This is a genomic window from Gordonia otitidis (genome assembly GCF_020735545.1).
Classification (GTDB): domain Bacteria; phylum Actinomycetota; class Actinomycetes; order Mycobacteriales; family Mycobacteriaceae; genus Gordonia; species Gordonia otitidis.
In genome coordinates this window covers 4,895,866-4,953,536 of record NZ_CP085974.1, presented here as the reverse complement: position 1 = coordinate 4,953,536, position 57,671 = coordinate 4,895,866, and the positions used below count along the sequence as shown (strand labels likewise).

Below are 57,671 nucleotides of genomic sequence, written 5' to 3'. Positions count from 1 at the left end.
ACGCGGTCGGTGCTGCAGACGACGCGCCGCACGTACGCCGAGCAGGCCAATCTCGCGATCAATCAGACCCTGATGCGTTCGATCAACACCACTGTCATCTCGGTACTGCCGATCATCGCCCTCATGGTCATCGCCGTGTGGCTCCTCGGCGTCGGCACGCTGAAGGACCTCGGTCTCATCCAGCTGGTCGGCGTGGTCGTCGGTACCTACTCGTCGATCTTCCTCGCTGCTCCGCTTCTGGTGACGCTCAAGGAGCGCCGCTCGGAGATCAAGCGGCACACTGCGCGCGTGCTGCAGCGTCGCGAGGCGGTCGACTCCGGTGAGGACGTCGCGTCGACCGAGCGTGCTGTCCGCGGACGGCCGAGCGCGCGTCACGGCCGAAGCGAGTTGGAGGCGGGGGAGCAGCCGCAGACTCCCACCGGCAAGCGCCGACGTTCCCGATAGGCGCGGGAGTGATTTCCCGACGCGGCACGCGAGTGCTCGCGATAGTGCTGGCGGGACTCGCCATGGTCGGCGTGGTGAGCGCCTGTGGCGACGACCCGCCACCGACCCTCGACTACCTCACCGATGCGCGTCTGAGCACTGCCAACGCGAACACCGCAGACGGCAACGCCGATGGTGCGCTGATGCTGACCAGCAGGGTGTTACCGGGCTTCAGCTTTCTCGGCGCGTCGGGCCAGGTGACGCCCGATCGCGACATCGGCACCGTCACCGCCCAGCCGGGAGCCGTGCAGACGCTGACGTATCAATTCACACCCGACGCCGCGTTCTCCGACGGGACCCCGCTCGATTGTGACGACCTCGTACTGGCATGGACCGCGATGAACGGGCGCTATCCCGAATTCGGAGCGGCCACCACTGCCGGCTACCGCGACATCGACAAGATCGATTGCGACGCCGGGAGCAAGCGGGCGACCGTCTCCTTCGAACGTGGCCGTGACTATCGTGACTGGCGATCGCTGTTCGGGGCGGGCACCCTGATGCCTGCTCAGGTCGTTGCCCGCAGCGCGGGCGTCGGCGATGTGCTGGCACCGATCCGGTCGGGAAATCGCCCGACGATCAGAAGGATCGCGAAGGCGTGGAGGTCGGCATTCGAGCTTCGTGTCGGAGCCGTCGACGTCGACGCGATGCCGTCGTCGGGACCGTACGAGATCTCCGACGTCACCGACTCCGGCGTGCTCCTCGTGCCCAACTCCAAGTGGTGGGGCGACGCGCCGAAGGTATCGCGCATCCTGGTGCACGGCAGATCGGACTCGGCTCGGCTCATCACCGGCAACTCCTACGACGTCGCCGACGTTACAGCCGGCCTCACCGACGGCGACGCCGCGCGTAGCGACCAGAACTCCGCAGGCCAGGTGCAGGCACGCGATGCCCCCGGGCGTGCGCTCGGCGTTGAAGAGCTGGTGCTGTCGCGGCGTGGTGTCTTCGCCGACGCCGCTGTCCGACAGGCGTTCGCCAGCTGCGTGCCACGCGATGTGCTGACGCGGAAGTTCGGTCAGGGCGCCCAGTTGTGGAATCTGCGTACGCTCGCGCCCGCTGATCGACTGGCCTCGAGCATCAACAGTGAATTCGGGCAGGGTTATCTGCGCGCCAACGCCGCCAAGTCGCGGGAGCTTCTCGCCGGTGCCGGTAAGAACTCGGGGATTCGTGTGCGGATCGGGTACCTCGCGCCGGGCGACCGGCAGCGGCAGATGGTCTCGGCCGTCGCCGACTCGTGCGGTGCTGCCGGGATCTCGGTCACCGATGTGTCGTCCCCGCAGTTCGGGATCGGCGACCTCGGCAAGACGGCCGATGCGGCGATCGTCGTCGGCGGAACGTCGTTCGCAGCGGCAGGAGCGGCAGATCCCAGCAGGGACGCCTATCAGTTGTTCGGTGGAGATCCGTTGGACATCAACGGATTCGACGATCAGCAGGTGTCGGATGCAATCGCCGCACGCAGCGTCGGCAGCCTCGGCAGCGACCAGTTGGGGCTCGTCAGGACGATCGAGGCCGCGGCCTGGGCGGACGTACCGTCGATCCCGCTGTTCGCTGCCCCACGCGTGCGGCGATGGAATGATCGAGTCCACAATGTCGTGGCCGGACTGGGCCGCAACGGGACGGGATGGAACATGGATCGGTGGGTCAGCGGTGAGTGAGCTGTGAGTAGCGGGCACGCGAACGCGGCATCAGACGACATCACGCGCGATGCGATTCGACGGGCACGCGCTGCCATCGCGGAGCACGAACGTACGGTCCCGGATTTCCCGAAGCCGGGCATTCTGTTCCGTGATCTGACGCCCGTGCTCGCCGACACCGAGGGGTTCTCGTCGATCGTGACCGCGCTGACCCACGGGTGCTCCGGCATCGACCTCGTCGCGGGGATCGACGCCCGCGGGTTTCTCGTCGGCGGCGCTGTCGCCCAGGAACTGGGTGTGGGAATCCTTGCGGTCCGCAAGGGCGGCAAGCTGCCCCCGCCGGTCTACGGCGTCGACTACGACCTCGAGTACGGGCAGGGGCGGCTGGAGATTCCTGCCAGCGGGATCGACATCAGTGGCAGCCGAATCCTCGTCGTCGACGACGTGCTGGCGACCGGCGGCACCGCGGTCGCGGCGTCGAAGCTCATGGATCTGGCGGGAGCGTCCGTCGTCGGGGTTGCCGTCATCATGGAACTCGCCGATCTCGGCGGACGTGCGAAGATCGCCGGCGAACTCGGGCCGGACGTGAGCCTGCACGCGATCACCGACGATCGCTGACGGTTCCACCATGCGTACAGCTCGTGCGGCCGTCCCCGGTGCCGGGCGTCGAGCGCGGATTAGACTCGGTGACTACGGTGTTGTTTCCCAGCGATGGACAACGGTATCGACATTCCAGATGTCCGTGAGAATCACGCGCCGCGACAAGGAGGCAGCATGGCGAACGAGACCGAGGCAGCCATCGCTCGTGAGCGGGTAGCGCCGACCGGCCCCGTCGAACAGACGCCCGCCGACTCCGGCCCCGCGGCGTCGAACCGGGTGCCGGCCGACACCCCTGCTCGCCCCTCCAACGCGGGATCGCCCGCCGACGCCGCCACCACCGCCGACACCACCCACGCCTCGGCGTCGCGACGGGTGCGCGCTCGGCTCGCACGACGAATGACCGCGACCCGTAGCTCGGTACGTCCGGTCCTGGAGCCGCTGGTCACGCTCCATCGTGAGATCTATCCCAAAGCCGACATCGCGCTGTTGCAGCACGCCTACGACGTGGCCGACGAACGTCATCGTGGCCAGAAGCGGAAGTCGGGGGACCCGTACATCACCCATCCGCTCGCGGTCGCGACGATTCTCGCCGATCTCGGGATGGACACCACGACACTCGTCGCCGCGCTGCTGCACGACACCGTCGAGGACACCGGCTACACGCTCGAGGCGCTCGAGAGCGAGTTCGGCGCCGAGGTAGCCCACCTCGTCGACGGGGTGACGAAACTCGACAAGGTCGCCCTCGGGAGCGCTGCCGAGGCCGAGACGATTCGCAAGATGATCATCGCGATGGCGCGCGACCCGCGGGTGCTGGTCATCAAGGTCGCCGACCGCTTGCACAACATGCGCACCATGCGCTTCCTGCCTCCGGAGAAGCAGGCGCGCAAGGCGCGCGAGACGCTCGAAGTGATTGCGCCACTTGCCCATCGACTCGGCATGGCGACGGTGAAGTGGGAGCTCGAGGACCTCTCGTTCGCGATTCTGCACCCCAAACGCTACGAGGAGATCGTCCGGCTCGTCGCCGACCGCGCACCGTCACGCGACACCTATCTCGCACGCGTGCGCGCCGATATCAACAATGCGCTGTCGTCGGCGAAGATCACCGCGACGGTCGAGGGCCGACCCAAGCACTACTGGTCCATCTACCAGAAGATGATCGTCAAGGGCCGCGACTTCGACGACATCCACGACCTCGTCGGCATGCGCATCCTGTGCGACGACGTGCGCGACTGCTACGCGGCCGTCGGCGTCGTGCACTCGCTGTGGCAGCCCATGGCCGGACGGTTCAAGGACTACATCGCGCAGCCGCGGTTCGGTGTGTACCAGTCGTTGCACACCACCGTCATCGGGCCGGAGGGCAAGCCTCTCGAGGTGCAGATCCGCACCAACGACATGCACCGCACCGCCGAGTTCGGAATCGCGGCGCACTGGCGCTACAAGGAGAGCGGTTATCGAGATCGCAAGGGACGCAAGTCCGATGCGGCCGAGATCGACGACATGGCGTGGATGCGTCAGCTTCTCGACTGGCAGCGGGAGGCTGCAGACCCGGGAGAATTCCTCGAGTCGCTGCGCTATGACCTCGCGGTCAAGGAGATCTTCGTCTTCACCCCGAAGGGCGACGTCATCACGCTTCCGGCGGGATCGACGCCGGTCGACTTCGCCTACGCCGTGCACACCGAGGTCGGACATCGATGTATCGGCGCACGCGTCAACGGACGCCTCGTCGCGCTCGAACGTCAGCTCGAGAACGGCGAGGTCGTCGAGGTGTTCACCTCCAAGGCGCCCAACGCAGGCCCGAGCAAGGACTGGCAGAACTTCGTGGTCTCGCCGCGCGCGAAGGCCAAGATCCGCCAGTGGTTCGCGAAGGAACGTCGAGAAGAGGCTCTCGAGACAGGTAAGGACGCGATCGCGAAGGAGGTCCGTCGAGGCGGATTGCCGCTGCAACGGCTCATGAGTGCCGAGTCGATGGCTGCGATCGCCAAGGAACTCCGGTACGCAGACGTCACCGCGCTGTACACCGCGGTCGGCGAGAATCACGTGTCCGCGCGGCACGTCGTCAATCGGCTCGTCTCGTCACTGGGCGGAATCGACGACGCCGCCGAGGAGATCGCCGAGCGGTCGACGCTGTCGACGATGCCGTCGCGGACGCGTGCGGGCGGGGATGCCGGTGTCGTCGTCGAGGGGATCGACAACATCCTCATCAAGCTCGCCAAGTGCTGCACGCCCGTGCCCGGCGACGACATCCTCGGCTTCATCACCCGAGGCGGGGGAGTCAGCGTACACCGCACCGACTGCACCAACGCCGGTGAGCTGCGTCGACAGGACGAGCGCATCATCCCGGTGACCTGGGCGCCCTCACCGGAGTCGGTGTTCCTCGTCGCGATCCAGGTGGAGGCCCTCGACCGTCATCGACTGCTCTCCGACGTCACAAAGGTGCTCGCCGACGAGAAGGTGAACATCCTCTCGGCGTCGGTGACGACCAGCCGAGACCGCGTCGCAGTCAGCAAGTTCACCTTCGAGATGGGTGATCCGAAACACCTTGGCCACGTGCTCAACGTGGTGCGCAACGTCGAGGGCGTCTACGACGTCTACCGGGTGACGTCTGCCGCTTAGCCGTTCGGGGGCCGTTCCGGGCGCACAGTCGACCGCAGGAGGCGCCCACTCGGCTGCAGGAGGTGCCCGCTTGGCTGCAGGAGATGCCCGCTCGGCTGCAGGAGGTGCCCGCTCGGCTGCAGGAGGTGCCCGCTCGGCTGCAGGAGGTGCCCGCTCGGCCGCAGGAGGCGCACAGTCGCGGGGGTGTCCCGCCGACTGTGCGCCTCCTGTCGTCGACTGTGCGCTGAGTCTGGCCTAGCTGTACTGACCCGGGACGTTAGGTACGGCGTTCGGCGAGTCGACGTGACATAGGGAAGACCTCCGAGTGAGGTGTGGAGCTGTCTAGGAACCGCTCCTCAACCCGGAGGTCTTCGTGTCTCACCGTAATTCACCGTTGTCCCCGACTGGCCGGTTGCGTCTGGCTCGGTGTGTTGTCGAAGATGGGTGGCCCTTGCGCCGCGCGGCTAACCGGTTCAACGTGTCGGTCACCACGGCCAAGCGATGGGCGGATCGCTACCGCGAATCGGGGCCGGCCGGGATGGGTGATCGGTCCAGCCGGCCCCGATCGTGTCCGCATCGCACCCGCCGGCGCCGGGAACGCCGAGTCGTCGGGTTACGCGTCTCCCGTCGCTGGGGGCCGGCCCGGATCGCGTTTCACCTGGGCTTGAACGTCTCCACGGTGCACCGCATCCTGACCCGGTACCGATGCCTGCGGTTGTCGTGGATCGACCCGGCGACCGGGGCGCCGGTACGTGCCCGCCGGCGCGAGGTCCGCCGGTATGAACGTGAAGCGCCCGGAGACTTGATCCACGTCGACATCAAAAAGCTCGGGAGAATCCCCGACGGAGGTGGACATCGCGTACACGGCCGCGCCCAGGGCGCCCGCAACTCCAGTGCCCACCGCGAGCCTGGGCGAACCCGCAAAGTTGCTGGCCGCCCGAACCTGGGGTACGCGTATCTGCATCACGCCGTCGACGACCATTCCCGCTACGCCTACTCCGAGATCCTCGCTGATGAGAAGAAGGAAACCGCGACCGCGTTCATGACTCGGGCGTTGGCGCACTTCGCCTCGATCGGTGTCACCACCGCGCGAGTGATGACCGACAACGGCTCTTGTTACCGGTCCCGGGTATTCCGGGACTTGTTGGACGAAAACGGGATCAAGCACAAGTGGACCAGACCGTACCGGCCGCAAACCAATGGCAAGGTCGAACGATTCAACCGGACCCTCCAGGAGGAATGGGCCTACGCCCGTCCCTACCTCAGTGAAACCGAACGCGTCGCAGCCTTCCCCGAGTTCCTTCGCATCTACAATCACGAACGCGGCCACACCGCACTCCGAGGCAACTCACCCGCCGACCGCGTACCCAACCTGGCGGGTCAGTACACCTAGCCCAGGTCTCCGCCGGTGATCTTCGCGGTGTTGATCTGCACCGGGAGCTTGGGTTTGCCGTCGCTGGCCTCGCCGGACGGCCCCGGGGTGACCCCACCCGCGGCGACCTTGTCGAGGACTTTCAGGCCCTCGGGGTCGACCTTGCCGACGACCGAGTAGTCGGCTGGGAGCTGACTGTCGGAGATGACCAGGAAGAACTGGCTCGAACCGGTATTGCTGCTCTGACCACCCTGATTGCTGTTGGCGATCGCGATCGTGCCACGCGGATAGGTCACCGACTGCTGGCCGCTCATCGGATTCGGCTGACCGGCTGGCTTGAGGTTGGTCGGCGGCTCGTCGGGACTGCTCCAACCGGGCCCGCCGGCGCCGGTGCCCGTCGGATCGCCGCACTGCAGCACCTTCAGTGCGTCGCTCGTTGTCATCCGGTGGCACGGGGTGTCGTTGTAGTAGTCGTGCCGGATGAGCGAGATCACGGCACCGGTGTTGCACGGAGCCGAGTCACGGGTCAGCGTGATCGGGATGGCTCCCTGCGAGGTGTCGAATGTTGCAGAGACGTCGCCGGACTTGAGCTGACGATCGCCGGGCTTGGGGGCGGTCCGCTTCTTGGGGATGCCCTCGTTGATCATCTTGTTCATCTCCGCCGCGTACTTGCGGTACTCGTCGTGCTGCTCCGCGGGCACGCCCTGCGGCGGATCCGTGGGGATCGGCTTCAGGCGGTCGGGCTGATCCTGATACTCGCAGGACGTCCACCGTGCGGCTTCGCGATCGTCGAGCACCTTCTTGACGATCAACGTGGTCGCCGTCGCGACGACAGCCACCACCAGCACCGTCGAGACCGATGCGATGATGATCCGCCGACGCTTGCGATCCTGACGCTCGCGTTCGAGCCTCTCCTCGAGCTTCCGCTTGGCGGCTTCGCGGCGTTCCTCGTTGGTGGTCACGCTGGTGAACCCTCCTGAGACGTCTGTCGGTGCGTATGAGGCGACACGGCTGTATCGACACGCAAGTGTGCCAGGACACCCTGAGAGTTCCCCAGGCAGGTGTGCCGGACGGGCGTCGGGCACCACGGCCGGATAGTCCAGAATGGAGGGTCAGGAGTGGTGCGTCGCCGCGCCACACCCGCCGTCCAGCCCAGGAGCGCACATGCTGATCACCGGATTCCCCGCGGGAATGTTCCAGACCAACTGCTACATCGTCGCGCCCGAGCCCGGCGGCGAGGCGATCGTCATCGACCCGGGGCAGGAGGCGGCCGACAAGGTCACCGAACTCCTCCGCGAGAACGATCTCACGCCGGTCGCCGTGCTGCTCACCCATGGACACCTCGACCACACCTGGAACGCCGCCGACGTCTGCGATGCCTACGGCATCCCGGCCTACATCCACCCCGCCGACCGACCGATGCTCGCCGACCCCGCGGTGGGCCTCGGCAGCGCACTCGGCGCCATGATCGGCCCGCTGACCTTCCGTGAGCCTGAGAAGGTTGTCGACTTCGTCGACGGCGAGCCGACCGAGGTCGCAGGCATCAGATTCAGTGTCGATCTGGCGCCGGGGCACACCCAGGGGTCGGTGCTACTCGGCACCGACGTCGAGATCGCCGACGATGAGGGACAGACGGCCAGCGTGCCGGTCTGCTTCTCCGGTGACGTACTGTTTGCGGGGTCGATCGGACGCACCGACCTGCCCGGCGGCAATCATCAGCAGTTGCTCGACTCGATCGCGTCGAAGCTCCTCCCGCTGTCGGACGACACCCAGGTGCTACCCGGTCACGGACCGCAGACATCGATCGGGCAGGAGCGTGCGACCAACCCGTTCCTCACGGATCTGGGCACGTCGAGCCGACAGAACGGAAGCAGGAGACTGTGAGCGCCGACTTCGTCGCACCGAAGGGCATCCCCGACTACTACCCGCCGGCGTCGGCTGACTTCCGTCGCGTGCGCGACACCTTCACCGACGCCGCTCGTCGCGCCGGCTACGGTCACATCGAGTTGCCGATCTTCGAGGACACCGGGCTCTTCGCACGCGGCGTCGGCGAGTCCACCGACGTGGTCAGCAAAGAGATGTACACCTTCGAAGACCGCGGCGGACGCTCGGTCACACTTCGCCCCGAAGGAACCGCGGGTGTGGTTCGTGCCGTCATCGAGCACGGGCTCGACAGAGGGCAGCTTCCGGTCAAGCTCTGTTACGCCGGACCGTTCTTCCGCTACGAACGCCCGCAGGCCGGGCGCTATCGCCAACTCCAGCAGGTCGGCGTCGAGGCGATCGGGGTCGACGACCCCGCGCTCGACGCCGAGGTCATCGCAATCGCCGACGAGGGATACCGCAGACTCGGCCTCTCCGGTTTCCGGCTCGAGATCACCTCGCTCGGCGACGATTCGTGCCGTCCCGCGTACCGGGCTGCGTTGCAGGAGTTCCTCGGCGGGCTCGACCTCGACGAGGCGACTCGCCAACGCGCACAGCTCAATCCGCTCCGCGTGCTCGACGACAAGCGGCCCGACATCCGGGAGGCGACCGCCGACGCGCCGTTGATGCTCGACTACCTGTCCGACGACGCGCGCGGTCACTTCGAAAGCGTGCTCTCGCACCTGCGTCAACTCGGCGTTCCCTACGTGATCAACCCCCGCCTGGTGCGCGGACTCGACTACTACACGAAGACCACGTTCGAATTCGTCCACGACGGTCTCGGTGCGCAGTCGGGCATCGGCGGTGGCGGTCGCTACGACGGTCTGATGCGGCAGCTCGGTAGCAAGCAGGATCTGTCCGGGATCGGATACGGACTCGGCGTCGACCGCACCATGCTCGCGCTCGAGGCCGAGGGCATCGCGCACGTCGACGCCGCGCGCTGCCAGGTCTTCGGTGTTCCGCTGGGAACCGACGCCAAGGCCGAATTGGTCAGCGTCGCAGGACAATTGCGTGCCGCAGGCGTCAGTGTCGACCTCGCCTACGGCGACCGTGGTCTGAAGGGCGCGATGAAGGCTGCGGATCGGTCCGGCGCCGCGCTCGCGCTGGTACTCGGCGACCGTGAGCTGGCCGAGGGGACGATCGAGATCAAGAACCTGGGCAACGGCGAACAACACAAGACGTCGCTGGAGGGTGTCGTCGACGAGGTTCGTGGGCTGCTGACCTGACCGGACCGAGGTGGGGTGCAACCGGAACAACCGGGCAATGCTCGGGTATCGGACACGAAATCTCTTGTGCGCGTTGACTATCCGTTCGGACAGTGTGGCCCGTCCAGACGACGGGTTTTGATCTGAGCAGGTGTTCAGATGGCCGCGCCACGGCCTATCGTCGCCCCATGAGTTCGTCTGTCACACAGGGTTCGCCCGCGCGATTGTTGTCGAGGCCCGAATGGGCCAGCGTCGGCGGTATGGTCGCCGTCGTCGCGGCGCTGCATGTCATCGGCTGGGGGACGCTCGTCTTCCTCGTCGCGCCCGAGCACTTCACCGTCGGGCAGAAGACGCTCGGTGTGGGCATCGGACTGACCGCGTACACCCTCGGCATGCGACACGCGTTCGACGCCGACCACATCTCGGCCATCGACAACACCACACGCAAGCTCATGGGCGAGGGCAAACGGCCGATGACGGTGGGATTCTGGTTCTCACTCGGCCACTCGACCGTCGTCTTCGGCCTCGCGGTGCTGCTGTCGTTCGGGATCAAGGCACTCGCCGGATCGGTGGAGGACGACTCCTCGACACTGCACCAGGTCACCGGGCTGATCGGCACCAGCGTCTCCGGCGGCTTCCTCTATCTGATCGCGGCGATCAACATCGTGATCCTCCTCGGCATCGTCCGCGTGTTCCGGGACATGCGTCGCGGGATCTACGACGAGGCACAACTTGAGGAACACCTCGCCAACCGCGGCTTCATGAACCGCATCCTCGGGCGCGTCATGCGGCTGGTCACCAAGCCGTGGCAGATGTACCCGATCGGCGTGCTGTTCGGACTCGGCTTCGACACCGCGACCGAGGTCGCGCTACTCGTGCTCGCAGGCTCGACCGCTGCCGCGGGGCTGCCCTGGTACGCGATCCTGTGTCTTCCCGTGATCTTCGCCGCGGGTATGAGTCTGTTCGACAGCATCGACGGGTCGTTCATGAACTTCGCCTACGGGTGGGCGTTGGCCAATCCGGTGCGCAAGGTCTACTACAACCTGATCATCACCGGACTGTCGATCGCGGTCGCACTCGTCATCGGCACCATCGAACTACTCGGCCTGCTCGCCGATCAGTTCGGCTGGACGGGTCGCTTCTGGGACGACGTCTCGGGAATCGACCTGAACATGCTCGGATTCGTGATCGTCGGACTGTTCGTGGCGACGTGGGTCATCTCGCTGGCGGTGTGGCGCTTCGCCGACATCGAGAAGCGTTGGGGTGCAACGCTTGCGCCGCAGGAAGTGGCAGACCTGCCGAAGTGACCCCGGCGCGTCCGACACGACTGGTCAACGGGTCATCTCGTCTCGCAGGACGTCAAGGCTGACCCCGCCGAGCGCGAGCGCGTTCGTGTGGAAGTCCTTGAGCGTCCACTCCCGATGATGTGCCAGCGCCTGACCCCGGCACTGCTCCCACACCCGTTGTCCGAGCGCGTAACTCGGTGCCTGGCCTGCCCAGCCGAGATAGCGGTCGAGTTCGAAGCGGAGCACCGCCCGATCCATTGCCACCGAGTCGGTCAGGAACTGCCACGCCTTCTCGGCATTCCAGATGCCGCCGCCCACGGACGGAGGAGCGGACTTGCGGCAGTGGACCCCGATGTCGACGACGACGCGCGCGGCGCGCAGTCGCTGTGAATCGAGCATGCCCATCCGGTCGCCCGGGTCGTCGAGCCACCCCAGCTCGCCCATCAACCGCTCGGCATACAGCGCCCAGCCCTCACCGTGACCTGACGTGAAAGACGCGAGCTTGCGCCAGGAGTTGAGGTCCGGGTCGACGATGGCGGCGCCGAGTTGCAGATGATGGCCGGGCACGCCCTCGTGATAGACGGTGGTCTTCTCCTGCCACGTGTGGAAGACCGTCTGCGACGGCGGTACCGCCCACCACATGCGGCCAGGGCGCGAGAGGTCGGCGCTGGGTTGTGTGTAGTAGATTATCCCGGTCGAAGACGGCGCCAGTCGGCATTCGAGTCGGGTGAGACGCCCGGGAATGTCGAAGTGGGTGCCGGCGAGTCCGTCGACCGCCTCGTCGGAGGTCTGCTGCATCCACGCGAGGAACGACGCGCGATCGTGGAGCTGATACTGCGGCGCGGCGTCGAGCAATTCGAGTGTCTCCGTCACGCTCGCGCCCGGCGCGATCTCGGCGGCGATCGCTTGCTGTTCGGCCGTGATCGCGGCGAGGCGCTCGAGCGCCCAGTCGTAGGCCTCGTCGGGATCGACATCGGTGCCGAGATAGTAGGGAAGCCGGAGCAGGTACCGATCGCGGCCGATCGCGTCATCCGCGTCGGCGCCCTCGAGTACCTCGGTCCGCAGGTGGGCGGCGAGCCGGTCGAACGCGGCGCCCGCACCGTCGAGCGCCGTGGCCAGATCGGTGGCGAGCGCGTCGTCGGACGCGATGGCCGTGGTGTTCTGTGCGATTGCCGCGCGCGCCCCATCGGCCTGCGCCGCAACGAGGTCGACCTGCCGACGCGCGAGAGCGGGCCCGACATCCCGGCGGTGCCCGAGGCCGACGATCACGCTGTCTATCGCCGTCGGGATCGCAGCGATCCGCGCCACCATGTCGGCCCGCTGTTCGGCCGTATCGGTGGGCATGAGGTCGAAGACATCGCGGATCGCCTGTAACGGTGAGGCGATCACATTGCACTCGCCGGTCAGTTCGCCGGCGTCGGCAAGTGCACGTTCCCGGTTGAGAGCTGCGCGCATCGTGGCGATCGTGACCCGGTCGACGTGATCGACCGGCGTCGCGGCGTCGAGTCGCAACAGCGTCGAACGTGCCTGCGCCGCACGCTCGTCGACAGCGTCGGGGGAGAAGTCGGTGAGCAGGCGGTCGTGACCGCCGATGCCGTATTCGGTGGCGAGGATCGGATCGAGTTCGACGCTGCGGGCGAGATGATCGTCGGCGATCGCGTCGACCGCACTGGCGACGCGACCGCGATCCTCAGAGGTCATTCGTGGAGAAGGTGTCGCACTGGCGCGGATCGCCGTTCTTGTAGCCCGTCGAGAACCAACGCACCCGCTGATCCGCCGAACCGTGCGTCCAGCCCTCGGGATTGGAGTTCGATCCCTGGATGGTGTCGTCGCCGATCGCCTTCGCGGTCTGGATGACCGAGTTGATCTGATCGGTCGTGAGCGGTTCGAGCATGGCGTCGCTGCCCTTGTCGGCGTGATACGCCCAGACGCCCGCGTAACAATCGGCCTGCAACTCGACGCGAACCGAACCCGACTTGGGGCCGTGGGAGCCGAGCTGCTGGCCCTTCTGCAGCGCGCCGGTCAGGTTCTGTACGTGGTGGCCGTACTCGTGAGCGACGACGTACTCCTGGGCTAGCGGACCGTCGCTGCCGCCCATGTTCTTCAGCTCGGCGAAGAACGACGGGTCGAAGTAGGCGGTCTTGTCGACCGGGCAGTAGAACGGGCCGGTCGCCGATGTCGCGGCGCCGCAACCGGTGTCGACGGAATTGCTGAAGATGACGGTCTTCGGCGGCGTGTAGCCCTTCATCAGGTCCGACCACACCCGGTTGACGCTGATGGTCGTCGCCTTGATGCGGCAGATGTCGTCGGTGTTGGCCATCTCCACCGTGCACTGGGCAAGGTGTTCGTCGATCTGGTTCGCCGAACTGCTCGCCGAACCCTGGCCCGCCGACGACGATCCGAGGATCTGCCCCGGATTGATGCCGAGGAAGAGCGCGACCAGCGTGACGATCAGGCCGGCACCACCGCCCAGCGCGATCCGTCCACCGCCGCCACCGAAGCCGCCGCCACCCCCGCCGCCGGACACGTTGCTGTTGTCCAGCGACCCGCTGCCTTGGAACGTCATGCAGGTCAGGCTACCGGCGAGGAGGTCGCGATACGGGTGAACCACGCCCAACCGACACGAGCTGCGACGTCGCCGGGACACCCGCGGCGGTCGGCGGCCGCCCCCTCCGTAGGATTGAGCCCGAGATTCGCAAGACCCGTACGTCCACCAGGGAAGGACTCCAGTGCTCCGCACGCATTTCGCCGGTTCGCTGCGGCGCGCCGATGCATCGCAGACCGTCACCGTCGCCGGCTGGGTTGCGCGTCGCCGCGATCATGGCGGCGTCGTGTTCATCGACCTGCGTGACAGCTCCGGGCTGGTACAGGTCGTGTTCCGCGACGAGTCGGTCGCCGAGAAGGCTCACCGTCTGCGCGCCGAGTACGTCGTCAAGGTCACCGGCGTCGTCGAGGAGCGGCCCGAGGGCAGCGAGAACCCCAACCTGCTGTCGGGCGATATCGAGATCAATGCGACCGACCTGGAGGTCCTCAACGAGTCGGCGCCGCTGCCGTTCCAGCTCGACGAGAGCCCCGGTGAGGAAGCGCGCTTGCGTTACCGCTACATCGACCTGCGACGCGAGGGTCCCGCCGCGGCGATCCGACTGCGCTCCAAGGCGAACGCGGCTGCACGTGGTGTGCTGGCCGCTCACGACTTCGTCGAGATCGAGACGCCGACGCTGACCAGGTCGACGCCCGAGGGCGCCCGCGACTTCCTCGTCCCGGCGCGTCTGCAACCGGGAACGTTCTACGCCCTCCCGCAGAGCCCGCAGCTGTTCAAGCAGCTCCTCATGGTGGCCGGCATGGAGCGCTACTACCAGATCGCACGGGCCTACCGCGACGAGGACTTCCGCGCCGACCGCCAGCCCGAGTTCACCCAGCTCGACATCGAGATGAGCTTCGTCGACGAGGACGACGTCATCGCGCTCTCCGAGGAGATCCTCGTGGCGCTGTGGCGTCTGATCGGCGTCGAGATCTCCACGCCGATCCCGCGGATGACCTACGCCGACGCGATGCGGCGCTTCGGTTCCGACAAGCCGGACCTGCGGTTCGGGATCGAACTCGTCGAATGCACCGAGTTCTTCGCCGACACTCCCTTCCGCGTCTTCCAGGCGCCGTACGTGGGCGCAGTGGTCATGGAGGGCGGTGCGTCGCAGCCGCGCCGCACACTCGACGCCTGGCAGGAATGGGCCAAACAGCGCGGAGCCAAGGGCCTTGCCTACGTGCTCGTCGGCGAGGACGGCACCCTCGGCGGTCCGGTCGCCAAGAACCTCTCCGACGCCGAGCGTGAGGGCCTCGCCGCGCATGTCGGCGCGAAGCCCGGCGACTGTGTGTTCTTCGCCGCGGGTCCCGCCAAGGCACAGCGCGCGCTTCTGGGAGCCGCGCGCAGCGAAATCGCGGTGCGACTCGGGCTCATCCCCGCACCGGGCGAGCCGGTCGATCCGGCGACCGCCGACTGGGCGTTCACGTGGATCGTCGACGCCCCATTGTTCGAGCCTGCGGACGACGCCACCGCGTCAGGGGACGTCGCCGTGGGCTCGGGAGCCTGGACCGCGGTGCACCATGCGTTCACCTCGCCCAAGCCCGAGTCGGTCGAGACCCTCGAGTCCGATCCGGGAGCAGCACTGGCCTACGCCTACGACATCGTGTGCAACGGCAACGAGATCGGCGGCGGATCGATCCGCATCCACCGTCGCGACATCCAGGAACGCGTCTTCGCGATCATGGGCATCGATCACGACGAGGCGCAGGAGAAGTTCGGCTTCCTGCTCGATGCCTTCGCGTACGGCGCACCGCCACACGGCGGCATCGCGTTCGGCTGGGACCGGATCACGGCACTGCTGGCGGGGGAGAGTTCCATCCGTGAGGTCATCGCGTTCCCCAAGTCGGGCGGTGGCGTCGACCCGCTCACCGACGCGCCCGCCCCGATCACCGCGGCGCAGCGCAAGGAGTCGGGCATCGACGCCAAGCCCAAGCCGAAGGGGGAACCCGTCCAGGGATCGGCGAAGCCCGCAAGCTGACCGCATAAGTGTCGGCCGGTGCGTGAGACGCGTCGCAGGCAGTGGCGTCGGTGACCTCACACCGGGCACACGGGCGTCATCTGTGCTGAGATTTCTACCCATGGGGACGTATCTGCTCGACGACCTCCGGGAGGACGACCGGTGACAATCAAAGTGGCGCTCGAACATCGCACGGCATACGCGTTCGATCGACCGGTCAAGATCTACCCGCACGTGGTGCGCTTGCGTCCGGCCCCGCATTCGCGCACTCCGATCGAGGCGTATTCGCTCAAGGTAGAGCCCGAGGGACACTTCCTGAACTGGCAGCAGGACGCGTTCAGCAATTATCAGGCGCGCCTTGTGTTTCCGGAGCCGTCGTCGTCGCTGTCGATCACCGTGAGTCTCGTCGCCGACCTCACGGCGATCAACCCGTTCGACTTCTTCATCGAGGACTGGGCCGAGGACTACGGATTCACCTATCCCGACGAACTCCGCGAGGATCTCGAGGTCTACCTGCGGCCTGTCGGGGTCACCGAGGGTGAATTCTCGGGCGCTCCGGTGCATCCCGCTGTCGCGGAGTTCGCCGCAGCCAACAAGCCCACGTCGACCACGCGCATCATCGACTTTCTCGTGTCGCTGAACCAGGCCGTGCGCGACGCCGTCGGCTACACGGTCCGGCTCGAACAGGGCGTGCAGACGCCGGAGTTCACGCTCTCGAGCGCCATCGGCTCGTGCCGCGACTCGGCATGGCTGCTGGTGGCCCTGCTGCGTGAACTCGGTCTCGCCGCGCGTTTCGTGTCCGGCTACCTGGTGCAGCTGACCTCCGACGTGAAGTCACTCGACGGCCCGTCGGGCCCCGCCGCCGACTTCACCGATCTGCACGCGTGGACGGAGGTCTATCTCCCCGGCGCGGGTTGGGTCGGCATGGACCCGACGTCAGGTCTGTTCGCGGGCGAGGGGCACATCCCGCTCGCCGCGACGCCGACGCCCGGCGGCGCCGCTCCGATCACCGGTGCCACAGGACCGTGCCACGCGACGCTCGACTTCTCCAACACCGTCACCCGTTTCCACGAGGACCCTCGGGTTACGTTGCCCTACACCGAGTCCCAGTGGGATCGGGTCGTCGAACTCGGTGCGGCGGTCGACGCGAAGATGGCCGAGAACGACGTCCGGCTCACGATGGGTGGTGAGCCGACGTTCGTCTCACTCGACAACCAGAGCGACCCGGAGTGGACCACCGCCGCCGACGGGCCGCACAAGCGGGAGCTGGCGTCGAAGCTTGCCGGCCGCCTCGCCGACGACTACGCGCCCACGGGCCTGGTGCAGCGCAGTCAGGGCAAGTGGTATCCGGGAGAACCGTTGCCGCGCTGGCAGATCGCTGTCATGTGGCGGACCGACGGTCAGCCGATCTGGCGTCGACGTGACCTACTCGCCGACCCGTGGCAGACCAGGGCCAAGGCAGCCGAGGCGATGTCGCTCGAAGCGTCTGGACCGAAACCGGGTTCCGGTGCCGACCCGTCGGCCGAGAAACTGCTGTCGGCGTTCGCCTCCGCGTTGGGGCTGCCCGGCTCGCAGGTGATGCCCGCATTCGAGGATCCGTTGGTGCGGATGCGCGAGTTGTCGGCACTCCCGCCGGGCGACCCGGGTTCGGACCCCACACTCCCCGCGGCGCGTGCGGCGGCGTGGGCGAGTGCCGCGGCAGAGGCGGTCGACGCCGATTCCGACATCGAGCCGGCCGACGATTCCACCGAGGCGCGTCGTGAACTGCTCGCCTCGCTGGATGCGTCGGTCACCGACCCCACGGCGTTCGTCCTGCCGCTGAGCCGTTCCGAGGACGGCACGGCGTGGCAGAGCGCACGCTGGACGACGCGGCGCGGACGCCTGGTGCTCACGCCCGGCACCTCGCCCGCTGGGCTGCGACTCCCACTCAACTCGTTGTCGTGGGGTCCGGCGCCCGTCCTCTACGAGGCCGACCCCTCCGTACGCGCGGATCCGCTGCCCGACGATGTGATCGAAGCACTGGGCCGCACCGTCACCGACGTCAGTCCCGCCGCCTTCGTGCCGCGCACCGCGCTTGTCGCCGAGAAGCGTGGAGACGTGTTGTACGTGTTCCTGCCGCCGACCGCCGAACTCGAGGAGTATCTGGCGATCGTCGAGATGATCGAGAACGCGGCTGCAGCGATCGACACCCCGGTCGTCGTCGAGGGCTACGGCCCGCCGGCCGACGCCCGGCTCACGACGCTGACGGTGACCCCTGACCCGGGCGTCATCGAGGTCAACGTCCAGCCGACGAGCAGTTTCGCCGAGCAGGCGGAGCTGCTCGATTCGCTGTACGACCACGCGCGGCACGCCCGTCTGGGCACCGAGACGTTCGATCTCGACGGTAGCCACGGGGGCACCGGCGGCGGAAACCACATCACGCTCGGCGGTTCGACCCCCGCGGATTCGCCGCTGCTGCGCCGCCCGGACCTGTTGGTCTCGATGCTGACGTACTGGCAGCGCCACCCGTCGTTGTCCTACCTGTTCAGTGGCAAGTTCATCGGGACGACGTCGCAGGCGCCGCGCGCGGACGAGGGGCGCGAGTCGTCGCTCTACGAGATGGAGATCGCGTTCGCCGAGATCGACCGGCTCGCAGTGAAGGGAGAGCCTGCGCGCGGAGCTGACGCCCCGCCCAACCCGTGGGTCACCGACCGCGCGTTGCGGCACCTGCTCACCGACATCACCGGCAACACCCACCGGGCGGAGTTCTGCATCGACAAGCTCTACAGTCCCGACTCGGCACGCGGCAGGCTCGGGCTGCTCGAACTGCGCGGATTCGAGATGCCCCCGCATCACCGCATGGCGATGGTGCAGTCACTCCTCGTCCGTTCGCTGGTCTCGTGGTTCTGGGAGAAGCCCTACCGCAGCAGGCTCATCCGCCACGGCGCAGACCTGCACGGCAAGCATCTGCTGCCGCACTACGTCATCGCCGACATCGCACAGGTGGCAGAGGAACTCCGCGAGGCCGGCTATCCGTTCGACACCGCTTGGCTCGACCCCTTCACGGAATTCCGCTTCCCACGGCTCGGCACGGTCGCGATCCGCGAGTACGAGGTCGAGCTGCGCGGCGCCATCGAACCGTGGAACACGCTCGGTGAGGAGTCGACCGGCACCGGTACGGCGCGGTACGTCGACTCGTCGATCGAGCGCGTGCAGGTGCGTGTGCAGGGCGCCGAGGACGAGCGTTTCGTGTTGACGTGCAACGGCTATCCCATCCCGCTGACCAGCACGGGCAGACCGGGTGAACGGGTCGCGGGAATCCGCTTCCGTGCCTGGCAGCCGCCGAGTGCCCTGCACCCGACCATCAGCATCGACACACCACTGACCTTCGATCTGGTCGACACCCTGGCGGGTCGGTCCGTCGGTGGTGCGACCTACCACGTCGTGCATCCGGGTGGGCGCGCCTACGACCGCCCGCCGGTCAACGCCGTGGAGGCCGAGTCCCGGCGAAACGGCCGATTCGAGGCCGCCGGGCACACCAGCGGCTCCGTCGACGTCGGTCTCCTGCGCGAGCGGGTCGCCCGCATGGCCACCGACAGTGGGGTCCCGACGATCCTGGATCTGCGCCGGGCACGTACAGTTCTTCGGTGACTGTTTCAGCGGGCGGCGGTGTGCCCGCGGTGTTCGACAGATACCGGTCCGACGGTTACACGCTGTTCGATCTCGGGCAGCTGCGGGGCGGTGTCGCACCGGCTGCCGCGCGCAATCATTACGACGAGGTACTCGACGCCACGGGCGTGACCCGGCCGGCATGGGAAGACCTCGTCGCGGGCTATGAGCTGCGGGGCGACGCCCGACTGCGCGCCTCGGCCGCCCGCCTGGCGTCGGCGGTCTCCGACGAGGGCGTGGTCTACAACCAGGTCGAGGGCACCACGACCGTCCCGCGTCCGTGGCTGCTCGACGCCGTGCCGCTGATCGTCGACGGCGTCGAATGGGCAGAACTGGAAAAGGCGATCACCCAGCGTTCGACGCTGCTCGATCTGATCCTGCGCGACATCTACCGCGACCAGAAGACCATCAACGCCGGCCTAATCCCGCCCGAGATGGTCTTCGGCCACCCGGGCTACATTCGCAAGGCTGCTCGGCTGGAGGTCGCGGGCCCGCATGCACTGTTCCTGCACGCGCTCGACCTCGGACGGCTCTCGGATGGCACCTTCGCCGTCTACGGCGACCGCACGCAGGCGCCGTCGGGAGTCGGGTTCGCCATCGCCGACAGGCGACTGATCTCACGCACGTTCCCGCAACTGTTCCAACGCTGCGCACCCCGCCCGATGTCCACCTTCGCGGGCACGCTGCGGCTCGCGCTGACCGACTACGCCCCGCCTGGCGTCGACGACCCGACAGTCGCGGTGTTCAGTCCCGGCAGCATGTCCGAGACCTTCTTCGACCAGGCGTATCTGGCGTCGGTCCTCGGTTTCCCGCTGGTCGAGGGCGCCGACCTCACCGTCCGCGACGGTGCGCTCTACATGCGGTCTCTCGGCAAGTACAAGCGGGTCGACGTCCTGCTGCGCCGCGTCGACGCCGCCTACTGCGATCCACTCGATCTACGAACCAACTCACGGCTCGGCGTCGCCGGCCTCGTCGAGGCCATCTCGCGCGGAAACGTCACCGTCGTCAACACACTTGGCAGCGGGGTGCTCGAGAATCCGGCTTTGAACACCGTGCTGGCCAAGGTCGCACCGATGCTCATCGACGAGGAACTCGCACTCGGGGCCGTACCCACGTACTGGGCGGGGGATGGGTCCGACCGTTCGAAGATGCTCGCGTCTCTCGACTCGCTCGTCCTGACGAACTTCCGCACGGGAGAGGAATTCGTGGGTCCTGCGACCGATTCGGCTACCAGGGACACGCTGCGCGCGCGGATCGGCGCGGATACGTGGCAGTGGGTGGGCCGGGAGGTCGAGGCCTACTCGGTCGCGCCGAGTCTGACCGAGGCTGCGCTGCCGACACAGGGCCGTGGGACGCTTCGCGCCGCGCCGGTGTCGGTGCGTGCGTTCTCGGTCACGCAGGGCCCCACCTACGCGGTGATGCCCGGCGGGTTGGGATCGGTTCTCGCCGACGGCGTGATAGGCGCATCGCTGGCCTCCATCGCAGCCAAGGACATCTGGGTCACCAATCCGGATGTGGGAGGCCATGTCTCGCGGCGCACGGAACTACGCGGTGGCGAACCCGACGACGTGGTCACCATCGCCGCACGGCCCACCTCGACCAGCTACTCCGACATCGCCGCAGCGGCGAGTCCCCGTGTGCTCGCCGACATGTTCTGGTTCGGCCGATACGGGGAGCGCACCGAGTCGGTCACCCGGTTGGCCAAGGTCGCGCGCGAGCGCTACCAGGACTTCCAGTACCGCCCGTGGATGTCGGGGACCGCCGCCGTGCCGCTGTTCCTGCACGCGGTCGCCGAAGTTACCGGTACCGCAAGTCTCCTCGGTACCCGCGAGTCGCTGCTCGACGACGACTCGGCCCTGTCGTCGCTCGAACAGGTCAACGAGGCGATAGTCAAGATCGCCGAACTGACCGTCAACCGCTACACACCCGGCACCATCGCACATTCGACGGAACGACTCGTCGCCACCGCTCGAGCCGTCCGCGATCAGATGTCGACGAGCACCTGGATGGTGCTCACACCCATGGAGCGTGCACTCGAGTCGATGACCCGCCAGATCGAACGTGCGCGCGACGACGTCGGAGCGGGCACAGGGGTCTTCGGCGACGCAGCACTCGATCTCGGACCCGACCTCGCCCGCACCCACGAGAACATCCTGCACGGCGCTCTCGCACTGTCGGGCCTGCAGGCCGAGTCGATGGTCCACGACGCCGCATGGCTGCTCATGGACCTCGGCAGGCGCATCGAGCGGGTCATCACCCTCGCGGACCTCACCAGATCGCTGTTCGCCCAGGAACATCCCCTCGACATGGAGCAGACCCTGCTGGAATCGTTCCTCAGTGCCACCGAATCGTCGGTGATCTACCGACGACGCAACCGTGGTCTCTACCGCGCGGAAGCCGTCGCAGAACTGCTCATGTTCGACGAGACGAACCCGCGCGCGATGATCTACCAGCTCAGCAGGATGCGCGATGATCTCACCGCGCTACCCGAAGCGATACGCTCGGCGGCGGCCGAACGTGCCGTCGAGGAGATGGCAGCAGAGCTACGACGGTGTGATCCCGCCGATCTCAGCCACGTCGGCGCGGACGGAACGCGCGCCGACCTCGTCGAACTGACGCGTGCGCTCCGCGACCACGCCCGCGAGCTCTCCGATCTGCTCAACCGCACACGATTCGCGCCACCCCGTACCGCGCAACCGATCTGGGGAGGGGGCGGTCCGCTGTGACCACACCATCGAACGCGCCGCAGACTGACGCTTCTGCCGCGCCTGTGGCGAATGGGGCGAATGGGGCGCCCGGTACCAGGAGGTACCGCGTCTTCCACCGCACGTGTTACACCTACGACGACGAGGTGTCGTCGTCGTACGGGCGTTGCTACCTGACGCCCCGCGACCTTCCGTACCAGCGTGTCCACGAGACGGAGACGGTGATCGACCCGGAGCCCGCGGACCGATCGGTCGGCGTCGACGTGTACGGCAACATCGACGCATATTTCCATGTGCGCGCCGCTCACCGCGTTCTCGAGGTCACCGCGACGTCGATCGTCGAGGTCGACCCGATCGACCAGGGACTGGTGCACAGCGTCGCGGCCCGCGCGCCGTGGGAGGACGCACGACCAGCCGCGGTCGGTGCGGTGCTCGTCGACGAGTTCGTACTCGACCTCGACCCTCCGGAGATCACCCAGGCCGTGCGCGACTACGCCGCGGCGGTGTTCACACCGGGACGACCGCTCATCGACGCGATCACCGATCTGACCTCGCGGATCTTCTCGGACTTCACCTACCGGTCGGGGTCGACGGCCATCAGCACCCGCGTCGACACGGTTCTCGAACGCCGCATGGGCGTGTGTCAGGACTTCGCGCGCGTCGCGATCGCCTGCCTGCGCTCGGTCGGACTGGCGGCGAGGTACGAATCCGGTTACCTCGCGACAGATCCACCACCGGGTACCGAGCGCATCTTCGGGGCCGACGCCAGCCATGCGTGGGCGGCGGTCTGGCTCCCGGGGGACCGATGGCTCGCGTTTGATCCGACCAACAACAAGCTCGTCGACGAACGTCACGTCACGGTCGCGTGGGGCCGCGACTACGACGACGTCCCACCCCTTCGCGGCGTGATCTACACCGATGCGAGCAAGAGCGAGATCGAGGTCTCCGTCGATGTCAGCCCGCTGTCCGAGACCGGATGGTGACACCACGCCACCACCGTCGATCACGCACGGTCCGCGACCGATGTCGGTCGAACACACGTCGTCGAACCGAATCGTCGTCGTTTGCGCCTAAAAAGAAAGTGTTATGACAAAGCTGCAGGTCAAGCGTGTGTTAGTCGTGAGAGGGCGCGTATGTGTGGAGAAAGTCGATGACGCGTGTCGGCGCCTGCGAGTAAGTTGGTGGCTGCCATGACGGTCATCACAGAGAGCCGCGTCACCAGCGTGGTGCGTGCCGCAGAAGCAATGCTGTCCCGCCGCGCGGGAGCCCCCGTGGTTCTCGCGGATCCCGAAGACCTCGGAGGGAGCGGCCGAACCACGGTCGTGCGGGTACGGGTGGCGCAGAATCCGCTGTCGATGGATCGCACCCTGGTCATCAAGGCACTCCCGAGCCATGAGGATCCCCAGGCGTTTCACCGCGAGATCGCCTCGTACAAATACGCGACAGCACTGCCGACCGAGTCACGTCCCGGCCCCCAACTGATCGCATCCGACCCCGACAACAGGCTGATGGTGCTCTCCGACCTCGGCCGGGGACATCCGCTGACCGCCCTGCTCGCCGATGCCGACGTCGTCGAGATGACCCGCGCGGTCAGCGCCTGGGGCCAGGCGCTTGGCCGGATGCATGCGGCCACAGTCGGCGGCGAGAGCGATTTCGATGCGCTCGTGCGTCACGGAGCCGCGGGTACGGCGGGCAGGGACATCCTCCGGGACGAAGCCATCCGTGCTGTGTCGGCGGCCTCGGCACGTGTCGCCGACCTCGGCCTGACGCTCCCCGACGCCGTGGCAGAGGCACTGACCTCGGCATGCTCGCTCTTCGACGACGGAGAGCACCGCGCGTTCAGCCCGTCGGACGTGGGGCCGGAGAACATCCTGCTCAACGACGACGGCGTGCAGTTCATGGACTACGAGTGGGGCGGGTTCCGTGACGCCACTCTCGACATCGCGTACGCGCTGGTCACCTTCGCACCCCAACTCGGGCCGACAGGTGTCGCACATCGACTCGACCTCGAGGTCTCGATGGTCGACGCATGGCGCTCGGAGGTTGTGCCGATCTGGCCGGCGCTCGAGCGCGACCGCGTGATGCAGCGTCAGCTGCTGACCGCCCGGCTGCTGTGGGTCTGGCTGTCGACGGTGTGGATGCTTCCGGACTCGGCGACCGACATCGCTCCGATGACCCATTACGCCCACGACTGGGCGCTGCACACCAACGACCCCCGCGTGCTCGTCGCTCGGTGGTCCGATCTCGCCGCAGCGGCGACGAGCAATGCCGAGGTCTCCGAATTCGCCACCGACGTGGGTCTCGCGCTGCAGCGTTCGTGGCTGGATTGACCGCGGTGGGGGGATTGTTCGACCCGCCGCCACCAGCGAGCGCGTCGAGCGGCGCCACGTCGCTCAACTCGTCGCCGTCGCCGAACGCGCCGCTGCCGGTGCGGATGCGACCACAGACTCTCGACGACATCGTCGGTCAGCAGCATCTGCTCGGCGCGGGGTCGCCGCTACGGCGCCTGATCAACGGTTCCGGGGCGGCGTCCGTCCTGCTGTACGGACCGCCGGGGACCGGCAAGACCACGATGGCCTCATTGATATCGAGCGCGGCGGGTGGTCGCTTCGAAGCGCTCTCCGCCTTGTCCGCCGGCGTCAAGGAGGTGCGCGCGGTCATCGAGGTCGCGCGCAGGCGACTCGCAGCGGGCGAACAGACCGTCTTGTTCATCGATGAGGTCCACCGGTTCTCCAAGACCCAGCAGGATGCGCTGCTCGACGCCGTCGAGAACAGGATCGTTCTGCTCGTCGCCGCGACGACCGAGAACCCGTCGTTCTCGGTGGTGTCGCCGCTTCTGTCCAGATCACTTGTCCTGCAGTTGCGTTCACTCACCGACGACGACATCCGCACGGTGCTGCAGCGTGCTGTCGCCGACGACCGCGGGCTGGCCGGCGCGGTCACCGTGACCGAACAGGCCTACGACCACCTCGTGGCAGTTGCGGGCGGTGACGCGCGCAGGGCACTGACCGCCCTCGAGGCGAGCGCCGACGCCGTGCTCCGCGACCCGGTGCCCGACTCCGACGGCGACGACCCGACCCCCGACGAAACCCTGCCGCCGAGTATCGACGTGGCCGACGTGGAGGCGGCCATCGACCGTGCCGCGGTGCGCTACGACCGCGACGGCGACCAGCACTATGACGTGACCAGTGCGTTCATCAAGTCCATCCGCGGATCCGACGTCGACGCCGCGCTGCACTACCTCGCGCGGATGATCGCCGCCGGTGAAGATCCCCGGTTCATCGCCCGACGCCTGATGATCCATGCAAGCGAGGACATCGGGATGGCCGATCCGATGGCTCTGCAGACCGCGGTCGCCGCCGCGCAGGTCGTGGCGCACGTCGGGATGCCCGAGGCGAAACTGGCGCTCGCGCAGGCGACGATCCACCTCGCCACCGCCCCGAAATCGGCGGGTGTCGTCAGCGCCATCGGGGCTGCGCTCGCCGACGTCGAGGCCGGCAAGGCAGGAGCAGTACCTCCGGGGCTGCGCGATGCTCACTACAGCGGGGCCAAGAAGCTCGGCAGTGGGGTCGGATACCAGTACCCACACAACGATCCCGACGGTGTTGTGCCGCAACAGTATCCGCCGGACGAACTCGTCGGCGTCGACTACTACGAGCCCACCGACCACGGTTTCGAACGCGAGATCGGCCCGCGCGTCGCCAAGTTGCGGTCCATCGTGCGGCGCGCCACGCGGCGATCGCGACAAGGGTGACGCGGCCCGATCCGAAGTCCGGACGAGACGTCGGCAGGCTCACCCGCCATGCCGGCTACTTCACGACGAAGACGTCGGAGCAACTCGGCGCAGGCAGGGTCAGCAGTGGACCGCGTTTCACCGGACGCAGCTCGATGCGGACGCGTCCCGCGCCGGTGCGGACGTCGCGGAAGTCGTACATCGACCCGCCGGTCGCCGCGGTGGTGTGCTGGATCCCCCGCAGCGTGCCCGAACGATGCGTGTTCAGGTTCGTCCAGACGACGGTCATGATGTTGTCGTAACCCCAGATACTGAGGCTCACCGAGATCGAGACTTCCACGGCTCCGCGCTGTCCGTTACGCAACCACTGCATCGTGCTGATCGCGCCGGAGTAGGTGTTGTCGACGATGTTGGGGCTGAGTGCATTGCACCGGTGTAGAGACGTCTGGTTGATCACGCCGTCGTATTCGTTGTAGTCGGCGGCGGATGCGACGCCGACTCCCACCGCACTGAGGGTGAGGGCGATGAACAGGGCGAGCGCGGAGCGTGCTGCTGTGATTCGGGTCATGTCGCTGTGATCGGGCGTCGCCACGTGATCGTTAGCCATGTGACCGTTTCGTGCTGCTGACGACGCCGTTCGGGTCTCTTCGTCGGGCGGCGGTAGGCTGGTATGTCGCAGATCGTCGGATTGGTGCACGCCCGATTCACCCCGACGCCGACCACAGACGCACCACGACCACCGAGGACGAGAACCCAGTGCAGACGCATGAGATCCGGCAGCGATTCCTGGATCACTTCATCAAGGCCGGACACACCGAGGTGCCGAGTGCCTCGCTGATCCTCGACGATCCCAACCTGCTGTTCGTCAACGCGGGCATGGTGCCGTTCAAGCCGTACTTCCTCGGTGAGCAGACACCCCCGTTCGACCGAGCGACCAGCGTGCAGAAGTGTGTGCGCACCCTCGACATCGAGGAGGTGGGTATCACGACCCGCCACAACACCTTCTTCCAGATGGCGGGCAACTTCTCCTTCGGCGATTACTTCAAGCGTGAGGCCATCAGATTCGCCTGGGATCTGCTCACCTCGTCGGTCGCCGACGGCGGATACGGTATCGATCCGCAGAAGCTGTGGCCCACTGTCTACCTCGACGACGACGAGGCGTTCGGCATCTGGCGCGACGAGATCGGCGTCCCCGCCGAGCGCATCCAACGACGGGGGATGAAAGACAACTACTGGTCGATGGGCGTGCCGGGTCCCTGCGGCCCGTGCTCGGAGATCTTCTACGACCGTGGTCCGGACTACGGGGTCGAGGGCGGACCCGAAGCCGACGAGGACCGCTACATCGAGATCTGGAATCTCGTGTTCATGCAGAACGAGCGCGGTCCCGGCGGCGCGAAGGAGGGCTACGAGATCCTCGGGCCCCTCCCGAAGAAGAACATCGACACCGGAATGGGAGTCGAACGGGTCGCCTGCCTGCTGCAGGGCGTCGACAATGTCTACGAGACGGATCTGCTCAAGCCGCTCATCGACCTGGCATCGCAGCTGACCGGGCGTGGCTACGGAGTGGGCAATCACGACGACGACGTGAAGTTCCGCGTCATCGCCGACCACTCGCGCACCGCGGTGATGCTCATTGGCGACGGCGTGCTGCCCGGTAACGACGGTCGCGGTTACGTGCTGCGGCGACTGCTGCGTCGAGTGGTCCGCTCGATGCGACTGCTCGGCGCAACGGAGCCGACGATGGAGGTCATCGCCAACACGGTGATCGACGTGATGTCGCCGTCGTATCCCGAGCTCGCCGAGCAGCGCGATCACATCGTTTCCGTCGCGGTCGGGGAGGAGACGTCGTTCTCCAAGACTCTGGAGGCCGGATCGAAGCTCTTCGCAGACGCCGCGCAGGCGACGAAGTCCGCGAACAAGACGACCATCAGCGGCAACGATGCGTTCACCCTGCACGACACCTATGGCTTTCCGATCGACCTGACCCTCGAGATGGCTGCCGAGGCCGGCCTCGACGTCGACCAGCAGGGCTTCACCGAACTGATGGCGGAGCAGAAGCAGCGTGCGAAGGACGACGCCGTCGCCCGCAAGACCGGACACACCGACGCCGCTGTCTACCGCGAGTTCCTCGATCGCGGCCCCACCGAGTTCACCGGCTTCGACGAATTGGTGTCCGAGGCGCGCGTACTCGGTCTCATCACCGATGGTGCACGCGTACGTTCTGCCGGTCCGGGAGAACAGACCACGGTCATCCTCGACCGGACGCCGTTGTACGCCGAGGCCGGCGGTCAGATGGCCGACGTGGGTTCCATCACCACCAGCGACGGGACGCGATTGACCGTCAGCGACGTGCAGAAGGTCGGCAAGTCGGTGTGGCTGCACAAGGCGACCGTCGACGCGGGCGAGATCCACGACGGCGACGAGGTGATCGCCGCGGTCGACCAATCGTGGAGACACGGTGCGACACAGGGACATTCGGGTACCCACATGGTGCACGCGGCCCTGCGCGAGGTGCTCGGCCCGAGCGCCACCCAGGCGGGCTCGCTGAACCGACCCGGATACCTGCGTTTCGACTTCCACTCCGGCTCGGCGCTGACCGAGGACCAGCGGCAGCAGATCGAGGAGATCTCGAACGGCGCGGTCGAGGCGAACTACCCGGTGCACACCTTCGAGACCGGTCTGACCGAGGCCAAGGCGATGGGCGCGATGGCGCTGTTCGGCGAGAACTATGGCGACGTGGTGCGCGTCGTCGAGATCGGCGGACCCTTCTCGATGGAGCTGTGTGGCGGAACCCACGTGGCGTCGTCGGCACAGATCGGCCCGGTCACCCTCATCGGTGAATCCTCCGTCGGGTCAGGGGTGCGACGCGTCGAGGCATACGTCGGCATGGACTCGTTCCGGTACCTGTCCAAGGAGCGCGCGCTGCTCGCGGGGCTCGCCTCGTCGCTCAAGGTGCCCTCCGAAGAGGTTCCGGGACGTGTGGAGCAGCTCGTCACCCGCCTGCGCGACGCGGAGAAGCAACTCGAGAGGGTTCGCGCCGACGCCGCTCGCTCGGCTGCCGCAGGCCTGCTCGATTCCGCCGACACCGTCGGTTCGACGCTGGTGGTCGGCGGACTGGTGCCGGGAGTCGGTGCCAATGACCTCCGTGGTATCGCCACAGATCTGCGCGGACGTGTCGGTGACCGACAGGCGGTGATAGCGCTGTTCTCGACGACGGGTGAGGGCGACGACACCAAGGTCCCGTTCGTCATCGCGACGACCGAGTCGGCGCGCGGGGCGGGGATCAAGGCGGGCGACCTGGTCAAGGAGATCGCACCGCTCGTCGGCGGACGTGGGGGTGGAAAGCCCGACCTCGCACAGGGATCGGGCACCGATCCGTCAGGTATCGACGCCGCACGAACGCGCATCCGGGAGCTCGTCGCCCGATGAGTGTGACGCGTGGGCGTCGTCTCGGTGTGGATGTCGGCAGCGTCCGCATCGGGGTCGCGGTGAGCGACCCCGACAGCATCCTGGCGACGCCGGTCGAGACGGTCCCCGGACGCGACATCGATGGAGCGGTGAGGCGGCTGTGCGCCTTGGTCGAGGAGTACGAGGCGGTCGGGGTGATCGTCGGTTTGCCCAAGACTCTTCGCAACACCGACGGCCCGGCGGTTGAGAAAGCCCGTGACTTCGGCACCCGACTCGCCGACAAACTGGAGGGGATTCCTGTGCTCTATTCCGACGAGCGACTGACCACCGTAGCTGCGCAGCAAGCGCTGCACGCGAGCGGTCGTAACACCAAAACGTCGCGTGGGGTGATTGATCAGGCTGCAGCGGTCGCTATTCTGCAGGGGTGGCTGGATTCGCGACGATGAGTGGATCCGTGCTGTCCACCAACAGTTCTGATGAGGGAGGCGACGCGCGGTGACCGACGAGCGGCATCGGAATCGTCATCGCGAACCTTCTGATCACGATACCGAAGGGCTCGATCTCGAGCGACTCCGGTACTTCACTCAGCCGGCAGAGGGCAAACCGCACAACCGGCACCGGCGTCGGCGCACCGGAACCACGGGACAGATCCCGATCGTTCGAGGCGACGACGGCCAGAACGGTGTGAACCCGACGGCCTACAACCGCACCGACGCCAACCGCACCGACGCCAACCGCACCGACGGAGTCCGTGACGACGCCGCAGGCGCGGGCCGCACACAGGGTTCGTCCTCCGCGAGGCGAGCCGCGCAGCGGCCCGGCCCGCGCTCGGCGACGACACCACCGGCGGCGCCCCCGACCCGACCGCAACCGGCGCCGCGACCGCACACCCAGGAACCGACCACCATGCGAGGCCGGGTCGAGGGTGCGGCGAGCACCGATTCCGGGGATGCCGACGCGTTCCACATGGCGACGCCGCGCCGGGCGCGACCGCAACGCATATCGCCCGCCGCCCGCCCGCCCGCATCCCGATCGCGATCAGACAGTGCTCCGTCGGTCGGGGCGCCATCGGGCGGGGCGCACGGGGACGCGGCCGACGCGCACGGTGGTGTCGGAGCGAAGGGGCCCGACACCGGACCGGTCGATACCGTGGCCGCTTCGTCGCCGGCGCCGGTGGCGCGCGCGACGGCGACAGTGACCGAAGAGCCACATGACGTCGACCGCGAGCCGAACCAATACGACGCCGCCTACGACTCGATCGATCACGACGAGCCGATCGTCCCGACCCGTCGGGGGAGGGGCCGTCCACGTACCGCGGAGGCACAGCGCAGGCGGCGCAAGCGACGAGGAGTGCTTGCTGCGGTCATCGTCATCATGTTGGTGGCGGTGGGCGGTGTCGGCTACTACGGGCTGCGCGCCGCGGGGCTGCTCGACTCGCGCAAGGACTACACGAACGCCGCCGGAACCGGCGATGTGATCGTCGACATCCCGCAGAACTCGACCCTCAAGGACTTCGGTCGGATCCTCGCCGACGACAACGTCGTCGGCAGCCAGCGAGCGTTCATCAATGCGGCTGACGGACAAGCGATCTCGGGTGGCTTTTACAAGATGCGTACCGAGATACCCGCGTCGACGGCGGTGCAGATGCTCACCGACGGAACCACGCACCGGGTTGGTCGGGTCGTTGTCCCCGAGGGGCTGCAGATCGACACGAAGAAGGGTGTCGACGGAAAGACGACGCCCGGTATCTTCCAGATGATCTCCGACGCCACGGCTGTCACCGTCAACGGACGCACCATCGGCGTCACGGTCGACGATCTGCAGAAGGCGGCCGCCACCACGTCGGCACAGCAACTCGGGGTACCCGACTGGGCTGTGGCCGATGTCGAGAAACTCAACGGCGATCACCGGAGGATCGAGGGTCTGATAGCGCCGGGAACCTGGGAGACCATCGATCCGCACATGTCCGCCACGCAGATCCTGCATGAGCTGATCTCGCAGAGTGCCCAGCGTTTCGCCCAGTGGGGACTGGGCGGGCAGAATGCCAACGAGTCGGGGCTGACGCCGTACCAGACGCTCGTGGCGGCCTCCGTCGTCGAACGCGAGGTCGCCAAGCCGGATGATTACGCGAAGGTCGCGCGAGTGATCCTGAATCGTCTGGACAAGGACCAGCGACTCGAGATGGACTCGACGGCGAACTACACCGCCACGGTGACCAACATCGACCTCGACGGCGAGGCGTACAAGTCCGACAACGCGTGGAACACGTATCAGATGAAGGGCCTGCCCGCGACACCGATCGGTGCCGTCGGTGAACGCGCGCTCGAGGCGACCGAGCACCCCGAGAGCGGGAACTGGCTCTACTTCGTCACGGTCGACCGCAACGGAACGACGCTGTTCGCCGACACCTTCGACGAGCACAAGCGCAACCGCGAGCAGGCGTGCGAGAACAAGCTCCTGACGACCGGGTGCAGTTGACCCGATGGATCTGACACCTCCGCCACGAGGTACGCCGACCGGCGGCACTGTTGGCCGTAAAGCCGCTGTCCTCGGGTCGCCGGTATCGCACTCGCGTTCGCCCGATCTGCACCTCGCGGCCTACCGGGCACTGGGACTCGACGACTGGAGCTACGAGCGCATCGAGTGTGACGAGCGTCGGCTGCCGACGCTGGTGCGGGAACTCACGGACGAGTGGGTGGGACTGTCGGTGACGATGCCCGGCAAGCGGGTTGCACTGGAGGTCGCCGACGAGCGCACCGACCGCGCAGTCCTCGTGGGCTCCGCGAACACCCTGGTCCGCACCGAGAGCGGCTGGCGTGCCGATTGCACCGACATCGACGGCATGACCGGGGCGTTGCGCGAGATCGGAGTGTCCACGTCCGAGCGACCGCGCGCGGTGGTCATCGGTGCGGGCGGGACGGCCCTGCCGAGTGTGGCCGCCCTCGCAGACGCCGGAATCACCGATCTGACCGTCGTCGCCCGCGACGAAACACGCGCGCGCGACGTAGTCGACCTCGCACAGCGACTCGATCTCGGCGTGAGTCTCCTTCCGTTCGCGTCCTCTGGGCAACTCGCGCACACCTGCGCCGAGGCAGGGGTCGTGGTGTCGACCGTGCCCGCGGCCGCCGCCGCTCCGATCGTCGACGCGGTCGCCGAGGCGTCGGCGCTCGTCGACGTCATCTACGACCCGTGGCCCACCCCCCTTGCCGAGGCGGTGTCCGCACGCGGGGGACGCGTGGTCGGCGGTCTGGTGATGTTGCTCAACCAGGCCTACAGCCAGGTGGAGCAGTTCACGGGCCTTCCCACGCCGCGCGACGCGATGGCCCGCGCGCTGAGCTGAGTCACCGCGCCACGGCTGTCCCCAGGCACCCGTCCGTCAACATCTCGAACCCGAACGACACGACGCCGACGTCTGGCCGGCGCGGCAGCGCCCAGACTGTCCCACATGGGAGTGGTGGGCTGTGTGGTCGCGCTCTGGCTGGCCGCGCTCGCCGAGATCGACCGGCAGACGTACCGCCTGCCCACCGCGCTTTTGTGGCCGGGGTGCGTGGCGGTGGGGCTGTCGGCGAGTACACACGCGTCGGTGGGGCTCGCCGCGGTGGCCGCCACGGGTCCGTACCTCGTGGGCTGGTTGTGTGGACTGTGCGGTGGTGGAGACGTCAAACTGGCCTTCGTGCTGGGCGGCATGCTCGCCGATCCGGCGGCAGCGCTCGTGATGGTGGTCGCCGCGCAGGCGCTCGGCCTGCTGACTCGCGGACGGCGTCGGCGCTGGCCGCACGGGCCCGCGATGATCGTGTCGGGTGCGCTGCTGCTCGTCGTCGTGGCCGGGGGTTGACGTGCTTGGGGTGTCGTCGCCGTCACATGGAACAATTGATCATTGTGTTGCGCTGGATAACCGCCGGAGAGTCCCATGGCCCGGCTCTTGTTGCCATTGTCGAGGGCATGGTCGCCGGGGTGGAGATCACCTCGACCGACATCGCCGAACAACTCGCACGTCGCCGCCTCGGCTACGGCCGCGGCGCGCGCATGAAGTTCGAGGCCGACAAGGTCAGCGTGCTCGGCGGTGTCCGACACGGCCGGACGTTGGGCGGGCCGGTCGCCATCGAGATCGCCAACAGCGAGTGGCCCAAGTGGGAAACCGTGATGGCCGCGGATCCCGTCGACCCTGCCGAACTTGAGGGCAGCGCACGCAACGCCCCGCTGACGCGTCCCCGACCGGGCCACGCCGACTACTCCGGCATGCTCAAGTACGGCTTCGACGATGCGCGCCCCGTCCTCGAACGCGCGAGCGCACGGGAGACCGCCGCACGCGTCGCGGCGGGCACCGTTGCGCGGAACTTCCTGCGTCAGGTGTTCGGGATCGAGGTGGTCTCCCACGTGATCTCGATCGGCGGCAGCGCACCCTATGTCGGTGTGACCCCGACCATCTCCGACATCGAGGCGATCGACGCGAGTCCTGTGCGCGCTTTCGACAAGGCGGCCGAGGAGTCGATGATCGCCGAGATCGAGACCGCGAAGAAGGAGGGCGACACCCTAGGAGGCGTCGTCGAGATCGTGGCGACGGGTGTACCCGTCGGCCTCGGCTCACACGTCAGCGGTGAGACTCGTCTCGATGCACGCCTCGCCGGCGCGCTGATGGGTATCCAGGCGATCAAGGGTGTCGAGGTCGGCGACGGGTTCGAGACCGCACGTCGCCGTGGCAGCGCCGCGCACGACGAGATGGTTCCCGGACCCGACGGCGCACTCCGTTCCACCAATCGTGCGGGCGGTCTCGAAGGCGGCATGACCAACGGTGAGGACATCAGGGTCCGCGTCGCCATGAAGCCGATCTCCACCGTCCCGCGTGCGTTGTCGACCATCGACATGGCGACCGGTGAGCAGGCGCAGGCCATCCACCAGCGCTCCGACGTCGTCGCCGTACCGGCTGCCGGTGTCGTGGCCGAGTCCATGGTCGCGCTCGTCGTCGCGCAAGCCGCACTCGAGAAGTTCGGTGGCGACTCGGCGACCGAGACCGCCGACAATCTCGCCGGTTATCTCAAGCGGACCGCCGCGCGCGGGGCACGGTCATGAGCAGCACGGGAGTAGACGTCGACACGCCTGAGGGTCGCTCGGTCGAGCCGACCGCCAGCAGGCCCGCCGCGGTGCTCGTCGGGTTCATGGGGGCAGGCAAGTCGACCGTCGGTCGGCTGCTGGCCGACAGACTCGGCGTCGACTTCATCGACACCGACCACGAGATCGTCCGCCGCACCGGACGGAGCATCCCCGACATCTTCGTCACCGACGGCGCCGACAGGTTCCGCGAACTCGAGGCCGAGGTGGTCGCCGACGTGCTGTCGACACACACCGGCATCGTGGCGCTCGGAGGGGGCGCGGTGACCACACGCACGGTGCGCGACGCCCTCGACTCCCACCGCGTCTTCTATCTGAAGGTCAGTGCGGAGTCGGGGTTCGAGCGCGTACGCGAATCCGATCGTCCGCTGCTCGCCTCCGACGATCCGGCACAGCGCTACCGAGCGCTGCTCGCCGAACGCGAAGAGACCTATTCTGCGGTCGCAGGCGTCGACATCGATGCGCACGGCGATCCCGACGCCGTGGCCGATCTCGTCATCCTGGCACTGGCCGAGGAACTCACCGCCGGGAGGCCCTCATGACCGAGCCGATCTCGATTCGCGTCGACGGAGCGTCGCCGTACGACGTCACCATCGGTCGTGGTCTTCTGAACGAGGTCGCCGAGGCCGCGACCGGCGCCGACCGCGTCGCCGTGCTCTATCAGCCGACTCTCGCGCAGACGGCCGAGCAGGTTCGGGAGTTCTTGGCGGACAAGGGATTCGATGCGCACCGCGTGGAGATCCCGGACGCAGAAGCCGGTAAGGACCTTTCGGTTGCTGCGTTCTGTTGGGACGTGTTCGGCCGCATCGGCCTCAAGCGCAACGACAAGGTGATCGCGCTCGGCGGGGGAGCGGCTACTGATCTCGCAGGCTTCGTCGCTGCGACCTGGATGCGCGGCATCGGCGTCATCCACATCCCGACCACGCTGCTCGCGATGGTCGACGCCGCTGTCGGCGGAAAGACCGGCATCAACACCGATGCGGGTAAGAACCTCGTCGGGTCGTTCCACGAACCCGATGCGGTGCTCATCGACATCGCCACTCTCGAGACCGTCCCCCGTAACGAGATCATCGCGGGCCTCGCCGAGGTCATCAAGACGGGGTTCATCGCCGATCCGGCGATCCTCGACATCATCGAGGCCGATCCCGCCGCGGCCACCGACCCGACCGGTCCTGTGCTCCCGGAGTTGATCCGACGTTCGGTGCAGGTCAAGGCCGACGTCGTGTCGGCCGACCTCAAGGAGTCGTCGCTGCGCGAGATCCTCAACTACGGACACACGATGGGGCACGCGATCGAGCGCCGGGAGCGGTATCGGTGGCGTCACGGCGCCGCCGTCGCCGTCGGATTGGTCTACGCTGCCGAACTGGCGCGGCTTGCCGGCCGCCTCGACGACGAGACCGCCGAGCGTCATCGCAGCATCCTGGAACTCGTCGGACTTCCGACGACCTACGACGCCGACGCATTTCCCGAGCTGCTGGAAGGCATGTCGGGCGACAAGAAGAACCGATCGGGTCTGTTGCGGTTCGTCGTGCTCGACGGACTCGCCAAGCCGGATCGCCTCGAAGGACCCGACCCGGGACTGCTCGTCGCCGCCTACTCGGCCATCGCGTCGGACACTCCGACAGCGGGCACCACACTGCTCTGACCCGATGCAGCGGGGCGACCTTCGCCCCGCCCCGCTCCGGGCGTCAGCTCAGGACGACTCAGCGCCGGATTGCGCGACGGGGCGGTCGTCGATGCGCTCGAAAGCCGTCGTGGCGTCGTCGGCGTTGCGACTGTTGCCCTCGTCGGCGCGACGCTGCTCCTTACGCTGGTCACGTCGCGTGAGCCAGCGGCCGACAGCCGCACCGAAGAATGCGGGGAAGTAGGTGAGCAGCGCGATGAACGAACCACCCGCGATGATCTCGATGAAGAAGCTCGATTCGCTGATGCCCTGCACGCCTACGCGGCCGAGGATCCAGCAGATCAGGCAGGACACCAGGCCCGCGAAGATCCCGGCCTTGAGCCATCGGATGGTCAGGTCGTCGTAGTCGTCGGGATCCGGATGGGCGCGGGCATCGCGGATGCCGTCGAAACCGCCCCAGACCAGCGCGATGAACACGACCGCCGCAACGGCGATGGTCTTCCACGTCGTCGAGTGCAATGGCGACTGCACGACGGCGATGCCGAGCAGGACACGAGCGACGACGTGGACCGCGGTCATGACGACACCGCGCAGCAACCAGGACACCATGGCCGACAGCTTACCCATGGGCGACGTGATCTCGAACACGCGGGAGTGGGGTGGCGTTTCCCGCCACCCCACTCCCGACTTCGTCGAGCATCAGACCCCGCGGGCCGCCACGTGGGTCAGGCAGCCAACGCCGCCGTGCGGTTCGGCGACACATGCACCGGCGCAGTGCCGAGGTCGTCGGTCGCAACGTCCTTGGTTTCTCTGGCCGTGAGCGCCGCCGCGGTCGCGATCAGGCAGATCGTCGCGGTGAACACGCTGATCACCACCCAACCGCCGTCTCCGACGCCCCCGAGCGCGGTCACGATCGACGGAGCGAAGCCCGCCATGAGGAAGCCGAGTTGGGTACCGATGGCCAGACCGGAGAAACGGACGCGGGTGGAGAACATCTCGCCGTAGAAGGCGGGCCAAACGGCGTTGGCCGCCGCGTAACCGAACGAGAACGTGAGTACCGCGAGCACGAAGGTCAGCAGGTGATTGCTCTGGCCCATCGACAACATGTAGAAGGGCATCAGGATCGCTGACGAGAGCGCACCGTAGATGAAGACCGGCTTGCGGCCGATCCTGTCGGCGAGGGCACCGAACAGCGGTTGCGTGATGAGCGCGCCGATGTTGGCCACGACGACGAGCCACAGGGTCAGGCCGGCGTCGAGTCCCACGTGCTTGCCGTAGGCGAGTGCGAGGTTGGCGAACACGGTCGACACCGCGGCGATGAACGCGCACAGCACTACTCGGACGACCGAACGCCACTGGTCGCGCATCAGAGGAACGAGGGGCATCCGTGCGATCTCGCCGGATTCGCGGGCCTCGGTGAACTGGGGCGTCTCGTGCAGGCGACGGCGGATGAAGTACGCGACGAGGACCACGACGGCCGAGAGCCAGAACGGAACCCGCCAACCCCATGAGTACTTCGCGTCGTCGGGGAGGGCCATGAACGGGATCAGCACCAGCGAGGCCAGGATCAATCCGCCCTGCGTTCCGGTCAACGTCCACGAGGTGAAGAACGCACGCCGGTGGTCCGGAGCGTGTTCGAGAGCCAACGAACTCGCGCCCGCCTGTTCACCGGCGGCCGAAAAGCCCTGCAGCAGACGGCAGATCACCAGCAGGACGGGAGCAAGCCAGCCGATCTGACTGAACGTCGGTAGGCAGCCGATGACGAACGTCGACACTCCCATCAGCACGAGCGTGAACATCAACACCCTCTGGCGGCCGATGCGATCGCCGAAGTGGCCGAGGATGAGCGCTCCGATCGGGCGCGCGATGTAGGCGACACCGAACGTCGCGAACGACATCACCAGCGCCGCATTGTCGTCGGACGGGAAGAAGATGTGCGGGAAGATCAGGGCTGCGGCGGAGCCGAACAGGAAGAAGTCGTAGTACTCGACGGCGCTGCCCATGAACCCCGCGAGTGCGGCATGTCGTGGTGTGCGTTTCCCGACGGCTCCGGTGCCGTCGGCCTGGGTGGTGGTCATGGGTTACTCCTCTGGTGCGATTGTGCCTGGTGGCGCGGCGGTCAGGACGGGTTTGCGACGAGTTGGCGGAAGTGGCGGGTCATCCGATCGGCGTCCGGACGCAGCCCGGTGATCAGCGCGAAGGCGTCGACGGCCTGATAGACGGCCATGTGGCCTCCGTCGAGGGTTGCTGCACCCGCCGCGCGTGCGGCCTGCAGCAGTGCTGTGTCGAGGGGCCGGTAAACGATGTCGGCCACCCACAGGTCGGGACGTAGCAGCGACGCGTCGAAGGCGATGCCGGGGTGCTCGGCCATGCCGGTCGGCGTCGCGTGCACCACGCCGGTGCTCTCGGGTAGGAGCGCGGGCAATTTGTCGAACGACGCGGCGTCGACCCGTGGGATCGGGTGTCGGGACGTGAGGTCACGTGCGAGGTCACCCGCCCGGTCGACGTCGAGGTCGACGACGGTGAGGTGGGCGGTGCCCAGTCGCAGCAGCGCGTCGGCGACAGCGGTGCCCGCGCCCCCGGCACCGACCAGCACGACGTCGGCGAGGTCGGCGTCGGGGAGACCCTCGACAAACCCGTGGGCGAAACCTGTTGTGTCGGTGTTGTATCCGACATCGCCGTCGGCGGTGAACAGCACGGTGTTGACCGCCCCGAGTGTGGCGGCGACAGGATCGACACGATCGAGGTGCTCGATGACCGACCGCTTGCACGGGTGGGTGACGTTGACAGCGTCGAATCCGAGGGCGCGTGCCCAGGTGAGCACTTCTCCGATCCTGTCGGGGGAGATGCCTGCCGCGGTCAGGTCGATCGGCCGGTACAGGTAGTCGACGCCGAGCGCGCGGCCTTCGGCCATGTGCATGGCGGGGGTCAGCGAGGGGCCGACCCCGGTGCCGACGAGCCCCACCAAATGGCTGGTTGCGGAATGTTCCATGTGCGTCTCCGTAATGTACGAACTAGTACGTTCGCAATTCAGTACAGCATTGTGCGCGGCGTCTCGTCAACAGTTCCGTGTGATCGACATCGCAGCAGTCGGGCGACAGTGGGTATCGAGCGGGGGCGCAGAGGATCTGTCGATTGCGGCGTGCCGCGAGGTCACCGGGTGGAGATCAGGGGGGTGGAGGTCAGCCATCCGACGACGACGTCGCCGATCATTCTGCGCAGGTGGGCGCGGTTGGACGTCTCGGCCAGATCGAGATCGAAGAGGTAGCCGAAGGTGTACTGGTTGGCCACCTGGAACACGCAGTACGAGCTGATCACGAGATGGACGTCGAGGGCGCTGACGTCGGGACGAAACAGCCCGGCGGCCCGACCGTCGTCGAGGATCTCGTCGAGCAGCGACGTCGCCGGCCTGCTCAGTTGCGGGAGGTCGGTCAGTCGCCGGATGAAGTCGCCCCGATGAATGTTCTCGATGGACACCAGGCGGATGAAGTCGTCGTGCTCGATGTGATGGTCGAAGGTCACTTCCGCGAGTCGTCGGATCGCCTCGATGGGATCGGCGTGGTCGACTCGCAGCTTTTGTTCGGCCTGACGGATCCCGCGGTAGGCCCTGTCGAGAACGGCAAGGTAGAGACCTTCTTTGCCGCCGAAGTAGTAGTAGATCATCCGCTTGGTGGTGCGGGTGCGCTCGGCGATCTCGTCCACTCGCGCACCCGAATAGCCGGATTCGGCGAAGACCTCGGTGGCGACGGCGAGCAGTTCGGCTCGGGTGCGCTCCGGGTCGCGCTGGAGTTCGGCTTTCGGCTTTGCGGCCACGGTGGGAGCTTACTTGTGGCCGCTCGGGACGGCGGTGAACCGTTGCCTTCGCTTTGTACCGATTGGTACATTGGTGTGATGAAGACCTCGATCGCAACAGTCTCCGTGTCTGGCTCACTCGTCGAGAAGCTCCACGCGTGTGCCGACGCCGGGTTCGACGGTGTCGAGATCTTCGAACCCGACCTCATCGCCGCGGTCGAGTCGCCGGAAGAGATTCGGGCGCTCGCGCACCGACTGGGTCTCGAGTTGTGCCTGTATCAGCCTCTTCGCGACATCGAGGGCGTGAGCGAAGCCCTGTTTGCCGACAACCTGCGGCGTGCCGACGCCACGTTCGCGACGGCTGCGCGCCTGGGGATCGACACGGTGCTGGTGTGCAGCAACGTTGCGACGGCGACCGTCGACGACGACGAGGTCTCCGCCGACCAGCTCCGCCGCCTCGGTGAGCTCGCGACGGGGTATGGGCTGCGCATCGCGTTCGAGGCGCTGGCGTGGGGGAAGTTCGTCGACGACTACCGACGCTCGTGGCGGATCGTCGAAATCGCCGACCACCCGGCTGTCGGACTGTGTCTGGACAGCTTCCACGTCCTCTCCCGCGGTCATGACCCGTCGGCGATCAGAGCCATACCGGGGGAGAAGATCTTCTTCCTCCAACTCGCGGACGCGCCTGCGCTGTCGATGGACGTGTTGTCGTGGAGTCGACACCACCGATTGTTCCCGGGCGAGGGGACATTCGACCTGGAGGGCTTCGTCGATCACGTTCTCGCGGCCGGATACACCGGGCCGCTGTCCCTCGAGGTGTTCAACGACACGTTCCGTCAGACGGACCCGGTGCCGACGGCCGTGCACGCCGAGCGTTCGTTGCTGTGGTTGCAGGACCGGCTCGACCTCATCGACATCCCGGATCCCACGCCCCCGAGCGGTTTCGACTTCGTCGAGATCAAAGCGGAGGACACCCGCGACGTCGAGGCCATGCTCGGCCAGCTGGGATTCACCGCGGCAGGCAGGCACCGCAGCAAACCCGTCACCTTGTGGACGGCAGGTGACGCGCGCGTCGTCCTCAACGAGCAGCAGGCGCGCGATCAGTCGCCGCATATCGCCGCCATCGGTCTGCAGGAATCCGATCCGCAGGCGCTGAGCGCACGCGCGTCCATCCTGAAGGCGCCCGCGGTGAACAGGCGGACCCATGCCTCGGAGCACGCCTTCGGTACGGCATTGGTGCCCGGCGGCACCGAGATCTTCTGGACGCTCGACGCGCCCGGTGCGCCCGCCTGGGTCGATGAATTCGACGACGCGCTTCCCGCGGCGAGCACCTCGATCCGCGCGATCGACCACGTCAACCTCACGCAGCAATGGGAGACCGCCGATGACGCGCGGCTGTTCATGGCGAGTGTCTTCGGTCTCGACGCCGACGACCCGGTCGAGGTGCCCGGTCCGCGTGGCCTGATCCGCAGCCAGGTTCTCCGTACCTCCGACGGAGCCGTGCGGATTCCCCTGAACGTCGCCCCACATGTCCTCGACTCCGAGGAGGTAGCGCAGCACGTCGCGTTCGCGTGCGATGACGTCCTGCGACTCGCGCGCAGCGCACGGGAGGCGGGTCTGGAGTTCCTACGGATCCCGGACAACTACTACGACTACGTGCGCGGGCGGTTCGGCGTCGACGAGGAACTGCTCACCATGCTGCGCGACCTCGGCGTGCTCTACGACCGCAGCACCGATCCGGCGGGCGGGTACCTGCTGCACTTCTATACCCGGACACTGGGCCGGGTGTTCTTCGAGTTCGTCCAGCGATTCGACGGCTACGACGGCTACGGCGTCGACAACGCGCCGGTCAGGCTGGCCGCGCAGCGCTGAGGCGTCCGACGTTCCGAGTAGCGTGGCAGTCATGCTCTCTGCTCCGCTGTCCGATGAATTCGCGCGTCGCCGTGAGCGACTGCGCACCCTGATCTCGACGGGGCCCGAGCCCCTCGACGTCTTCGTGGTCTCCGACCTGACCAACGTCCGGTACCTGAGCGGTTTCACCGGATCGAATGCAGCACTGTCGATCGCCGCCGAGGGCTGTGAGGGCGACCGCATCTGTACCGACGGTCGGTATCTGACCCAGGTCGCCGAGCAGTCAGGCGACCTCGTCGCCGTCATCGCGCGTAACTGCACCGACGAACTCGTCGGCGCGGCCGCGGCGTCCGGCGCGACGCGGATCGGCTTCGAAGCCGACGTCACGACGGTCGCCACCCATGCACGCCTCGTCGACGCGCTCGAGGGTCGGGGTCAGCTCATCGGGCGAACGGGGCTCGTCGCCGAGCTACGCGAGGTGAAGGACGACGCCGAGATCGAATTGCTGCGCCGCGCATGCGCCATCGGCGATGCCGCGCTGGCCGAGATCATCGCCGACGGTGTCATCCGCGCGGGTGCGACCGAGCGAGAAGTGGCGCGCGCCCTCGAGTCCGCGATGTTCCGACACGGGGCCGACGAGATCTCCTTCGAGACGATCGTCGCCGCGGGCGCCAACTCCGCCATCCCACATCACCGTCCGACACCGACTGCACTGTCGGACGGTGACTTCGTGAAGATCGACTTCGGTGCCGTCGCCGGCGGCTACCACTCGGACATGACGCGCACCTACGTGCTCAGCAGGGCCGCGGACTGGCAGCGCGAGATCTACGATCTCGTCTCGACCGCACAGGCGGCAGGTCGCGCGGCGCTGAAGGCCGGTGCCGACCTCCGCGGCATCGACGCTGCCGCGCGGTCGGTGATCGAGGATGCGGGTTACGGCGACCAGTACGTGCACGGGCTCGGGCACGGCGTCGGCCTCGAAATCCACGAAGCGCCGGGAATCGGCAAACTGGCGACGGGTACACTACCTTCCGGCGCAGCGGTGACCGTGGAGCCCGGTGTCTACCTCCCCGGACGAGGTGGAGTCCGGATCGAGGACACGCTCGTCGTCACCGACGGCGAACCCGACCTGCTGACCGCCACCGACAAGACCTTCACCGTCATCTGACGGCCCGCGCACTCGATGCGCAGGCAATGCACACACCGACCTGGAAGATTGAGGGACGATTTATGGCGACCACCGCCGATTTCAAGAACGGTCTCGTTCTCCGTATGGACGACCAGCTCTGGCAGATCCTGGAGTTCCAGCACGTCAAGCCCGGCAAGGGGCCGGCATTCGTGCGCACCAAGATCAAGAACGTGCTCAGTGGCAAGACGGTCGACAAGACGTTCAACGCGGGCGTGAAGGTCGAGACCGCGACGGTCGACCGTCGTGACATGCAGTTCCTCTACAACGACGGCACCGACTACGTCTTCATGGACGCGCAGGACTACGAGCAGTACCCGATCGCGCCGGAAACCGTCGGCGACGGGGCGCGCTTCCTGCTCGAGAACATGACCGTGCAGGTTTCGCTGAACGAGGGCCAGCCGTTGTTCGTCGAGCTGCCCGTCACCGTCGAGCTCGAGGTCACCCACACGGACCCGGGTCTGCAGGGTGATCGCTCGACCGGTGGCACCAAGCCGGCGACACTCGAGACCGGCGCGGAGATCGCGGTCCCGCTGTTCATCAACACCGGCGACAAGCTGAAGGTCGATTCGCGCGACGGTAGCTACCTCGGCCGCGTCAACAGCTGATCTGCAGGCACGGTCAGTGAGGTTGAGTCAGTGAAGCAATCCGGAACGCGGCACAAGGCCCGTCGGCGTGCGGTGGATCTGCTGTTCGAAGCGGAGGCCAAGCAGGTCAGTCCCGCGCAGCTCGTTGCCGAACGTCGTCAGTTCGTGCGCGACGACGAGAGCGTGGGCGAGATTCACGAGTACACCGCGACGGTCATCGAAGGCCTTGCCGACGACCAGTCGCAGATCGACGCCGTGGTGTCGTCGCATCTGCGCGGCTGGACACTCGAGCGGCTGCCCGCCGTCGACCGTGCGATCCTGCGTCTGGCGACGTGGGAGCTGTTCAACTCGACCGACGTCGACCCGATAGTCATCGTCGACGAGGCCGTCGAACTCGCGAAGGAACTCTCGACCGACGATTCACCCGCCTTCGTCAACGGCGTGCTGGCGAAGATCGCCGAACTGGCGCCGCAGGTACGGGCTGCGCAGGCCGCAGGCTCCGATTCGGGTGGCAAAGCTACCGACGTGTAAAGTGTCGCGGTGACAGACATCCTTTAACGATCCGTCCCGTGAGGCGGAGAAGGAGGTCCATACATGGGCGAACGTGTACTGCTCGACGCCGCGGATGTGTCCCGCACCATCGCGCGCGTCGCGCACCAGGTCATCGAGAAGACAGCCCTCGACGCACCGGACGCACCCCGCGTTGTGATCATCGGAATACCAACGCGCGGAACAACTCTCGCAGATCGACTGGCAGTCAAGATCAGGGAGTTCTCCGACGTCGACGTTCCTGTCGGCTATCTCGACATCACGCTCTACCGCGACGATCTGCGCGCGAAGCCCCATCGTCCCCTCGAGCGGACGATGGTGCCCGCGGGAGGCGTCGACAACGCGATCGTCGTACTCGTCGACGACGTCCTCTACTCGGGACGCACGGTGCGCGCCGCGCTCGACGCCCTCCGGGATCTCGGTCGTCCGGCTGCGGTGCAACTGGCGGTCCTCGTCGACCGCGGACACCGTGAGCTGCCGCTGCGCGCCGATTACGTCGGCAAGAACATCCCGACCTCACGCGAGGAAACCGTGTCGGTCCACCTGACCGAACACGACGGCGTCGACGAGGTCGTCCTCGGCTCGCCGGAGCCTGCCCACAAGGAGGCCGGCCCGCAGGATTCGGCTGCGAAGCAGGCGGATCAGTGATGCGTCATCTGCTCTCGACCGCCGATCTGTCCCGCGACGACGCCACGGAGATCCTCGACGAGGCCGAGCGTTTCGAGCAGGCGCTCACCGGACGTGAGATCCGTAAGCTGCCGACGCTGCGCGGCCGCACCGTCATGACCGTCTTCTACGAGAACTCGACCCGCACCAGGGTTTCGTTCGAGGTCGCGGGCAAATGGATGAGCGCAGACGTCATCAACGTCAGCGCCTCGAGTTCGTCGGTCAACAAGGGGGAGTCGCTGCGCGACACCGCGAAGACATTGCGTGCTGCGGGTGCCGACGCACTGATCGTGCGCCACCCCGCCTCGGGTGCCGCCCATCAGATCGCGGCATGGACGTCCGGTGGCTACGGCCCGGACGGCCCCGACGCTGCGGGCGTCGGACCGGCGGTGATCAATGCGGGTGACGGCACCCACGAACACCCCACTCAGGCGCTACTCGACGCGCTGACACTGCGCCAGCGCCTCGGCGACATCGAGGGCCGTCGCATCGCCATCGTGGGCGACGTCCTGCACTCGCGGGTGGCCAGATCCAACGCACATCTGCTCTCGACACTCGGCGCGGACGTCGTGCTGGTGGCTCCGCCGACGTTGCTGCCGGTGGGCGTCGAGCAGTGGCCGGTGCAGACATCCGGCGACCTCGACGCAGAACTCCCCGCGGCCGACGCCGTGATGATGCTGCGGGTGCAGGCCGAGCGCATGAACGGCGGCTTCTTCCCCTCCGCTCGGGAGTACTCGGTGCGGTACGGCCTCAACGAGCGGCGGATGGGCTTGCTCTCCGACGACGCCGTCGTCCTGCATCCGGGTCCCATGCTGCGCGGTATGGAGATCGGCTACTCGGTGGCCGACTCTCCGCGCGCGACCATTCTCGAGCAAGTCCGCAACGGTGTGCACGTCCGCATGGCGGTGCTGTTCCGCCTCCTCGCGGGCACGGAATCAGGAGGTGCGCTGTGACCGGCGCCAGCCAATCAGTCGGATCGGTGGCGCACGGGTCCGTGCTGATTCGTTCGGTCCGGCCGTACGGTGAGGGCGATCCGGTCGACGTCCTCGTCACCGATGGTGAGATCGCCGCACTCGGTGCCGACGTCGATGCTCCCGACGGGATCGATGTGATCGACGGCGAGGGTGCGGTGTTGTTGCCCGGCCTCGTCGACCTCCACACCCACCTGCGCGAGCCGGGTCGCGAAGACACCGAGACGATCCGAAGTGGTTCTGCGGCAGCGGCTCTCGGGGGCTACACGGCAGTGTTCGCGATGGCCAACACCGCGCCCGTCGCCGACAACTCGACCGTCACCGACAACGTGTGGCGCACGGGCAGGGAAGTCGGGCTCGTCGACGTCTATCCGGTCGGTGCCGTCACGGTCGGGCTCGAGGGCAAACAACTCGCCGAGATGGGCATGATGGCGGCGGGCGCCGCCGGTGTCCGCATGTTCAGCGACGACGGCAAATGCGTCTCCGACCCGCTACTCATGCGTCGCGCGCTCGAATACGCGAAGGGCCTCGGTGTACTCATCGCGCAGCACGCGGAGGAACCTCGCCTGACCGTCGGTGCCGTCGCGCACGAGGGGCCGACGGCTGCGCGACTCGGACTCGCCGGCTGGCCGCGCGCGGCCGAGGAGTCGATCGTGGTGCGTGACGCCCTGCTGGCGCGGGACGCCGGGGCACGCGTCCACATCTGCCACGCCTCCACCGAGGGCACCGTGTCACTGCTGCGGTGGGCCAAGGAGCAGGGAATCAACGTGACCGCGGAGGTCACCCCGCACCACCTGCTACTCGACGATTCTCGGCTACAGACCTACGACGCGATCAACAAGGTCAATCCGCCGTTGCGCGAGGAGCGCGACAAGATCGCGCTGCGCCAGGCGTTGGCCGACGGAATCGTCGACTGCGTGGCGACCGACCATGCGCCGCACGCGGCGCAGGAGAAGTGCTGTGAGTTCTCGCAGGCCAAACCGGGGATGCTCGGACTGCAGACCGCGCTGCCCATCGTCGCCGACACGATGGTCGCCTCCGGCCTGCTCGACTGGCGCGGCGTGGCCCGTGTGATGAGTGAACGCCCGGCGGAGATCGTCGGGCTCACCGATCAGGGGCGTCCGATCGCCGTCGGCGAGCCGGCGAACCTGACGCTGATTGACCCCGAGACGTCGTGGGTGGTCCGGGGCCGCGACCTGGCGAGCCTGTCCGCCAACACCCCGTACGAGGCGATGTCGATGCCGGCGACCGTGGTCGCGACCGTGCTGCGTGGCGTCGTCACAGCACGCGACGGCCAGGTGACCCGATGAGCGTCACGGAGATCATCACCGTGGTCGTCGTCGTGTTGGTATGGCTCGGCCTGGTGTCCCTCGTCCTGCGCGGATGGCGCAATCGTGGGCGTCGGCAGGCCGACATGATCGGTGAGATGCCCGTCGCGCCAGACGATCTCGGCGACGCGATACTCGGTCCCGACAGCGGGCTCTACGTCGGTTCGACGATCGCACCCAGCTGGCAGGACCGCGTGGCCGTCGGCGACGTGGGCGACCGCGCGTCCGCGACGATGACGGCGTATCCCGACGGCGTCCTGCTCGAGCGGCGGGGAGCCAGTGAGATCTGGATTCCGGGTTCGTCGATCACCGCGGTCCGTACCGAACGTGGCCTGGCGGGCAAGGTGATGACAGCCGACGGCCTGCTGGTGATCCGCTGGATACTGCCGAGCGGCACGGAGATCGATTCCGGAGTGCGCGCCGACGACAAGTCCGTGTACCCACGGTGGGTTGCCGCATTCGACACACAGACCGATACAGAACAGAGGAATGATCAATGACCGCAGCGGTTCTGGTGCTCGAGAACGGCCAGGTGTTCCGCGGCCGTGAATACGGCGCCGTCGGGGAGACGCTCGGCGAAGCGGTGTTCTGCACTGCGATGACCGGTTACCAGGAAACCCTGACCGACCCCAGTTACCACCGACAGATCGTCGTCGCCACGGCCCCGCAGATCGGCAACACCGGGTGGAACCCCGAGGACGGCGAATCAACGGGCAGTGCAGGCAGCGAGGGCGAGGTCGGAGACTCGGGCAAGATCTGGGTCGCCGGTTACGCGGTGCGCAATCCCACTCGCCGGGTGTCCAATTGGCGGGCGACCACGTCGCTGGAGGACGAGCTCGAACGCCAGGGCATCGTCGGCATCGCGGGAATCGACACGAGGACCGTCGTGCGTGTCCTCCGTGACCACGGGTCGATGCGGGCGGGTGTCTTCTCCGGCACCGCACTCGCGAGCGACGACGAACTGCTCGCCCGGGTGCGCAGCCAACCATCGATGAAGGGTGCGAACCTCGCGGGGGAGGTGAGCACCGACCGCGGCTACCTCGTCGAACCGAGCGGTGATCCGCGCTTCACCGTGGTCGCGATCGATCTCGGCATCAAGACCAACACCCCACGCATGTTCGCCGAGCGCGGCGTGGCCGTGCACGTGCTGCCCGCCGACGCCGGTTTCGACGCCATCGCCGAACTGAAACCCGACGGCGTGTTCTTGTCGAACGGTCCGGGCGACCCGGCGACCGCCGACGACGCCGTAGCGCTGACCCGCGAGGTGCTCGCCGCCGACATACCGCTGTTCGGCATCTGCTTCGGCAATCAGATCCTTGGCCGCGCGTTCGGGCGCGGAACCTACAAGATGAAGTTCGGCCACCGGGGGATCAACATCCCGGTGATCGACGTCGCCACAGGCAAGGTGTCGATCACGGCGCAAAATCACGGATTCGCGCTCGAGGGCGAAGCGGGCGAGGAGTTCGACACCGACTTCGGGCGCGCCCGGGTGAGTCACGTCTGTGCCAACGACGGCACCGTCGAAGGCGTCGAATTGCTTTCCGGCCGAGCGTTTTCGGTCCAGTACCACCCAGAAGCCGCGGCCGGTCCGCACGACGCGGCGTATCTCTTCGACAGGTTCGTCTCCGTGCTGGAGGCAGATCGCGCACACGGAACGAGGTCCTAATGCCGCGCCGCGACGACATCAATCACGTCCTGGTGATCGGCTCCGGCCCGATCGTCATCGGACAGGCCTGCGAGTTCGACTACTCGGGTACCCAGGCATGCCGGGTACTCAAGGCCGAAGGCCTGCGGGTGAGCCTGGTCAACTCCAACCCGGCGACCATCATGACCGACCCGGAGTTCGCCGACGCCACGTACATCGAGCCGATCACCGCCGAGTATGTCGAGAAGGTGATCGAGGCCGAGCGTGACGCCGGGCACCCGATCGACGCCGTGCTGGCCACCCTCGGAGGTCAGACCGCACTGAACACCGCTGTGGCACTGCATGATCGGGGATCGCTCGAGAAGTACGACATCGAGCTCATCGGCGCCGACTTCGACGCCATCCAGCGCGGTGAGGACCGCCAGATGTTCAAGGACATCGTTGCCAAGGTCGGTGGCGAGAGCGCGCGTTCGCGCGTGTGTCACACGATGGAGGAGGTGCGCGAGACCGTCGCCGAACTCGGTTATCCGGTCGTCGTTCGACCGTCCTTCACCATGGGTGGCCTCGGCTCGGGTATGGCCTACGACTCCGACGATCTCGACCGCATCGCCGGTGGGGGACTCGCGGCGTCACCGACGGCCAACGTGCTCATCGAGGAGTCGATCCTCGGGTGGAAGGAGTACGAGCTCGAGCTCATGCGCGACAACCGCGACAACGTGGTCGTCGTGTGTTCGATCGAGAACCTCGACCCGGTGGGTGTGCACACCGGTGACTCCATCACCGTCGCGCCGGCCATGACACTGACCGACCGCGAGTACCAGAGGATGCGCGACCTCTCTATCGCGATCCTGCGGGAGGTCGGCGTCGACACGGGTGGCTGCAACATCCAGTTCGCCCAGGACCCGCGCGATGGCCGTCTGATCGTGATCGAGATGAACCCGCGTGTCTCCCGTTCGTCGGCGTTGGCATCGAAGGCGACAGGTTTCCCGATCGCCAAGATGGCAGCCAAGTTGGCCATCGGCTACAGCCTCGACGAGATCACCAACGACATCACCAAGGAGACCCCAGCCTGTTTCGAGCCGACGCTCGACTACGTGGTGGTGAAGGCTCCGCGCTTCGCGTTCGAGAAGTTCCCCGGCGCCGATGACACGTTGACCACGACGATGAAGTCGGTGGGCGAGGCGATGAGCCTCGGCAGGAGTTTTGCCGAGGCGCTCGGCAAGGTGATGCGGTCGCTGGAGACCAAGGCGGCGGGGTTCTGGACCGAACCGAACCGTCCCGACCCCGCGACCGTGGATCTCGACGCGTTGCTCCACGAGATCGCAACGCCGAAGGACGGCCGCATCTACAAGGTGATGCTGGCCTTCGACGCGGGCGCCACCATCGAGCAGGTCTACGAGGCCACTGCGATCGACCCGTGGTTCCTCGCGGAGATCGCGGCGATCGGTGCGCTCGGCGCCGAGATCCGCGACGCGGACGCGCTCGACGAGGATCTGTTGCGCGAGGCGAAGTCGTCCGGCTTCTCCGACCGCCAGATCGCCGCACTCCGCGACGATTTCGCCGACCAGGATGCCGTACGCGCGTATCGTCACGGGCTCGGCGTGCGACCTGTCTTCAAGACCGTCGACACCTGTGCCGCCGAGTTCGAGGCGAAGACGCCGTACCACTACTCGTCCTACGAACTCGATCCGGCAGCGACCAGTGAGATCGCGCCGCAGACCGAACGGCCTAAGGTGCTCATCCTCGGTTCCGGGCCCAACCGCATCGGGCAGGGCATCGAGTTCGATTACTCGTGCGTGCATGCGGCACTGACCCTGTCCGAAGCCGGGTACGAGACCGTGATGGTCAACTGCAACCCGGAGACGGTGTCGACCGACTATGACACCGCAGATCGCCTGTACTTCGAGCCGCTCACCTTCGAGGACGTGCTCGAGGTCTACCACGCCGAATCGCAGTCGGGGACCGTGGCGGGCGTGATCGTGCAACTCGGTGGACAGACTCCGCTCGGCCTTGCTCACAAGCTGGAATCGGCCGGTGTGCCGATCGTCGGAACGTCACCGGCCGCGATCGACCTCGCCGAGGACCGCGGTGAGTTCGGCAAGGTGCTCACCGCTGCCGGGTTGCCCGCGCCGGCGTTCGGTACCGCGACGTCGTTCGACGAAGCGCGCGACACGGCTGCGCGCATCGGCTATCCGGTGCTCGTGCGCCCGTCGTACGTGCTCGGTGGGCGCGGCATGGAGATCGTCTACGACGAAGCGTCGCTGGCCGACTACATCTCGCGCGCGACCGAACTGACCCCTGATCACCCGGTCCTCGTCGACCGCTTTCTCGAGGACGCTGTCGAGATCGACGTGGACGCGCTCTGCGACGGCACCGAGGTCTACATCGGTGGGGTCATGGAACACATCGAGGAGGCCGGAATCCACTCCGGCGATTCCGCCTGCGCGCTCCCTCCCGTGACGCTCGGCCGGTCGGACCTCGAGATGGTGCGGCGCTCGACCGAGGCCCTGGCGAAGGGCATCGGGGTACGTGGACTGATGAACGTCCAGTACGCACTCAAGGACGACATCCTCTACGTGCTGGAGGCCAACCCGCGCGCGAGCCGGACCGTGCCGTTCGTGTCGAAGGCGACGTCGGTGCCGCTCGCCAAGGCCTGCGCCCGCGTGATGATGGGGGAGACGATCGCCGAACTGCGGGAGCAGGAACTGCTGCCCGCAACCGGCGACGGCGGGATCGCGCCGATCGACGCCCCGATCGCCGTGAAGGAAGCGGTGTTGCCGTTCAACCGGTTCCGCCGCTTCGACGGCACCGGCGTCGACGCGCTGTTGAGCCCGGAGATGAAGTCGACCGGTGAGGTCATGGGGATCGACGCCGACTTCGGTCGCGCCTTCGCGAAGTCGCAGACCGCGGCCTACGGGTCACTTCCGACCTCGGGTGCGGTCTTCGTGTCGGTGGCCAACAAGGACAAGCGCGCTCTGCTGTTCCCGGTGAAACACCTCGCCGACCTGGGGTTCACGATCCTCGCCACCGAGGGCACGGCAGAGGTGCTGCGGCGCAACGGGATCGTGGCGACCACGGTGCCCAAGCACTTCGAGGCGCAGCCCGGCGAACGCACGATCGTCGACGCGATCGTCGCGGGCGAGGTGGCGATGGTCATCAACACGCCCTACGGACAGTCGGGCCCGCGCGTCGACGGCTACGAGATCCGCAGTGCCGCCGTCACCGCTGGTATTCCGTGCATCACGACGGTCCAGGGCGCGAGCGCGGCAGTGCAGGGTATCGAGGCCGCATTGCACGAGCAGATGGACGTCGAGTCTCTGCAGCGTCGACACGCGACGTTGGTCAACGAAGGGTGAGAAGCGTGACGCGTTCGGAGACAGCAGGTTTCGCGAGTCGGTATCGATCTGCTGTTGCCGATCGCGGACGGCTGTGTGCCGGAATCGACCCACACGTGGGGTTGCTCGAACAGTGGGGGCTTCCCGTCGACGCCGGCGGACTGCGGCAATTCGCCGACATCTGCGTCGAGGCGCTCGGTCCGGTGGCAGCCGTGATCAAACCGCAGGTCGCCTTCTTCGAGGCCTTCGGAGCGGCGGGTTTCGCTGTCCTCGAGGACGTGATCTCGGGCTGTCGTGCCGCGGGTGCGGTGGTGCTCGCCGATGCCAAGCGCGGCGACATCGGCTCGACGATGGAGGCCTACGCACACGCCTGGCTCGACGAGCGATCACCGCTGTGCTCCGATGCGGTCACGGTGTCGCCTTACCTCGGGTTCGTGTCGTTGTCGCCCGCGATCACGTCGGCACGCGCCGGGGGACGAGGTGTCTTCGTGCTGGCGCGGACGTCGAACCCGGAAGGCGCTGGCGTCCAGCTGGCCTCGACGGCCGACCGGACTGTCGGACAGTCGATCGTCGACGCTGCCGCGGAACAGAATGCAGACGGGGCGGCGACGGTCGGGCTGGTCGTCGGGGCGACCCGCGCTCACGGGCTCGATCTGAGCGGTCTGAACGGCCCGATCCTGGCTCCAGGGCTCGGAGCGCAGGGGGCCACGGCCGCGGATCTGCCGGAGGTCTTCGACGGTGCCGACCCCGCCTGGGTGCTCCCGGCGAGTTCCCGCGGGGTGTTGCGCGCGGGTCCCGACGTTGCGGCGCTGCAGGCGGCGTTCACAGTTGCTCGGGACGAGGTAGAGGCCGCCCTGTCCTGATCGTCGGGTTCTCGACGATCAGGACGCCCGCCCGACACATTCGTCCCGGACGGGCCTCCTGCTGGTTCGTGTCACCGCTGAGGTCTCACCACAGGTCATACACGGCGTTCGCGTTGGGGAATCCACTCGCAACCGAGGCATTGACGAAGTAGTGGCCACCGGTGGTGCCGGTCATGTTGGTGTTCACGTCGCCGCGGACGTTCTCCAGTTCGTAGATCGCACGCGGACCGAAAGCGCCGACCTGGTAGTTGACGAGCACCGTCTCCGACGCCGAGTACGGCGCGCTTGCGGTGACGACCTCACTGGCCCCGGGTGCCAGAGCGAACTGGGGTGCATTGATCCACCGACCGGAGCCCGGTGTGCCGCCCGCGTAGAACTCGGTGTGATCGGTGTGGTTGGTGATGGTCATGGCGACGGTCGGCTCTCCCGGGTGGGTTACGGGCAGGGTGCCCGCGTGTGCCGCGCCGACTCCGACGGCGGCCAGTGTGCTTGCGATGCCAAGTCCTGCGACGACGGCCGCGGTGCGGATCGCGAAGGTCTTGCGAGTTGAGGCGTTCGTCTCAGGGGCGGTGTTGCCGGTGTTGTCGTTGGCGTTCATGGTGCTTCTCCTTGCGACTGGGGCCGCGTCCTGTGGGGGCGTGGTCGCTGTTCTGACACCAATGACCTTGCCGTTCAGGAGCCTTGCGCAACCTCCGCCGACGGACTGATCAGCAGGATGATCAGCGCATCCCCCGATCGGTGGATGTGGGCGTCAGCGCAGGGGAACGTCGAGCTCGCGGGCGCGCGACACGCTCAAGGCGCGCACCAATTCGTCGAGTTTGTCGGTCGCAACTGCTGTCACAGCAGTATCAGGCGTGGTTCGAGGTGTATCGACGACTCCATGGCATCGGAAACTCACGTGCCGCAGAGCCGGGTCTGTGACCTGCGGTTTCGCTCGGATTCGTGGTCTGTCACAGCAACCGCGTAGGCTCTGCCGGGTCATCGGTGAGCAGGGAGTTTGGAACCTCCCTACATCACCGAGGCCGACCGAGATCGCGGGGGTGCCTCTCGCAAATGCCTGTTCAGATGGGTACGGTCGCTTTCGCCGCCGTCATTCGACGTGGTGGCGCCCGACACCGGGCGACGCGCACGCCGAGACACGCGGCCACACGCCACCGGACGCCTGCCCCGGGCGCTGGTGTAGTCAGTTCGAGAACGAAAGACGGAGGAACCCGTGGCGCTTCCCCAGTTGACAGACGAGCAGCGCGCCGCTGCGTTGGAGAAGGCTGCTGCCGCTCGCCGAGCACGCGCCGAGCTCAAGGAGCGTCTCAAGCGCGGTGGCACCGACCTCTCCCAGGTGCTCAAGGATGCCGAGACCGATGAGATTCTCGGCAAGATGAAGGTCTCCGCTCTGCTCGAGGCCCTGCCCAAGGTCGGCAAGGTCAAGGCACAGGAGATCATGACCGAACTCGAGATCGCCCCGACCCGCCGCCTGCGCGGACTCGGCGATCGTCAGCGCAAGGCGCTGCTCGAGAAGTTCCCGTCCTGAGCGGGCAGAACACACATACGAGGGGCCGACTGGTTATTCTGGTCGGCCCCTCGGCCGTGGGTAAGTCGACCGTCGTGCGGCGAGTCCGCGAGCTCGTGCCCAACCTCTTCTTCAGCGTCTCCGCCACCACCCGGGCACCGCGGCCGGGGGAGGTCGACGGCCGCGACTACTTCTTCGTCTCCGATACCGAGTTCGATCGGATGATCGCCGACGACGAGTTCCTCGAATGGGCCGAGATCCACGGTGGACTGCAACGCTCCGGCACGCCGGCGAAGCCCGTCGAAGACGCGCTGGCGCGCAACGAGCCGGTACTGTTGGAAGTGGACTTGGCCGGTGCGCGTAACGCTGTCCGTCGACTTCCCGAAGCCATCACGGTGTTCTTGGCCCCGCCCAGTTGGGATTCTCTCGTCGAGAGGCTCGAGGGGCGAGGCACCGAGACCCCGGAGGCAGCGCAACGCCGACTTGCCACCGCCAAGTCCGAAATGGACGCACAAGGCGAGTTCGACCATGTGGTGGTCAACACCGAAGTCGACTCGGCGGCCCGCCAATTGGTATCCTTGCTGGTTGGACCCGACACCGTGGCCGGAGCCGCTCAGGCCCCACCCGTTTCGCCCCACTAGCCTCGCCCAGATCAACGCAGGAGTTCGCGTGAGCACGCAAGCCAATTTCGACACCACCGAGATCGTCGACGCCCCGTCGTACGACACGCCGCTCGGCATCACCAACCCTCCGATCGACGATCTGCTCGAGCGGGCGTCATCGAAGTACGCCTTGGTCATCTACGCGGCCAAGCGCGCTCGGCAGATCAACGACTACTACAACCAGCTCGGCGACGGCATCCTCGAATACGTCGGCCCACTGGTCGAGCCGGGCATGCAGGAGAAGCCGCTGTCGATCGCGATGCGCGAGATCCACTCGGATCTGCTGCAGCACACCGAGGGCGAGTAACCACCACCGCGAGATGACCACTCCGGGCGTCAAGCGGCGCATTCTGGTCGGTGTCGGTGGCGGCATCGCCGCCTACAAGGTCTGTTCGGTCATCCGGCACTTCACCGAGACCGGTCACGAGGTGCGTGTCATCCCGACCCGCGCCGCGCTCGAATTCGTGGGCGCGGCGACGTTCGAGGCGCTGTCGGGGCATCCGGTGTCTGCTGAGGTCTTCGAGCACGTCGATCAGGTTCCGCACGTCCGGCTCGGCCAGAATGCCGACCTGGTGATCGTTGCACCCGCCACGGCCGACCTGATGGCCCGCGCCGCGATCGGTCGAGCCGACGATCTCCTCACCGCGTCGTTGCTGACGGCGACGTGCCCGGTGATGTTCGTGCCCGCCATGCACACGGAGATGTGGGAGCACCCGGCGACCCAGGCGAACGTCGCCACGCTGCGTGAGCGCGGCGCCACCGTCGTCACACCGGCCTCCGGCCGTCTCACCGGTCGCGACACCGGCGCAGGGCGCCTGCCCGAGCCGCAGGAGATCGCGCTGCTCGGTGAACTGTTGCTCGACCGGTCAGACGCACTGCCGTACGACCTGGCGGGCGTGCGCATCGTCATCAGCGCGGGCGGCACCCGTGAACCGCTCGATCCCGTCCGCTTCCTGGGTAATCGCAGTTCTGGCAAGCAGGGTTTCGCACTCGCCCGGGCCGCAGCGCAGCGCGGTGCCCACGTGACGGTCGTCGCGGGATCGACCAACGAGGCGGGCGAGCCCGCAGGCGTGGAGGTCGTGCACATCGAGGATGCACGCGAGCTCGCCGACGAGATGACCAAGCGCGCCGCAGATGCCGACGCCGTGATCATGGCGGCCGCTGTGGCCGATTTCCGGCCGGTCAGCGTGAACGACACCAAGATCAAGAAGAACGACGACGGGCCCGCGCCCATCGAGCTGACGACCAATCCGGACATCCTCCGGGGGTTGGTCGAGTCCCGCGAGTCCGGGACGATCCCGTCTGAGGTCGTGATCGTCGGCTTCGCCGCCGAGACCGGCGACGAGCACGGCGGTGTCCTCGACCACGGTCGTGCGAAGCTCCGTCGAAAAGGCTGTGACCTGCTCGTGGTGAACGCGGTCGGCGACGGCAAGGCGTTCGGCACCGAGGACAACACGGGGTGGCTGCTGTCCTCGAACGGCAACGAGACGTCACTTCCGTTCGGCTCGAAAACCCTCATGGCGAGCCGAATACTTGACGAAGTCCACGCTTTGCTGCCTGATTAGGTGCGCGCTTGCCCTCGTCGGTCGATTGTCGGGACGAGTGTGTAGGTTTAGAGGCCACGAGACCACCAACGGCGACCCGTCAGGCGTCGTCGTGTGCTCCCTGTGGGGGGACACGAGTTTGAGAGGATCACATGACCAGCTCTGCGTCACGTCTGTTCACCAGTGAGTCGGTCACGGAGGGACATCCGGACAAGATCTGCGACGCCATCAGCGATTCGGTGCTAGACGCGATCCTCGCCGACGATCCCAAGGCCCGGGTGGCCGTGGAGACCCTCGTCACCACCGGACAGGTCCACGTCGCGGGAGAGGTCACGACGACCGCATACGTCGACATCCCGGGCATCGTGCGCAGCAAGATCCTCGAGATCGGATACGACTCGTCCACCAAGGGCTTCGACGGCGCGTCGTGCGGTGTCAACGTGGCGATCGGCGCACAGTCACCCGACATCGCCGGTGGTGTGTTCAACTCACATGAGAGCCGCAGCGGCATCTCCGAAGACGAGATCGACGCGCAGGGCGCGGGCGACCAGGGCCTGATGTTCGGTTACGCCACCAACGAGACGCCTGAGCTGATGCCGGTACCGATCGCGCTGGCGCATCGCCTGTCCCGTCGGCTGACCGAGGTCCGTAAGAACGGAACGCTGCCGTACCTGCGTCCCGACGGCAAGACACAGGTCACCATCGAATACGACGGCGACACACCTGTCCGCCTCGACACGGTCGTCGTCTCGACGCAGCATGCGGCCGACATCGACCTCGAGCGGATGCTCACGCCCGACATCAAGTCGCAGGTGGTCGATCGCGTCCTCGCCGAACTGGACCTCCCCGGCCTGACGACCGACGGGTACCGACTCCTCGTCAACCCCACCGGCAAGTTCGTTCTCGGCGGACCCATGGGCGACGCAGGCCTGACCGGTCGCAAGATCATCGTCGACACCTACGGCGGCATGGCCCGCCACGGTGGCGGCGCGTTCTCCGGCAAGGATCCGTCGAAGGTCGACCGCAGCGCCGCATATGCGATGCGATGGGTTGCCAAGAACGCCGTCGCCGCGGGTCTGGCAAGCCGCATCGAGGTTCAGGTCGCCTACGCCATCGGCAAGGCCGCGCCCGTCGGTCTGTTCGTGGAGACCTTCGGCACGGAGAAGACCGATCCCGAGGTGATCCGCAAGGCCATCGCCGAGACCTTCGACCTGCGTCCGCTCGCCATCATCCGCGACCTCGATCTGCTCCGCCCCATCTACGGTCCGACGGCGGCCTACGGTCACTTCGGCCGTACCGACCTGGATCTGCCCTGGGAGAACACCGACCGG

At 67.2% G+C, this 57,671-nt stretch carries 47 protein-coding genes (2 of these 47 only partly in view); 38 read left to right on the top strand and 9 right to left on the bottom strand.

What is annotated here, in order from left to right; genetic code table 11:
* From secF to LK459_RS22340, 5 genes are all read left to right on the top strand, one after another.
* Positions 1–444, top strand: the 3' end of a protein-coding gene (gene secF, locus LK459_RS22360; RefSeq protein WP_227920871.1) for a protein translocase subunit SecF. The gene continues 747 nt to the left of window position 1, outside the view; 444 of the gene's 1,191 nt are visible here — the last part of the coding sequence; the start codon falls outside the window, past its left edge; its stop codon occupies positions 442–444.
* An 8-nt stretch (positions 445–452) separates the two neighbouring features.
* Positions 453–2,135, top strand: a complete 1,683-nt coding sequence (locus tag LK459_RS22355; RefSeq protein WP_007239360.1) for an ABC transporter substrate-binding protein — start codon at positions 453–455, stop codon at positions 2,133–2,135.
* Between the two features lie 3 nt (positions 2,136–2,138).
* Positions 2,139–2,732 (top strand): adenine phosphoribosyltransferase, encoded by a 594-nt coding sequence (locus LK459_RS22350; RefSeq protein ID WP_227920870.1) that lies wholly within the window; start codon positions 2,139–2,141, stop codon positions 2,730–2,732.
* A gap of 156 nt (positions 2,733–2,888) precedes the next feature.
* Positions 2,889–5,327 (top strand): RelA/SpoT family protein, encoded by a 2,439-nt coding sequence (locus LK459_RS22345; protein ID WP_007239362.1) that lies wholly within the window; start codon positions 2,889–2,891, stop codon positions 5,325–5,327.
* Between the two features lie 352 nt (positions 5,328–5,679).
* Positions 5,680–6,699, top strand: coding sequence for an IS481 family transposase (locus LK459_RS22340; RefSeq protein WP_227920864.1), 1,020 nt, complete (start codon positions 5,680–5,682; stop codon positions 6,697–6,699).
* Here the strand turns inward: LK459_RS22340 and LK459_RS22335 are convergent.
* Positions 6,696–7,640 carry a peptidylprolyl isomerase gene (locus LK459_RS22335; RefSeq protein WP_007239363.1) on the bottom strand — a complete coding sequence of 315 codons (945 nt, stop codon included), beginning with the start codon at positions 7,638–7,640 and terminating at the stop codon, positions 6,696–6,698. The two genes, LK459_RS22340 and LK459_RS22335, sit on opposite strands and share 4 nt — an antisense overlap.
* A 202-nt stretch (positions 7,641–7,842) precedes the next feature.
* Between LK459_RS22335 and LK459_RS22330 the strand changes: the two genes are divergently transcribed.
* The 3 genes from LK459_RS22330 (at position 7,843) to nicT (ending at position 11,110) form a co-directional block, all read left to right on the top strand.
* Positions 7,843–8,562 (top strand): MBL fold metallo-hydrolase, encoded by a 720-nt coding sequence (locus LK459_RS22330; protein ID WP_227920862.1) that lies wholly within the window; start codon positions 7,843–7,845, stop codon positions 8,560–8,562.
* Positions 8,559–9,824, top strand: coding sequence for a histidine--tRNA ligase (gene hisS / locus LK459_RS22325; RefSeq protein ID WP_007239365.1), 1,266 nt, complete (start codon positions 8,559–8,561; stop codon positions 9,822–9,824). The genes LK459_RS22330 and hisS overlap by 4 nt, the downstream gene beginning before the upstream one ends.
* 167 nt (positions 9,825–9,991) lie before the next feature.
* Entirely contained in the window at positions 9,992–11,110 is a 1,119-nt protein-coding gene (gene nicT, locus LK459_RS22320; RefSeq protein WP_227920860.1) for a Nickel transporter NicT, read from the top strand.
* A gap of 24 nt (positions 11,111–11,134) precedes the next feature.
* On the opposite strand, the gene LK459_RS22315 is transcribed toward nicT, so the two are convergent.
* Together LK459_RS22315 and ypfJ are read right to left on the bottom strand one after the other, a co-directional pair.
* Positions 11,135–12,790, bottom strand: coding sequence for a DUF885 domain-containing protein (locus tag LK459_RS22315; RefSeq protein WP_227920854.1), 1,656 nt, complete (start codon positions 12,788–12,790; stop codon positions 11,135–11,137).
* Positions 12,780–13,655, bottom strand: a complete 876-nt coding sequence (gene ypfJ, locus LK459_RS22310; RefSeq protein WP_227920853.1) for a KPN_02809 family neutral zinc metallopeptidase — start codon at positions 13,653–13,655, stop codon at positions 12,780–12,782. Before ypfJ ends, LK459_RS22315 begins: the two co-directional genes overlap by 11 nt.
* Before the next feature lie 163 nt (positions 13,656–13,818).
* Between ypfJ and aspS the strand changes: the two genes are divergently transcribed.
* The 6 genes from aspS to LK459_RS22280 all read left to right on the top strand — a co-directional run bounded on the left by aspS (position 13,819) and on the right by LK459_RS22280 (position 25,734).
* Complete coding sequence (gene aspS / locus LK459_RS22305; RefSeq protein ID WP_227920851.1) at positions 13,819–15,648, top strand: aspartate--tRNA ligase; 1,830 nt, start codon at positions 13,819–13,821, stop codon at positions 15,646–15,648.
* A gap of 141 nt (positions 15,649–15,789) precedes the next feature.
* Positions 15,790–19,257 carry a transglutaminase family protein gene (locus LK459_RS22300; protein WP_227920849.1) on the top strand — a complete coding sequence of 1,156 codons (3,468 nt, stop codon included), beginning with the start codon at positions 15,790–15,792 and terminating at the stop codon, positions 19,255–19,257.
* Positions 19,254–22,001, top strand: a complete 2,748-nt coding sequence (locus LK459_RS22295) for a circularly permuted type 2 ATP-grasp protein (RefSeq protein ID WP_227920847.1) — start codon at positions 19,254–19,256, stop codon at positions 21,999–22,001. The genes LK459_RS22300 and LK459_RS22295 overlap by 4 nt, the downstream gene beginning before the upstream one ends.
* A 44-nt stretch (positions 22,002–22,045) precedes the next feature.
* A complete protein-coding gene (locus LK459_RS22290; RefSeq protein ID WP_227923966.1) occupies positions 22,046–22,963 on the top strand; it encodes a transglutaminase family protein in 918 nt (305 codons plus the stop codon).
* A gap of 207 nt (positions 22,964–23,170) precedes the next feature.
* Positions 23,171–24,310: a protein kinase family protein gene (locus LK459_RS22285; RefSeq protein ID WP_227920845.1), complete on the top strand. Its 1,140-nt coding sequence runs from the start codon at positions 23,171–23,173 to the stop codon at positions 24,308–24,310.
* A 5-nt stretch (positions 24,311–24,315) separates the two neighbouring features.
* Positions 24,316–25,734 (top strand): replication-associated recombination protein A, encoded by a 1,419-nt coding sequence (locus LK459_RS22280; RefSeq protein ID WP_227923964.1) that lies wholly within the window; start codon positions 24,316–24,318, stop codon positions 25,732–25,734.
* A gap of 55 nt (positions 25,735–25,789) precedes the next feature.
* On the opposite strand, the gene LK459_RS22275 is transcribed toward LK459_RS22280, so the two are convergent.
* Entirely contained in the window at positions 25,790–26,281 is a 492-nt protein-coding gene (locus LK459_RS22275; RefSeq protein ID WP_227920844.1) for a hypothetical protein, read from the bottom strand.
* A 188-nt stretch (positions 26,282–26,469) separates the two neighbouring features.
* Here LK459_RS22275 and alaS point away from each other — a divergent pair, with 188 nt between their 5' ends.
* The 8 genes from alaS to aroB all read left to right on the top strand — a co-directional run bounded on the left by alaS (position 26,470) and on the right by aroB (position 35,875).
* Entirely contained in the window at positions 26,470–29,142 is a 2,673-nt protein-coding gene (alaS, locus tag LK459_RS22270; RefSeq protein WP_227920842.1) for an alanine--tRNA ligase, read from the top strand.
* Complete coding sequence (gene ruvX / locus LK459_RS22265; protein ID WP_007239378.1) at positions 29,139–29,567, top strand: Holliday junction resolvase RuvX; 429 nt, start codon at positions 29,139–29,141, stop codon at positions 29,565–29,567. The genes alaS and ruvX overlap by 4 nt, the downstream gene beginning before the upstream one ends.
* A 520-nt stretch (positions 29,568–30,087) precedes the next feature.
* Complete coding sequence (gene mltG / locus LK459_RS22260; RefSeq protein WP_407648829.1) at positions 30,088–31,599, top strand: endolytic transglycosylase MltG; 1,512 nt, start codon at positions 30,088–30,090, stop codon at positions 31,597–31,599.
* 4 nt (positions 31,600–31,603) lie between these two features.
* The gene (locus LK459_RS22255; protein ID WP_227920838.1) at positions 31,604–32,461 is read left to right on the top strand and encodes a shikimate dehydrogenase; all 858 of its coding nucleotides are present in this window, start codon (positions 31,604–31,606) and stop codon (positions 32,459–32,461) included.
* A 105-nt stretch (positions 32,462–32,566) separates the two neighbouring features.
* Entirely contained in the window at positions 32,567–32,956 is a 390-nt protein-coding gene (locus LK459_RS22250; RefSeq protein ID WP_007239381.1) for a prepilin peptidase, read from the top strand.
* 26 nt (positions 32,957–32,982) lie between these two features.
* The gene (aroC, locus tag LK459_RS22245; RefSeq protein WP_007239382.1) at positions 32,983–34,191 is read left to right on the top strand and encodes a chorismate synthase; all 1,209 of its coding nucleotides are present in this window, start codon (positions 32,983–32,985) and stop codon (positions 34,189–34,191) included.
* A complete protein-coding gene (locus LK459_RS22240) occupies positions 34,188–34,772 on the top strand; it encodes a shikimate kinase (RefSeq protein WP_407648667.1) in 585 nt (194 codons plus the stop codon). The genes aroC and LK459_RS22240 overlap by 4 nt, the downstream gene beginning before the upstream one ends.
* Positions 34,769–35,875, top strand: coding sequence for a 3-dehydroquinate synthase (gene aroB / locus LK459_RS22235; protein WP_227920836.1), 1,107 nt, complete (start codon positions 34,769–34,771; stop codon positions 35,873–35,875). Before LK459_RS22240 ends, aroB begins: the two co-directional genes overlap by 4 nt.
* A gap of 48 nt (positions 35,876–35,923) precedes the next feature.
* On the opposite strand, the gene LK459_RS22230 is transcribed toward aroB, so the two are convergent.
* The 4 genes from LK459_RS22230 to LK459_RS22215 form a co-directional block, all read right to left on the bottom strand.
* The gene (locus tag LK459_RS22230) at positions 35,924–36,463 is read right to left on the bottom strand and encodes a B-4DMT family transporter (RefSeq protein WP_227920835.1); all 540 of its coding nucleotides are present in this window, start codon (positions 36,461–36,463) and stop codon (positions 35,924–35,926) included.
* 116 nt (positions 36,464–36,579) lie between these two features.
* Complete coding sequence (locus LK459_RS22225; RefSeq protein ID WP_227920833.1) at positions 36,580–37,932, bottom strand: MFS transporter; 1,353 nt, start codon at positions 37,930–37,932, stop codon at positions 36,580–36,582.
* 41 nt (positions 37,933–37,973) lie between these two features.
* Positions 37,974–38,846 (bottom strand): shikimate dehydrogenase, encoded by an 873-nt coding sequence (locus LK459_RS22220; RefSeq protein WP_227920829.1) that lies wholly within the window; start codon positions 38,844–38,846, stop codon positions 37,974–37,976.
* Between the two features lie 161 nt (positions 38,847–39,007).
* Positions 39,008–39,667 carry a TetR/AcrR family transcriptional regulator gene (locus LK459_RS22215; protein WP_227920827.1) on the bottom strand — a complete coding sequence of 220 codons (660 nt, stop codon included), beginning with the start codon at positions 39,665–39,667 and terminating at the stop codon, positions 39,008–39,010.
* Positions 39,668–39,745: 78 nt separating this feature from the next.
* Between LK459_RS22215 and LK459_RS22210 the strand changes: the two genes are divergently transcribed.
* From LK459_RS22210 to pyrF, 11 genes are all read left to right on the top strand, one after another.
* Complete coding sequence (locus LK459_RS22210; RefSeq protein ID WP_227920825.1) at positions 39,746–41,518, top strand: bifunctional sugar phosphate isomerase/epimerase/4-hydroxyphenylpyruvate dioxygenase family protein; 1,773 nt, start codon at positions 39,746–39,748, stop codon at positions 41,516–41,518.
* Positions 41,519–41,549: 31 nt separating this feature from the next.
* Positions 41,550–42,665, top strand: coding sequence for a M24 family metallopeptidase (locus tag LK459_RS22205; protein ID WP_227920823.1), 1,116 nt, complete (start codon positions 41,550–41,552; stop codon positions 42,663–42,665).
* Between the two features lie 62 nt (positions 42,666–42,727).
* Positions 42,728–43,291, top strand: coding sequence for an elongation factor P (gene efp / locus LK459_RS22200; protein ID WP_007239392.1), 564 nt, complete (start codon positions 42,728–42,730; stop codon positions 43,289–43,291).
* 30 nt (positions 43,292–43,321) lie between these two features.
* Entirely contained in the window at positions 43,322–43,801 is a 480-nt protein-coding gene (nusB, locus tag LK459_RS22195) for a transcription antitermination factor NusB (RefSeq protein ID WP_007239393.1), read from the top strand.
* A gap of 63 nt (positions 43,802–43,864) precedes the next feature.
* The gene (gene pyrR, locus LK459_RS22190; protein WP_227920821.1) at positions 43,865–44,467 is read left to right on the top strand and encodes a bifunctional pyr operon transcriptional regulator/uracil phosphoribosyltransferase PyrR; all 603 of its coding nucleotides are present in this window, start codon (positions 43,865–43,867) and stop codon (positions 44,465–44,467) included.
* Complete coding sequence (locus LK459_RS22185; protein ID WP_227920819.1) at positions 44,467–45,438, top strand: aspartate carbamoyltransferase catalytic subunit; 972 nt, start codon at positions 44,467–44,469, stop codon at positions 45,436–45,438. The genes pyrR and LK459_RS22185 overlap by 1 nt, the downstream gene beginning before the upstream one ends.
* Positions 45,435–46,766 (top strand): dihydroorotase, encoded by a 1,332-nt coding sequence (locus LK459_RS22180; RefSeq protein ID WP_227920817.1) that lies wholly within the window; start codon positions 45,435–45,437, stop codon positions 46,764–46,766. Before LK459_RS22185 ends, LK459_RS22180 begins: the two co-directional genes overlap by 4 nt.
* Entirely contained in the window at positions 46,763–47,284 is a 522-nt protein-coding gene (locus LK459_RS22175) for a PH-like domain-containing protein (protein ID WP_227920815.1), read from the top strand. The genes LK459_RS22180 and LK459_RS22175 overlap by 4 nt, the downstream gene beginning before the upstream one ends.
* Complete coding sequence (carA, locus tag LK459_RS22170) at positions 47,281–48,450, top strand: glutamine-hydrolyzing carbamoyl-phosphate synthase small subunit (protein ID WP_007239398.1); 1,170 nt, start codon at positions 47,281–47,283, stop codon at positions 48,448–48,450. Before LK459_RS22175 ends, carA begins: the two co-directional genes overlap by 4 nt.
* Positions 48,450–51,785 (top strand): carbamoyl-phosphate synthase large subunit, encoded by a 3,336-nt coding sequence (gene carB / locus LK459_RS22165; RefSeq protein ID WP_227920813.1) that lies wholly within the window; start codon positions 48,450–48,452, stop codon positions 51,783–51,785. The genes carA and carB overlap by 1 nt, the downstream gene beginning before the upstream one ends.
* A gap of 5 nt (positions 51,786–51,790) precedes the next feature.
* On the top strand, positions 51,791–52,627 hold the full coding sequence (pyrF, locus tag LK459_RS22160) for an orotidine-5'-phosphate decarboxylase (RefSeq protein ID WP_227920811.1): 837 nt from the start codon (positions 51,791–51,793) through the stop codon (positions 52,625–52,627).
* An 85-nt stretch (positions 52,628–52,712) separates the two neighbouring features.
* On the opposite strand, the gene LK459_RS22155 is transcribed toward pyrF, so the two are convergent.
* Positions 52,713–53,225: a hypothetical protein gene (locus tag LK459_RS22155; RefSeq protein ID WP_227920809.1), complete on the bottom strand. Its 513-nt coding sequence runs from the start codon at positions 53,223–53,225 to the stop codon at positions 52,713–52,715.
* Between the two features lie 615 nt (positions 53,226–53,840).
* Between LK459_RS22155 and mihF the strand changes: the two genes are divergently transcribed.
* From mihF to metK, 5 genes are all read left to right on the top strand, one after another.
* Positions 53,841–54,155, top strand: coding sequence for an integration host factor, actinobacterial type (gene mihF / locus LK459_RS22150; protein ID WP_007239402.1), 315 nt, complete (start codon positions 53,841–53,843; stop codon positions 54,153–54,155).
* A complete protein-coding gene (gene gmk, locus LK459_RS22145) occupies positions 54,152–54,775 on the top strand; it encodes a guanylate kinase (RefSeq protein ID WP_039994152.1) in 624 nt (207 codons plus the stop codon). The genes mihF and gmk overlap by 4 nt, the downstream gene beginning before the upstream one ends.
* A gap of 28 nt (positions 54,776–54,803) precedes the next feature.
* The gene (gene rpoZ, locus LK459_RS22140; protein ID WP_007239404.1) at positions 54,804–55,103 is read left to right on the top strand and encodes a DNA-directed RNA polymerase subunit omega; all 300 of its coding nucleotides are present in this window, start codon (positions 54,804–54,806) and stop codon (positions 55,101–55,103) included.
* Positions 55,104–55,116: 13 nt separating this feature from the next.
* Positions 55,117–56,361, top strand: a complete 1,245-nt coding sequence (gene coaBC, locus LK459_RS22135; protein ID WP_227920807.1) for a bifunctional phosphopantothenoylcysteine decarboxylase/phosphopantothenate--cysteine ligase CoaBC — start codon at positions 55,117–55,119, stop codon at positions 56,359–56,361.
* A 131-nt stretch (positions 56,362–56,492) separates the two neighbouring features.
* Positions 56,493–57,671 carry the 5' portion of a methionine adenosyltransferase gene (gene metK / locus LK459_RS22130; protein ID WP_227920806.1) on the top strand. It continues 33 nt past the right edge of the window, so only the first 1,179 of its 1,212 coding nucleotides appear in the window; it begins with the start codon at positions 56,493–56,495; the stop codon falls past the right edge of the window.

Excerpts from the sequence above, each read along its gene's own strand:
- mltG (WP_407648829.1), top strand. The coding sequence starts at position 30,088 with ATGGCGACGCCGCGCCGGGCGCGACCGCAACGCATATCGCCCGCCGCC.
- LK459_RS22345 (WP_007239362.1), top strand. The coding sequence starts at position 2,889 with ATGGCGAACGAGACCGAGGCAGCCATCGCTCGTGAGCGGGTAGCGCCG.
- carB (WP_227920813.1), top strand. The coding sequence starts at position 48,450 with ATGCCGCGCCGCGACGACATCAATCACGTCCTGGTGATCGGCTCCGGC.
- LK459_RS22205 (WP_227920823.1), top strand. The coding sequence starts at position 41,550 with ATGCTCTCTGCTCCGCTGTCCGATGAATTCGCGCGTCGCCGTGAGCGA.
- ypfJ (WP_227920853.1), bottom strand. The coding sequence starts at position 13,655 with ATGACGTTCCAAGGCAGCGGGTCGCTGGACAACAGCAACGTGTCCGGC.
- LK459_RS22255 (WP_227920838.1), top strand. The coding sequence starts at position 31,604 with ATGGATCTGACACCTCCGCCACGAGGTACGCCGACCGGCGGCACTGTT.
- LK459_RS22175 (WP_227920815.1), top strand. The coding sequence starts at position 46,763 with ATGAGCGTCACGGAGATCATCACCGTGGTCGTCGTCGTGTTGGTATGG.
- coaBC (WP_227920807.1), top strand. The coding sequence starts at position 55,117 with ATGACCACTCCGGGCGTCAAGCGGCGCATTCTGGTCGGTGTCGGTGGC.
- aroB (WP_227920836.1), top strand. The coding sequence starts at position 34,769 with ATGACCGAGCCGATCTCGATTCGCGTCGACGGAGCGTCGCCGTACGAC.
- LK459_RS22330 (WP_227920862.1), top strand. The coding sequence starts at position 7,843 with ATGCTGATCACCGGATTCCCCGCGGGAATGTTCCAGACCAACTGCTAC.
- LK459_RS22225 (WP_227920833.1), bottom strand. The coding sequence starts at position 37,932 with ATGACCACCACCCAGGCCGACGGCACCGGAGCCGTCGGGAAACGCACA.
- LK459_RS22315 (WP_227920854.1), bottom strand. The coding sequence starts at position 12,790 with ATGACCTCTGAGGATCGCGGTCGCGTCGCCAGTGCGGTCGACGCGATC.
- LK459_RS22285 (WP_227920845.1), top strand. The coding sequence starts at position 23,171 with ATGACGGTCATCACAGAGAGCCGCGTCACCAGCGTGGTGCGTGCCGCA.
- LK459_RS22250 (WP_007239381.1), top strand. The coding sequence starts at position 32,567 with ATGGGAGTGGTGGGCTGTGTGGTCGCGCTCTGGCTGGCCGCGCTCGCC.
- ruvX (WP_007239378.1), top strand. The coding sequence starts at position 29,139 with ATGAGTGTGACGCGTGGGCGTCGTCTCGGTGTGGATGTCGGCAGCGTC.
- LK459_RS22240 (WP_407648667.1), top strand. The coding sequence starts at position 34,188 with ATGAGCAGCACGGGAGTAGACGTCGACACGCCTGAGGGTCGCTCGGTC.
- efp (WP_007239392.1), top strand. The coding sequence starts at position 42,728 with ATGGCGACCACCGCCGATTTCAAGAACGGTCTCGTTCTCCGTATGGAC.
- LK459_RS22210 (WP_227920825.1), top strand. The coding sequence starts at position 39,746 with ATGAAGACCTCGATCGCAACAGTCTCCGTGTCTGGCTCACTCGTCGAG.
- carA (WP_007239398.1), top strand. The coding sequence starts at position 47,281 with ATGACCGCAGCGGTTCTGGTGCTCGAGAACGGCCAGGTGTTCCGCGGC.
- LK459_RS22275 (WP_227920844.1), bottom strand. The coding sequence starts at position 26,281 with ATGACCCGAATCACAGCAGCACGCTCCGCGCTCGCCCTGTTCATCGCC.
- LK459_RS22185 (WP_227920819.1), top strand. The coding sequence starts at position 44,467 with ATGCGTCATCTGCTCTCGACCGCCGATCTGTCCCGCGACGACGCCACG.
- LK459_RS22155 (WP_227920809.1), bottom strand. The coding sequence starts at position 53,225 with ATGAACGCCAACGACAACACCGGCAACACCGCCCCTGAGACGAACGCC.
- LK459_RS22220 (WP_227920829.1), bottom strand. The coding sequence starts at position 38,846 with ATGGAACATTCCGCAACCAGCCATTTGGTGGGGCTCGTCGGCACCGGG.
- pyrR (WP_227920821.1), top strand. The coding sequence starts at position 43,865 with ATGGGCGAACGTGTACTGCTCGACGCCGCGGATGTGTCCCGCACCATC.
- nicT (WP_227920860.1), top strand. The coding sequence starts at position 9,992 with ATGAGTTCGTCTGTCACACAGGGTTCGCCCGCGCGATTGTTGTCGAGG.
- aroC (WP_007239382.1), top strand. The coding sequence starts at position 32,983 with ATGGAACAATTGATCATTGTGTTGCGCTGGATAACCGCCGGAGAGTCC.
- LK459_RS22230 (WP_227920835.1), bottom strand. The coding sequence starts at position 36,463 with ATGGTGTCCTGGTTGCTGCGCGGTGTCGTCATGACCGCGGTCCACGTC.